The organism is Xanthobacter autotrophicus ATCC 700552, from assembly GCF_043194565.1.
GTDB lineage: Bacteria > Pseudomonadota > Alphaproteobacteria > Rhizobiales > Xanthobacteraceae > Xanthobacter > Xanthobacter autotrophicus_F.
Genome location: NZ_JBAFVS010000027.1, coordinates 1 through 54,026, shown reverse-complemented (window position 1 = coordinate 54,026; position 54,026 = coordinate 1). Strand labels below are relative to the sequence as shown.

The 54,026-nt window shown below is 64.4% G+C and carries 65 protein-coding genes (1 of these 65 running past the window's edge); 39 read left to right on the top strand and 26 right to left on the bottom strand.

Going from position 1 to position 54,026, the window contains the following annotated elements; genetic code table 11:
* A protein-coding gene (locus tag V5F48_RS21200) for a response regulator transcription factor (protein WP_394260234.1) crosses the window boundary here: on the bottom strand, positions 1-415 show its 5' portion. The gene continues 242 nt to the left of window position 1, outside the view; the window shows 415 of its 657 coding nt (coding positions 1-415); it begins with the start codon at positions 413-415; its stop codon lies off the left edge, out of view.
* Between the two features lie 429 nt (positions 416-844).
* Between V5F48_RS21200 and V5F48_RS21195 the strand changes: the two genes are divergently transcribed.
* The 3 genes from V5F48_RS21195 to V5F48_RS21185 are packed head-to-tail and all read left to right on the top strand — an operon-like array spanning position 845 to position 2,777.
* A complete protein-coding gene (locus V5F48_RS21195) occupies positions 845-1,447 on the top strand; it encodes a LemA family protein (protein WP_394015601.1) in 603 nt (200 codons plus the stop codon).
* A gap of 11 nt (positions 1,448-1,458) precedes the next feature.
* Positions 1,459-2,193 carry a TPM domain-containing protein gene (locus tag V5F48_RS21190; protein WP_394015602.1) on the top strand — a complete coding sequence of 245 codons (735 nt, stop codon included), beginning with the start codon at positions 1,459-1,461 and terminating at the stop codon, positions 2,191-2,193.
* A gap of 14 nt (positions 2,194-2,207) precedes the next feature.
* Positions 2,208-2,777, top strand: coding sequence for a hypothetical protein (locus tag V5F48_RS21185; RefSeq protein WP_394015603.1), 570 nt, complete (start codon positions 2,208-2,210; stop codon positions 2,775-2,777).
* Between the two features lie 160 nt (positions 2,778-2,937).
* Here V5F48_RS21185 and V5F48_RS21180 read toward each other — a convergent pair whose 3' ends face one another.
* The 3 genes from V5F48_RS21180 to V5F48_RS21170 form a co-directional block, all read right to left on the bottom strand.
* Complete coding sequence (locus tag V5F48_RS21180; RefSeq protein WP_394015604.1) at positions 2,938-4,341, bottom strand: bifunctional enoyl-CoA hydratase/phosphate acetyltransferase; 1,404 nt, start codon at positions 4,339-4,341, stop codon at positions 2,938-2,940.
* A gap of 63 nt (positions 4,342-4,404) precedes the next feature.
* Positions 4,405-4,779 carry a hypothetical protein gene (locus V5F48_RS21175; RefSeq protein WP_394040780.1) on the bottom strand — a complete coding sequence of 125 codons (375 nt, stop codon included), beginning with the start codon at positions 4,777-4,779 and terminating at the stop codon, positions 4,405-4,407.
* A 425-nt stretch (positions 4,780-5,204) separates the two neighbouring features.
* Positions 5,205-5,675: a hypothetical protein gene (locus tag V5F48_RS21170; RefSeq protein ID WP_394040778.1), complete on the bottom strand. Its 471-nt coding sequence runs from the start codon at positions 5,673-5,675 to the stop codon at positions 5,205-5,207.
* A 263-nt stretch (positions 5,676-5,938) separates the two neighbouring features.
* On the opposite strand from V5F48_RS21170, the gene V5F48_RS21165 reads away from it, so the two are divergent.
* The 5 genes from V5F48_RS21165 (at position 5,939) to V5F48_RS21145 (ending at position 11,055) form a co-directional block, all read left to right on the top strand.
* Positions 5,939-6,619: an RNA polymerase sigma factor gene (locus tag V5F48_RS21165; RefSeq protein WP_394015607.1), complete on the top strand. Its 681-nt coding sequence runs from the start codon at positions 5,939-5,941 to the stop codon at positions 6,617-6,619.
* Positions 6,620-6,623: 4 nt separating this feature from the next.
* Positions 6,624-7,367, top strand: a complete 744-nt coding sequence (gene phbB / locus V5F48_RS21160; protein WP_394260233.1) for an acetoacetyl-CoA reductase — start codon at positions 6,624-6,626, stop codon at positions 7,365-7,367.
* 30 nt (positions 7,368-7,397) lie between these two features.
* Complete coding sequence (locus V5F48_RS21155) at positions 7,398-8,585, top strand: thiolase family protein (RefSeq protein ID WP_394015609.1); 1,188 nt, start codon at positions 7,398-7,400, stop codon at positions 8,583-8,585.
* An 84-nt stretch (positions 8,586-8,669) separates the two neighbouring features.
* On the top strand, positions 8,670-9,107 hold the full coding sequence (locus V5F48_RS21150) for a hypothetical protein (RefSeq protein ID WP_394015610.1): 438 nt from the start codon (positions 8,670-8,672) through the stop codon (positions 9,105-9,107).
* Positions 9,108-9,219: 112 nt separating this feature from the next.
* A complete protein-coding gene (locus V5F48_RS21145; RefSeq protein WP_394260232.1) occupies positions 9,220-11,055 on the top strand; it encodes a DUF3141 domain-containing protein in 1,836 nt (611 codons plus the stop codon).
* A gap of 407 nt (positions 11,056-11,462) precedes the next feature.
* Here V5F48_RS21145 and V5F48_RS21140 read toward each other — a convergent pair whose 3' ends face one another.
* Positions 11,463-12,116: a Crp/Fnr family transcriptional regulator gene (locus tag V5F48_RS21140; RefSeq protein ID WP_271188570.1), complete on the bottom strand. Its 654-nt coding sequence runs from the start codon at positions 12,114-12,116 to the stop codon at positions 11,463-11,465.
* 1,172 nt (positions 12,117-13,288) lie between these two features.
* Between V5F48_RS21140 and V5F48_RS21135 the strand changes: the two genes are divergently transcribed.
* From V5F48_RS21135 to V5F48_RS21120, 4 genes are all read left to right on the top strand, one after another.
* Positions 13,289-13,579, top strand: a complete 291-nt coding sequence (locus tag V5F48_RS21135; RefSeq protein ID WP_394085351.1) for a NifB/NifX family molybdenum-iron cluster-binding protein — start codon at positions 13,289-13,291, stop codon at positions 13,577-13,579.
* A 239-nt stretch (positions 13,580-13,818) separates the two neighbouring features.
* Positions 13,819-14,091: a DUF2933 domain-containing protein gene (locus tag V5F48_RS21130; RefSeq protein WP_394015612.1), complete on the top strand. Its 273-nt coding sequence runs from the start codon at positions 13,819-13,821 to the stop codon at positions 14,089-14,091.
* A gap of 28 nt (positions 14,092-14,119) precedes the next feature.
* Positions 14,120-14,782 carry a methyltransferase family protein gene (locus V5F48_RS21125; protein WP_394085354.1) on the top strand — a complete coding sequence of 221 codons (663 nt, stop codon included), beginning with the start codon at positions 14,120-14,122 and terminating at the stop codon, positions 14,780-14,782.
* A gap of 75 nt (positions 14,783-14,857) precedes the next feature.
* Positions 14,858-15,379 (top strand): Spy/CpxP family protein refolding chaperone, encoded by a 522-nt coding sequence (locus tag V5F48_RS21120; RefSeq protein ID WP_394085355.1) that lies wholly within the window; start codon positions 14,858-14,860, stop codon positions 15,377-15,379.
* Positions 15,380-15,471: 92 nt separating this feature from the next.
* Here V5F48_RS21120 and V5F48_RS21115 read toward each other — a convergent pair whose 3' ends face one another.
* The 14 genes from V5F48_RS21115 to V5F48_RS21050 are packed head-to-tail and all read right to left on the bottom strand — an operon-like array spanning position 15,472 to position 28,450.
* Positions 15,472-17,622, bottom strand: a complete 2,151-nt coding sequence (locus V5F48_RS21115; protein ID WP_213375274.1) for a type IV secretory system conjugative DNA transfer family protein — start codon at positions 17,620-17,622, stop codon at positions 15,472-15,474.
* Positions 17,600-18,667 carry a P-type DNA transfer ATPase VirB11 gene (gene virB11, locus V5F48_RS21110; RefSeq protein ID WP_394039622.1) on the bottom strand — a complete coding sequence of 356 codons (1,068 nt, stop codon included), beginning with the start codon at positions 18,665-18,667 and terminating at the stop codon, positions 17,600-17,602. Before virB11 ends, V5F48_RS21115 begins: the two co-directional genes overlap by 23 nt.
* On the bottom strand, positions 18,627-19,985 hold the full coding sequence (gene virB10 / locus V5F48_RS21105; protein WP_394015616.1) for a type IV secretion system protein VirB10: 1,359 nt from the start codon (positions 19,983-19,985) through the stop codon (positions 18,627-18,629). The genes virB11 and virB10 overlap by 41 nt, the downstream gene beginning before the upstream one ends.
* Before the next feature lie 6 nt (positions 19,986-19,991).
* A complete protein-coding gene (virB9, locus tag V5F48_RS21100) occupies positions 19,992-20,795 on the bottom strand; it encodes a P-type conjugative transfer protein VirB9 (RefSeq protein WP_394015617.1) in 804 nt (267 codons plus the stop codon).
* Positions 20,792-21,529 carry a VirB8 family type IV secretion system protein gene (locus V5F48_RS21095; RefSeq protein WP_394085357.1) on the bottom strand — a complete coding sequence of 246 codons (738 nt, stop codon included), beginning with the start codon at positions 21,527-21,529 and terminating at the stop codon, positions 20,792-20,794. Before V5F48_RS21095 ends, virB9 begins: the two co-directional genes overlap by 4 nt.
* The gene (locus tag V5F48_RS21090; RefSeq protein WP_394039615.1) at positions 21,526-22,656 is read right to left on the bottom strand and encodes a TrbL/VirB6 family protein; all 1,131 of its coding nucleotides are present in this window, start codon (positions 22,654-22,656) and stop codon (positions 21,526-21,528) included. Before V5F48_RS21090 ends, V5F48_RS21095 begins: the two co-directional genes overlap by 4 nt.
* A 7-nt stretch (positions 22,657-22,663) precedes the next feature.
* Positions 22,664-22,861, bottom strand: coding sequence for a hypothetical protein (locus V5F48_RS21085; protein WP_394015620.1), 198 nt, complete (start codon positions 22,859-22,861; stop codon positions 22,664-22,666).
* A complete protein-coding gene (locus V5F48_RS21080) occupies positions 22,858-23,034 on the bottom strand; it encodes a hypothetical protein (RefSeq protein ID WP_394015621.1) in 177 nt (58 codons plus the stop codon). The genes V5F48_RS21085 and V5F48_RS21080 overlap by 4 nt, the downstream gene beginning before the upstream one ends.
* Positions 23,035-23,047: 13 nt before the next feature.
* Positions 23,048-23,770: a type IV secretion system protein gene (locus V5F48_RS21075; RefSeq protein ID WP_394015622.1), complete on the bottom strand. Its 723-nt coding sequence runs from the start codon at positions 23,768-23,770 to the stop codon at positions 23,048-23,050.
* Positions 23,771-23,779: 9 nt separating this feature from the next.
* Complete coding sequence (locus tag V5F48_RS21070) at positions 23,780-24,694, bottom strand: hypothetical protein (protein ID WP_394085358.1); 915 nt, start codon at positions 24,692-24,694, stop codon at positions 23,780-23,782.
* Entirely contained in the window at positions 24,691-27,102 is a 2,412-nt protein-coding gene (locus V5F48_RS21065; protein WP_394015624.1) for a VirB4 family type IV secretion/conjugal transfer ATPase, read from the bottom strand. The genes V5F48_RS21070 and V5F48_RS21065 overlap by 4 nt, the downstream gene beginning before the upstream one ends.
* Positions 27,103-27,111: 9 nt before the next feature.
* Positions 27,112-27,408 (bottom strand): VirB3 family type IV secretion system protein, encoded by a 297-nt coding sequence (locus V5F48_RS21060; protein WP_213375252.1) that lies wholly within the window; start codon positions 27,406-27,408, stop codon positions 27,112-27,114.
* Complete coding sequence (locus tag V5F48_RS21055; protein ID WP_213375250.1) at positions 27,405-27,710, bottom strand: TrbC/VirB2 family type IV secretion system protein; 306 nt, start codon at positions 27,708-27,710, stop codon at positions 27,405-27,407. Before V5F48_RS21055 ends, V5F48_RS21060 begins: the two co-directional genes overlap by 4 nt.
* A gap of 11 nt (positions 27,711-27,721) precedes the next feature.
* Complete coding sequence (locus V5F48_RS21050) at positions 27,722-28,450, bottom strand: lytic transglycosylase domain-containing protein (RefSeq protein WP_394015625.1); 729 nt, start codon at positions 28,448-28,450, stop codon at positions 27,722-27,724.
* 118 nt (positions 28,451-28,568) lie between these two features.
* Here V5F48_RS21050 and V5F48_RS21045 point away from each other — a divergent pair, with 118 nt between their 5' ends.
* The 8 genes from V5F48_RS21045 (at position 28,569) to V5F48_RS21010 (ending at position 33,324) form a co-directional block, all read left to right on the top strand.
* Positions 28,569-29,072, top strand: a complete 504-nt coding sequence (locus V5F48_RS21045) for a hypothetical protein (RefSeq protein ID WP_394015626.1) — start codon at positions 28,569-28,571, stop codon at positions 29,070-29,072.
* Between the two features lies 1 nt (position 29,073).
* Entirely contained in the window at positions 29,074-29,694 is a 621-nt protein-coding gene (locus tag V5F48_RS21040) for a thermonuclease family protein (protein ID WP_246544815.1), read from the top strand.
* A 33-nt stretch (positions 29,695-29,727) separates the two neighbouring features.
* Positions 29,728-30,069: a single-stranded DNA-binding protein gene (locus V5F48_RS21035; RefSeq protein WP_213375244.1), complete on the top strand. Its 342-nt coding sequence runs from the start codon at positions 29,728-29,730 to the stop codon at positions 30,067-30,069.
* A gap of 28 nt (positions 30,070-30,097) precedes the next feature.
* The gene (locus V5F48_RS21030) at positions 30,098-30,652 is read left to right on the top strand and encodes a thermonuclease family protein (protein ID WP_394085360.1); all 555 of its coding nucleotides are present in this window, start codon (positions 30,098-30,100) and stop codon (positions 30,650-30,652) included.
* Positions 30,649-31,200, top strand: a complete 552-nt coding sequence (locus V5F48_RS21025) for a hypothetical protein (RefSeq protein ID WP_394085361.1) — start codon at positions 30,649-30,651, stop codon at positions 31,198-31,200. Before V5F48_RS21030 ends, V5F48_RS21025 begins: the two co-directional genes overlap by 4 nt.
* Positions 31,201-31,296: 96 nt before the next feature.
* The gene (locus tag V5F48_RS21020) at positions 31,297-31,878 is read left to right on the top strand and encodes a hypothetical protein (protein WP_394085362.1); all 582 of its coding nucleotides are present in this window, start codon (positions 31,297-31,299) and stop codon (positions 31,876-31,878) included.
* A gap of 146 nt (positions 31,879-32,024) precedes the next feature.
* Entirely contained in the window at positions 32,025-32,591 is a 567-nt protein-coding gene (locus V5F48_RS21015; RefSeq protein WP_213375367.1) for a hypothetical protein, read from the top strand.
* A 22-nt stretch (positions 32,592-32,613) separates the two neighbouring features.
* A complete protein-coding gene (locus V5F48_RS21010; RefSeq protein ID WP_394085363.1) occupies positions 32,614-33,324 on the top strand; it encodes a hypothetical protein in 711 nt (236 codons plus the stop codon).
* A 13-nt stretch (positions 33,325-33,337) separates the two neighbouring features.
* Here the strand turns inward: V5F48_RS21010 and V5F48_RS21005 are convergent, their stop codons facing one another.
* The 3 genes from V5F48_RS21005 to V5F48_RS20995 form a co-directional block, all read right to left on the bottom strand.
* Complete coding sequence (locus V5F48_RS21005; RefSeq protein ID WP_394015632.1) at positions 33,338-33,583, bottom strand: hypothetical protein; 246 nt, start codon at positions 33,581-33,583, stop codon at positions 33,338-33,340.
* 29 nt (positions 33,584-33,612) lie between these two features.
* Positions 33,613-34,239: an acyl-homoserine-lactone synthase gene (locus tag V5F48_RS21000; protein WP_394260231.1), complete on the bottom strand. Its 627-nt coding sequence runs from the start codon at positions 34,237-34,239 to the stop codon at positions 33,613-33,615.
* A 97-nt stretch (positions 34,240-34,336) separates the two neighbouring features.
* Positions 34,337-34,660, bottom strand: a complete 324-nt coding sequence (locus V5F48_RS20995; RefSeq protein ID WP_246544811.1) for a WGR domain-containing protein — start codon at positions 34,658-34,660, stop codon at positions 34,337-34,339.
* A 381-nt stretch (positions 34,661-35,041) separates the two neighbouring features.
* Here V5F48_RS20995 and V5F48_RS20990 point away from each other — a divergent pair, with 381 nt between their 5' ends.
* The gene (locus V5F48_RS20990; protein WP_213375234.1) at positions 35,042-35,212 is read left to right on the top strand and encodes a hypothetical protein; all 171 of its coding nucleotides are present in this window, start codon (positions 35,042-35,044) and stop codon (positions 35,210-35,212) included.
* Positions 35,213-35,250: 38 nt separating this feature from the next.
* Here the strand turns inward: V5F48_RS20990 and V5F48_RS20985 are convergent, their stop codons facing one another.
* The 3 genes from V5F48_RS20985 to V5F48_RS20975 are packed head-to-tail and all read right to left on the bottom strand — an operon-like array spanning position 35,251 to position 36,259.
* Complete coding sequence (locus tag V5F48_RS20985) at positions 35,251-35,505, bottom strand: hypothetical protein (RefSeq protein ID WP_213375232.1); 255 nt, start codon at positions 35,503-35,505, stop codon at positions 35,251-35,253.
* Between the two features lie 26 nt (positions 35,506-35,531).
* A complete protein-coding gene (locus V5F48_RS20980) occupies positions 35,532-35,951 on the bottom strand; it encodes a type II toxin-antitoxin system MqsA family antitoxin (RefSeq protein WP_213375230.1) in 420 nt (139 codons plus the stop codon).
* Positions 35,952-35,953: 2 nt separating this feature from the next.
* On the bottom strand, positions 35,954-36,259 hold the full coding sequence (locus tag V5F48_RS20975; protein ID WP_213375363.1) for a type II toxin-antitoxin system MqsR family toxin: 306 nt from the start codon (positions 36,257-36,259) through the stop codon (positions 35,954-35,956).
* Positions 36,260-36,541: 282 nt separating this feature from the next.
* Here V5F48_RS20975 and V5F48_RS20970 point away from each other — a divergent pair, with 282 nt between their 5' ends.
* Positions 36,542-37,498 (top strand): ArdC family protein, encoded by a 957-nt coding sequence (locus V5F48_RS20970; RefSeq protein ID WP_394085368.1) that lies wholly within the window; start codon positions 36,542-36,544, stop codon positions 37,496-37,498.
* Positions 37,498-38,424: a hypothetical protein gene (locus V5F48_RS20965; protein ID WP_394260237.1), complete on the top strand. Its 927-nt coding sequence runs from the start codon at positions 37,498-37,500 to the stop codon at positions 38,422-38,424. The genes V5F48_RS20970 and V5F48_RS20965 overlap by 1 nt, the downstream gene beginning before the upstream one ends.
* Positions 38,425-38,445: 21 nt before the next feature.
* Here V5F48_RS20965 and V5F48_RS20960 read toward each other — a convergent pair whose 3' ends face one another.
* Entirely contained in the window at positions 38,446-38,757 is a 312-nt protein-coding gene (locus tag V5F48_RS20960; protein WP_394085369.1) for a hypothetical protein, read from the bottom strand.
* 436 nt (positions 38,758-39,193) lie between these two features.
* Between V5F48_RS20960 and V5F48_RS20955 the strand changes: the two genes are divergently transcribed.
* The 16 genes from V5F48_RS20955 to V5F48_RS20880 all read left to right on the top strand — a co-directional run bounded on the left by V5F48_RS20955 (position 39,194) and on the right by V5F48_RS20880 (position 53,844).
* Complete coding sequence (locus V5F48_RS20955) at positions 39,194-41,317, top strand: ParB/RepB/Spo0J family partition protein (RefSeq protein ID WP_394260230.1); 2,124 nt, start codon at positions 39,194-39,196, stop codon at positions 41,315-41,317.
* Positions 41,318-41,638: 321 nt separating this feature from the next.
* Complete coding sequence (locus V5F48_RS20950) at positions 41,639-41,905, top strand: hypothetical protein (protein ID WP_394260229.1); 267 nt, start codon at positions 41,639-41,641, stop codon at positions 41,903-41,905.
* Positions 41,905-42,279: a hypothetical protein gene (locus V5F48_RS20945; RefSeq protein ID WP_394260228.1), complete on the top strand. Its 375-nt coding sequence runs from the start codon at positions 41,905-41,907 to the stop codon at positions 42,277-42,279. The genes V5F48_RS20950 and V5F48_RS20945 overlap by 1 nt, the downstream gene beginning before the upstream one ends.
* Positions 42,280-42,347: 68 nt before the next feature.
* Positions 42,348-42,986 (top strand): hypothetical protein, encoded by a 639-nt coding sequence (locus V5F48_RS20940; protein ID WP_394260227.1) that lies wholly within the window; start codon positions 42,348-42,350, stop codon positions 42,984-42,986.
* 90 nt (positions 42,987-43,076) lie between these two features.
* Entirely contained in the window at positions 43,077-43,553 is a 477-nt protein-coding gene (locus tag V5F48_RS20935) for a DUF6878 family protein (RefSeq protein WP_394260226.1), read from the top strand.
* A gap of 10 nt (positions 43,554-43,563) precedes the next feature.
* Positions 43,564-43,941, top strand: coding sequence for a DUF6915 family protein (locus V5F48_RS20930; RefSeq protein WP_213375361.1), 378 nt, complete (start codon positions 43,564-43,566; stop codon positions 43,939-43,941).
* Positions 43,942-43,943: 2 nt separating this feature from the next.
* Positions 43,944-44,138, top strand: a complete 195-nt coding sequence (locus V5F48_RS20925; RefSeq protein ID WP_213375218.1) for a hypothetical protein — start codon at positions 43,944-43,946, stop codon at positions 44,136-44,138.
* A 112-nt stretch (positions 44,139-44,250) separates the two neighbouring features.
* Positions 44,251-44,997 (top strand): hypothetical protein, encoded by a 747-nt coding sequence (locus V5F48_RS20920; RefSeq protein ID WP_394085375.1) that lies wholly within the window; start codon positions 44,251-44,253, stop codon positions 44,995-44,997.
* Positions 44,998-45,069: 72 nt separating this feature from the next.
* Entirely contained in the window at positions 45,070-45,312 is a 243-nt protein-coding gene (locus V5F48_RS20915; protein WP_394015641.1) for a DUF6117 family protein, read from the top strand.
* 150 nt (positions 45,313-45,462) lie between these two features.
* Complete coding sequence (locus tag V5F48_RS20910; protein WP_394015642.1) at positions 45,463-45,762, top strand: DUF4326 domain-containing protein; 300 nt, start codon at positions 45,463-45,465, stop codon at positions 45,760-45,762.
* Between the two features lie 280 nt (positions 45,763-46,042).
* Positions 46,043-46,240 (top strand): hypothetical protein, encoded by a 198-nt coding sequence (locus V5F48_RS20905; RefSeq protein WP_394085376.1) that lies wholly within the window; start codon positions 46,043-46,045, stop codon positions 46,238-46,240.
* Positions 46,241-46,385: 145 nt separating this feature from the next.
* Entirely contained in the window at positions 46,386-50,756 is a 4,371-nt protein-coding gene (locus V5F48_RS20900) for a strawberry notch-like NTP hydrolase domain-containing protein (RefSeq protein WP_394085377.1), read from the top strand.
* Positions 50,757-50,771: 15 nt separating this feature from the next.
* A complete protein-coding gene (locus V5F48_RS20895; RefSeq protein WP_394015645.1) occupies positions 50,772-51,833 on the top strand; it encodes a DUF7146 domain-containing protein in 1,062 nt (353 codons plus the stop codon).
* Between the two features lie 336 nt (positions 51,834-52,169).
* Positions 52,170-53,102 carry a DUF2493 domain-containing protein gene (locus V5F48_RS20890; protein WP_394015646.1) on the top strand — a complete coding sequence of 311 codons (933 nt, stop codon included), beginning with the start codon at positions 52,170-52,172 and terminating at the stop codon, positions 53,100-53,102.
* Between the two features lie 72 nt (positions 53,103-53,174).
* Positions 53,175-53,435, top strand: coding sequence for a type II toxin-antitoxin system Phd/YefM family antitoxin (locus V5F48_RS20885; RefSeq protein WP_213375205.1), 261 nt, complete (start codon positions 53,175-53,177; stop codon positions 53,433-53,435).
* The gene (locus V5F48_RS20880) at positions 53,425-53,844 is read left to right on the top strand and encodes a hypothetical protein (protein ID WP_394015648.1); all 420 of its coding nucleotides are present in this window, start codon (positions 53,425-53,427) and stop codon (positions 53,842-53,844) included. The genes V5F48_RS20885 and V5F48_RS20880 overlap by 11 nt, the downstream gene beginning before the upstream one ends.
* Positions 53,845-54,026: the final 182 nt, after the last annotated feature.

Sequence of the window (54,026 nt, the reverse complement as noted above, 5' to 3'; positions counted from 1 at the left end):
TCAGGGCCAGGTCGATCGAGACAGGGCCGATGTCGATGGCGGGGTTCGGATCGCCGGTGTAGCGGCGCGTCACGGCGGAAATCCGCGCGATCATTTCGCTGAGGTCGAACGGCTTGACCAGATAGTCGTCCGCCCCCGCGTTCAGCCCCTCGATACGGACGGCGATCTGGTCCTGTGCCGTTGCGATGATGACGGGCACCGGGTTTCGCGCGGCGCGCAATTCGCGCAACAAGGCCAGACCGTCACCGTCGGTCAGCCCGAGGTCGAGGAGGATCAGCTCATACCCGACAGTGGCCAGGGCCAATCGCGCGTCGTCGATCCGCTGCACCCAGTCGACGCCGTGGCCGTTTGACGCGATGTGATCGCGGATGGCCGTGCCCAGCACCTGGTCGTCTTCGATCAGTAATATGCGCAAGGTCTCTCCCAAGAAATTGCCTTGAGCAAATACCATCCTATGCTGACGTGAAGCTGAAGGACTATATCAGCTCTCTCCAAAATGATGTGGGTTTAGCAACGTCTATTGGCGCCGCAACAATAGCTCGAATCTTGCCATGGACGTCGAAGCGATAGCGCAATTCTTCGGGACGGCGAGCATCTGTGCGATTGGCAGTCGATGTGTACGTGTCACAAGACACATCGGATGCTGAGGTTCATCGCGGATGAACACTGTGCGCGGCCAAAGCGCGGTTCCTTAATCAGGATCAAAGATTCCCAACAAGCGTACCACCTAAGGTCAAAAACTCGAAGTCTGAGCGCTCCCGGGAGCCAAGGCTGCATCAGACGAAAAATGCCTGGCAATTCCGCCATCCCTGGATCGCCCTGTCGTCCGGGAGGAGACAATAGAATGAGCCATCCGATTGCACGCTTGGCCGCTCGCGTCGGCGCGGTCCTCCTTCTTGCGATCGGCCTCGCCGGCTGCGGTATCAACGCTGTGCCAACCCAGGATGAGCAGGTGAAAGCTGCTTGGAGCGAGGTGCTGAACCAGTATCAACGACGCGCCGATCTCGTTCCCAACCTGGTAGAAACGGTGAGGGGCTATGCTAAACAGGAGCAGACGGTGTTGACGCAGGTCACCGAGGCTCGTGCGCGCGCCACCCAAGTGACCTTGCCGGCGGACATCCTCACCAACCCGGACGCCTTCCGTCAGTTCGAACAAAACCAAGCATCTCTTGGCGGGGCCTTGGGACGCCTTTTGGCTATCAGCGAGCAATACCCCGATCTCAAGTCGAACCAAAATTTCCTAGCGCTTCAATCGCAGCTCGAGGGCACGGAGAACCGCATCGCCGTCGCGCGGCGCGACTATATCGGCACGGTGCAAACCTACAACACGACCTTGCGCACCATTCCCAGCCGATGGATCGCAGCTATCCTTTATCCGAACGCCAAGGTGAGAGAAACCTTTACGATCGATGAAAAGGCGCAAGAAGTGCCGCAAGTCAAACTATGATCCACCCCCGCATGCATCCGCAGGTCGCATGGCAAGCACTTCTCGCAGGGCTGGTCTATGTATTGCTTGCCACCGCGCTCTACGCAGCGCCGGTTTTTCCACCCCTCACCGGTCGCGTCGTGGATGACGCAGGTATCCTTTCAGCTGAAACGCAGCAAAAGCTGACACAAATGCTGGCTCAGCATGAGGCGCAGACCGGGAACCAGATTGTCATTGCAACGATCAAATCACTTCAAGGCTATTCCATCGACGACTTTGGCTATCAGTTGGGCCGCGCCTGGGGGATCGGACAAAAGGGTCAGAACAACGGTGCATTGCTGTTGGTAGCGCCGAACGAACGCAATGTGCGGGTTGAAGTCGGCTACGGCCTGGAGGGTCGGCTCACCGATGCACAGAGCAGGCTGATCATCGAGAATCTCATCCTGCCCGAATTTCGGAAGGGCGATTTCAACACCGGCGTTCTTGTCGGGGCAACGACGCTTCTGCGTGTTCTGGGCGGCGATGCGTCTGCCCTGCCCCAGCAAACCGAGCAACGAAAGAGCCAAGACGAAGACGGTAGTGGAGGCGGAAGCGTCATCGCCATTATCGTCATCATGTTCATCTTCGGCCGTTTCTTCTGGCCTCTGCTGTTCCTTGGCGGATTCCGCGGACGGCACGGGGGGCCCGGGCGTGGCGGCTTCTCGCGCGGCGGGTTTTCCGGCGGCGGAGGCTCGTTTGGTGGCGGGGGAGCATCAGGACGCTGGTGATGAAGATGAAATGCATGTCCGACGACGACAGCCGACGCCTACACGAGCTTATGACGACCGTTGAACGGCGCACTGGCGCACACTTCGCGTTGGTGGTCACTCCGCTCAGCGATCGGTATTTGCTTTTTCCGCTGATATGGGCGGCTGCAGCCGCCCTTGCAGTCGGAGGCCTATTGGCGATCTTCTGGCCGCTATTGCCACTCCCCATCGGCTTTCTGATCCAGGCGGGGACGTTCGCGAGCTCGGCTCTGATCTTTGATTGGTTGCCTCTACGTTTGTTGCTCGTGCCTGGCCGGATCAAGCGCGAGCACTGTGTCGGCTTGGCCCGTCGTGAGTTTGCGGCACGGATCCTGGCCGACCACGAACATCGTCCCGGCATGCTGCTCTTCGTGTCCTTGGGCGAACGCCATGTTGAGATTTTGGCCGACAACGCCCTCCACACATGCGTCGGCGAAGCCGCCTGGAACAGGGCCATTGCCACCTTCATGACAGCGCCGAAGCCCGGCAATTCGATTGCGGATGGCCTCATCGGCAGTATAGAAGCCTGCGCCGCCACACTGGAAATGCACTATCCACGGGCGTAGATGGCGAGCCGCGAATGTTGAGTGAAATGCATGATCAAGCTCTGGAAGCACGCACGAACAGACATTGCTCGTAGCTTCATGTCGAGGCCCGCCGGTTTGAATGAGACCGACTTGGATCGCTAGATCAGAGATCCGACATCTTGGACCATGATTGCGCCTGTCACGGCCGGATACCGGCCCTATAGCGGGCGAGCAGAAGCGCGATGGCACAGGAGGCCAACCGCGCGGCCGTCGTGCCTGCACGGCTGGTCAGGATGATCGGGACACGCGCGCCCAGCACGATGCCGGCGACTTCGGCCTCGGCAAGATATTCAAGCTGCTTCGCCAGCATGTTTCCGGCCTCGAGGTCAGGCACAAGGAGGATGTCTGCTTGGCCCGCGACGGGAGTGATGATGCCCTTCGTCGTTGCCGCATCGATGGAAACGGCATTGTCGAACGCGAGCGGGCCGTCGAGGAGCGCGCCGGTGATCTGGCCGCGGTCCGCCATCTTGCAGAGAGCTGCGGCGTCGAGTGTCGATGGAATCTTCGACGACACCGTCTCGACGGCCGACAGGACGGCTACCTTCGGCGTCGCGAGTCCCAGGGCATGAGCCAAGTCGATCGCGTTCTGCACGATGTCGCGCTTGTCGTCGAGATTGGGATTGATATTGATCGCCGCGTCGGTGATGAAGAGCGGGCGTGGATAGCGTGGCGCGTCGATCGCGAACACATGGCTGACCCGCCGCGCGGTCCGCAGTCCATGATCGCGATCCACTACGGCGCCCATGAGTTCATCGGTGTGCAGCGCCCCCTTCATCAAGGCCCCGACCTTGCCGGCACGCGCCATCGCGACCGCCTGTGCCGCCGCAGCATCGCTGTGCTCCGTTGGGACGATTTCAAAGGGGGACAGATCGAGCGCAGCTTGCTGAGCAGCGGCCCGAATCTTTGCCTCAGGTCCGACCAGGATGGGGACGATCAGCTTCTGTTGAGCAGCCTCGATCGCGCCGAGTAGTGATGTCGTATCGACGGGATGCACCACAGCCGTGCGAATTGGCTCAAGACCTTGGACCAATTTCATGAGATGGCGATGCCAACGCCCTTTCTCGACGAACTCTACCTCTGGCAGAATCGTGCGCTGGCGAGAGATTTTCTCCGTTGGCGCGATCACATCTGCAATTCCACTGATGACGATCTCACCGAGCTGATTGACCGCCTTGCAGTCGAGAAGGACGCGATGCCCGTCTTCAATCTTTTCGGCGACCCGCACGGTCACCGTGATGGTGTCGCCGAGACCAACTGGGCGATGGAAACGAAGAGTCTGGCCAAAATAGACGGTGCCTGGGCCTGGCAGCTCGGTGCCGAGAATGGTCGAGATAAGGGCACCGCCCCACATGCCGTGTGCTACGATCTTGTGAAACAGATCGCTCTTGGCGAACGCTTCATCGACATGAGTGGGATTGACGTCCCCCGACATGACGGCAAAGAGCTCGACGTCCTTTCGGACGAGCGTATGGACGATGCTGGCGGTGTCACCGATCCGAATCTCGTCGAACGTCCGGTTTTCGATCGTGCCCGTTTGGTTCATTCCGGCCTCTGAGGTTCTCTACCCGTATTGGAACCAAGCCGAACGGTCCGGGACCTCTGCGCCCTAGCAGCCATGTCGGTGGTGCTGGGGATGGTTGTCGTCGCGCTGGTTATCGATCGCTTGGCCCGAAGCAGCCATCCCGGTCAGATACTTTTCGGGATCGGCCTCGAACGCCTCACGGTTTTCGCGGGACTCGAAATAGTAGGCGCGCTCCCGATAGACCGAAGATATCGACGAACTGCCGCTGACAGACTGCCGGCTTACGGGATCAAGAACCGACCGCGGACCGGCTCCAGCGTCGGATGGTGGGCCGTCTTGCCCGCTTCCGTGGCTGTGGCGTGCCGATCGGCCCATTCCGCGGCCGCCCATGCGGGTCATGAAGAAGAATGCGCCAATTGCAAGTGCGATCCAGATCCAGTTCTGGGAGATCCAATCCATGTCTGCCTCCTGTCGACTGAGGCACTGAGGAAAGCTGAAATCGCAGTGAGAGCTTTGCCGCAGGTTAAAGATCGCCACTTGCGCCGTGCGAAGCGCCGAAGGAAATCGCAGCGCGCGCCGTGAGGGATTGCAAGCCCGCGGTCTTGCGTTTGTCTTGGCGCTCCCGATCAGTGATGTAGTCTTGCATCATAGTGAGCCTGTTCGTATGGCCGGCGTCGACCCGTCCAGCGCCATCGGGCCCCGCAATCGGCCATATGCGCTGGCCCTGTACTATTGTGGAGTTGATATTCTTCCGAGTGGAAATGCATCCGTTCCATTTGAACGACTCGCTGCGGTTTCACCTCTCTGACCGGCGTAGTCACAAATGGCAGCGCCTCGTTCATCGACATGACCGACGCGCTCGATCGATCACTTCACAGTCGCTATTACTGATGCCGTTCTTCGAATTCCACCTTGATGTCCTGCGCCCGGTCCCGCAGGCGAATTGTCAGGCTGATCCGAAACGGTCCATTGCCCTGCATTTCAAAGTAGTTGCCGTAGCTTTCGGTGCCCGCGATCTCCATCGGATTGAGGTTCTTCTGGCTCCCAGCAAGTCCGATTTCGGAGACGCGGGCCGAGACGTCGGCGCCGGTGAGACGGCGTCCACTCCTGACGTCGAAGAGTGCAACAACGATATGGAATTGCCCGCGGGCCATCGGCTGCCCGCCATGCATGGAATTCTCCGTGTGGCCTTGCGGATGACCGCGGACTAATTCCGCCGGCAGGATTCCCATATAGATCTGGACCTCGCCGACGACTCTGCTGTCGCCGCTAGGGGCCGCCATTGCTGTGTGGACCAATCCGGAAAGCAGGATCAGACCCAGCGCCACCCCGACTCTCATTGCTCGCATGGTCATTTGCTCTCCCACCGCTGGCCAACGACCTAAGATGGTGCACGACGTGCCGGCGAGAGTTCGGTCCGTTCCGATCCCGCCAGGACATCAGCCCATCGCGGCGAAAAGGCTGATATCCGAGACGGATTCGTAGCGACGACCGGCAACAGAAAGCTTGATCTGCGTTAAAGAACGTGGGCGGTCGCGGCCGTAACGTTAAATCCTGTCTGGTTTTGGCAGAGACGTCTCAAGAGGACGTTTCAACCATTGAAAGATCTGGCTGGACGATGACCAACAGGCGTGAGACGAATGCTCAGCATTCGGGCAGTGATCCGGAAGGAGAGGACGCCGCAAAACCAGCGGACGCGGCTGTACGACGAGCGCTTGTCGAGGCACGCGAGGAGTTTCTGGTCTTTTTGCATCATCGGGTGGGCAGCCGGGACGAGGCTGAAGAGTTGTTGCAGCAGTTCTCGCTCCGGGCGATCGAGCGCGCCTGGCAATTGCGGGACGTCCGCACGGTCCGCGGTTGGCTCGGGCGCATACTGGCGACGACACTCGTCGATCACCAGCGACGCGCCATCAGGCGGCGTCGCCGGGAGGTCGACATGGAGCAGTCGGACGTCGAGAACCTGGCGATCGAGCCGGATCGAGAAACCGATGAGGCCGTCTGCAGCTGCCTCCATAAATTGCTGCCGACGCTCAAGCCCGAATATGCCGATGTCGTCTGGCGCTCCGACATTCTTGGCGAGCCGCGGGATCGGATCGCCGCGAGCCTCGGCACCACGCTCAACAACATCGCGGTCCGGCTTCACCGCGGGCGCCAGGCGCTCCGCAAGAGGCTCGAGGAAATGTGCCTGACATGTCCGGTCCACGGCTTCCTCGATTGCCGGTGCGATGAGGCCGAGCGCATTCGCCGGCGAGCTCGGGGCCTCGCTGACGAGACCGAGACGCCGCCTGAGAACGGATAACACAATGAATGCAGATGACCTCACCAAGCGCGTGGCGATCATCACCGGCGGAACGCGAGGGATCGGCGCCGCGATTGCGCGTCGCTTCAAGAATGCGGGATACGCGGTTGCGGCCGTCTACCACGGAAACGCGACAGCGGCCGACGCGTTCTCGGGCGATACCGGTATCCCAGTCTACAAATGGGATGTTGCCGATTTTGACGCCTGCCAGGATGGCGTGGCCAGCGTGGCGAACGACCTCGGCGGACCGGTTGAGATCCTCGTCAACAATGCGGGCATCACCCGCGATGCCATGCTGCACAAGATGACATCTGCCCAGTGGGGCGAGGTCATCGCGACCGACCTCACCTCCTGCTTCAACATGTGCCGAGCAGTCATCGGCGCCATGCGTGATCACGGCTTCGGCCGGATCGTCAATATTTCCTCGATCAACGGTCAGAAGGGGCAGCTTGGTCAGACCAACTATGCAGCCGCGAAGGCTGGCATCCTTGGTTTCACCAAAGCGCTCGCGCTCGAGACGGCGTCGAGGGGCATCACCGTGAACGCGGTCGCGCCCGGCTACATCGCGACGGACATGGTCGGTGCCATGTCTGAAGATGTTCTCGCAAGGATCGAGGGGCAAATCCCTGTCGGGCGGCTGGGCAATGCCGACGAGGTCGCACGCATCGTCCAGTTCCTGGTGAGCGAGGAGGCGACGTTCATCACCGGCTCAACGGTCACCGCCAATGGCGGCCAGTACATGGCATAGGCACCCCCGGGAAATCGAAAGGACATCCACATGGCACAGTCGAACGTCGTGCTCTGCACCCCGGTGCGGACAGCCATCGGCACGTATGGCGGAACGCTGAAAGACATAGGCGCCCCCGAGCTCGGGGCCGCCGTGATCAAGGAAATATTGATCCGCGCGAAGATCGCAGACGGTGCGATCGGCGCCGTGGTGATGGGGCAGGTCGTCCAGGCCGGCGCCAAGATGAACCCGGCGCGGCAGGCGGCGATCAAGGCCGGCGTTCCGGCCGGCGTTCCGGCGATGACCATCAACCGGGTGTGTGGTTCGGGTGCGCAGGCGATCGCGACCGCCGCGCAGGAGATCATGCTCGGCCTCGCCGAGAGCGCCATCGCCGGCGGCATGGAGAACATGGACCAATCGCCCTACCTGATGTCGGGCGGACGGTGGGGCTACCGCATGGGCGATGCCCAGATCTACGACAGCATGCTGCGCGATGGCCTCAACGATGCCTTTTCCGATCACCACTCGGGCTTGGTGACCGAGGACCTCGTCAGCAAGTTTCAGGTGACGCGCGAGGCGCAGGACCGCTGGGCGGAGCGGACGCAGCGGCGCTTTGGCGCGGCGCAGGCGGCCGGCAAGTTCAATGCCGAGATCGCGCCGATCGAAATCCCCGGTCGCAAGGGGCCGACGATCTTCGACAAGGATGAGCACAACCGCCCGGACGCAACGCTGGAGTCGCTGGCCAAGCTGAAGCCGGCTTTCCGCAAGGATGGAACCATTACCGCCGGCAATGCACCGGGCCTCAACAGCGGCGCCGCGGGCATGATCGTTGCGGATGCCCGCTGGGCCGAGAAGCACGGCCTGACGCCGATGGCTCGTCTTGTGGCCTTCGGGGTCGGCGCGGTCGAACCCGGCCTGTTCGGTCTCGGGCCGGTTCCCGCGGTTCGGCAGGCCTTGGATCGCGCTGGCTGGACGCTCGGCGACGTCGAGCGCGTGGAAATCAACGAGGCCTTCGCGGCGATCGTCTTGGCGCTCATCGGAGAGCTCGGGCTCCCGGAGGACATCGTCAATGTCGAGGGCGGCGCCATCGCACATGGCCATCCGATCGGTGCGACAGGAGCCGTGCTGACGACCCGCCTCCTTCACGCGATGCACCGGGACGGTCTCCGCCGCGGATTGGTGACACTGTGCATCGGCGGCGGTCAGGGGGTCGCTTTGGCGCTTGAGGCTCTCCACTGACCGCGAGAGCGTAAAAAGCGACCCATCGCAGCAAATCGAATGTCGCGTTCCTGAAACTGCAACCAAACAATCAAGGAGAGAACAATGGCCACGAAGAATGAGGCGCCAGTTGGTTTCGATCGCATGAACGCTGTATTCGCATGGTGGGGACTGTCGGGCGCCGACAGTACCGACAAGCTCGACGGCCAGTTCAAGCGGTTCCAGGCCTTCACGTCCGATCTGCAGAAGGCCTATGGCGAGACATACAGCGCTCAGATGAGCACTCTCCTTGGCGCCAATGAGCGGATCGGACGCTCGCTTCTGGAATTCGTGCAGTGCCGGCGACCGCAGGATGTGATCGCGGCAGAATCGAGCGTCATGGCGGCCATCCTGGAAGAGACGTCGTTGCAGACGAAGACTTGGCTCGATCTCTCGCAGAAGGTCCAAGACTACTGTGCGACCATGGCACGGGAGACCGCAGGCGAAATCCGTCAGCAGGCAAATGGAACCCCTGACACCGGAAGCAGCGTCAAGGCATCGTAGCCGCATATAGTGTTGACGAGCGTCCCGCGGGGTCTTGCCGAGACCGTGGCGTGCGGCTGGCACGGCAGCCGGATTTCTGGCCGCTGTTCAACTTCCTCGCCCTTAAGATCAGATGATGGAGATGGTGATGCCCGAAGCAAGATCGGATTCCGCGCTGGTTGACCAGCCGAAGGCGTCGCCGGGTCGGCAATTGGCTGTTCGGCGGGATATCGTAGCGGCGGCTACGGTGAAAAGCCTGGAACCGGCCGTCGCGGCGAATCCAGTCGGACTGCCGATCAACATCGGTGATCCCTTGGCCTATCAGAGGGATGTCTTCGAACGGTCGATTCTGTTTTGGGACACGCTGCGCCAGCGTGCCAACAACATGATCGCCCATGAGCGCGCCGGCAAGCCGCCGCTTCTCGACTTCGACTATGAGACGCTGGTCGATGCCCGCCGTTTCGAACGACCTGTCAACTACGCCCTCCTGCGGATCACCCGGATCGGGGACGATTGCATCGAGGATTGTATCGATCCGGCGAAGCCACCCGTCGTCATCCTCGACCCTCGAGCCGGCCATGGGCCCGGCATCGGCGGCTTCAAGCGCGACTCCGAGGTTGGGATCGCCATGCACGAGGGCTATCCGGTCTATTTCGTTTCCTTCTTTCCGGAACCCTGCGTGGGCCAGACCCTGGCGGATGTGCTGCATGCGCTCGGACGCTTCGTCGAGGACGTGGTCAAACGTCACCCCGGCAAGCCTCCGGTGCTCTATGGCAACTGTCAGGCCGGCTGGGCGATCACCCTGCTCTCGGCGGATTGCGAAGGCTTGGTCGGCCCCGCCGTGCTCAACGGCTCTCCGCTCTCCTATTGGGCGGGAGAATCGGGCGTCAATCCGATGCGGATCGCGGGCGGGCTGCTCGGCGGCGTCTGGGCCACCCACCTTCTCGCCGATCTCAACGACGGCCGCCTGGACGGTGCGTGGCTCGCCTTCAATTTCGAAAACCTTCAGCCCGAAGCCGTCTGGGAGAAATATGCCAACCTGTTCACGCATGTCGACACGGAACGGGAGCGCTTCCTCGAGTTCGAGCGGTGGTGGAATGGCTTCTATTTCCTCAGCCGGGAAGAGATCGTCGCCATCGTCGAGAACCTCTTCATCGGCAATCGCCTCGAGGAGGGCAAGATGCGGATCTGCGAGGGTTGCGTCGCCGACCTTCGGCGTATTCGCAATCCGCTGGTGATCTTCGCGTCCTACGGCGACAACATCACCCCGCCGCACCAGGCGCTCGGCTGGATCCCGGTGGTGTACAAGGATACGAGCGATCTCAAGGCCGCCGGTCAGCGCATTGTCTACCTGACGAACCCCCATGCGGGCCATCTCGGCATTTTCGTGTCAGCCAAGGTGGCGCGGTTCGAACATCGCGCGATCCTCGAAAGCCTCGGCGAAATCGAGACCCTCGCCCCCGGCCTCTACGAGATGAAGATCGACAATCCGACCGGCAATCCCGACTGCGATAAGCCGGAATACTCGGTCCGGTTCGAAGAGCGGCGTGTCGAGGATCTTCGGTTCGCGACGCCGCGCGCGGAGTTCGAGCAGGTTCGCCATCTTTCAGAGGTGAACGAGCAATTCTACAAGGCCATGGTCAGCCCCTTCGTTCGCGCGCTCTCCAATCCCTGGACTGCGGCGACGCTCGAATGGCTCCATCCGATGCGCACGAGCCGCTACCTGCTGTCGGAATCCTTCAGTCCGTGGATGCGTGGCGTCGCTGCGCTCGCGCGTCTGATCGAGCAGCGCCGCCAGCCGCTGCCGGAGGACGATGCCAATCTCCGTCGTGAGCGGGAGGCGATTGACCGTGTCTCCGAGGTGATCGAAAACGGCCGCAGGCAGCGCGACGCGACGGAGGAACGGGTCTTCCAGGCGCTTTACGATGTTCCCGCCTCGGCTCGGCCAGCAGCGCCACCGGCCGTATAGGCTTGACACCGTCGTCGTTCGCCATGGCAAGCCGGTGCAATTGAACGTTTCCGCGGGAGGAGACGGCGCTCTGTTCCGAGAAGGTCGCTTTCGCTGACTCAATAAGCGCGCGGACCTGTCGGCCGGACAGACGGTTCGGGTGGAGACCATGCCAGACAAGCCCGGCAAATTCGGCTTCGGCTGCCAGATGGGGATATTCACGGACAGGCTTGTCGTGGAGTGAGATCGCATCTTTGGGCGCAGACGCGACCCGTGACGCCGCAACGCAAAGGGGCCGCTGGTGACGGAAGATCAGCGGTTGTCTTTGCGCAACAATGGAGCCGAAGGAGCATGACGCGGCAGCTCGCAACAAGGCTGGATCGGACATTCCGCCCGCTCCATCCCATATTGTCCCGGTCGATCGTCCATCAGCGGATCCAGGACATCACGAGCTGAGGGTCAAGACCTGCGACGTCGACGAGTTTGTCCGGATCGAGGATCCGGAGCCGTCGATAATGGAATTCCAGGATCCTATCCTTTCGCAGATCCCTTAGCACCCGGTTGACATGAACGAAGGTCAGACCCGTCGCATCTCCGATATCTTCTTGGGTCAGCGGAAGATGCATCTCCTCGATATGACTGCCCGGCCATTGCGCGCGGTAGCGGACGAACAGCTTGAGCAGCAGGTGGGCAACGCGCTCACGGGCTGAATGCCGCCCAATGCTGGTAAGACGGTCATAAGCCAGGGTGCAATCGCGCGCGATCAGCCAGGCAAGCCGCAGACCGAACTCCGGCTGCTGTTTGACGATCGGTGGAAGCGCCTTGCGCGGAATTGTGCTGACGACGATATCCGTCAAGGCTTGCGCGCCAAATGTCATCATCGCGCCGCCGCCGGGATGGAATCCAAGCACGGCGCCCGGCAATGCGAAGTGCAAAATCTGCCGTCGCCCATCTTCCAATAAATTATAGAGAATGACCCAACCTTCAAGGAGATTGTAGATCGAATCGCACGGCTCACCGAGGCTGAAGAGATCCTGGCCGGCCTTGAATTCCCGATCAGCAGATTTGTAACTCGCGATCACACAGGGCGATCCCGGCTGGCAATCGCCGCACAAACCCCGGTTAGCCCGCGCGAAGCAAGCCTCACAGCCCGGGGGTTGCTTCGTCGTGCCATTCCCAGGCATCGGCATACGGGCGTTCCTTTCCGCATCACTGATCGTGTTTGCGGTTCCCCAAGGAACTGGGGACCGGACCACCCCGGGTTGCAGACCGTCGTATCGGCCATGGGCGTGATCCCGCGACGCTCGGATAGTGCTCTCCAAATAAGACGCTTGGCTCGGAGTCATATTACAGTCCTCGATCTGGTCGGTTTCACCTGGAAGGTTGAATCCATCTGACCAGGTCGCCCGGCTCGGCCGGCCGCTTTGGCGGCGCGACGCCAGCGGGAATGGAACAATCAAGCCACGCTCCCGATCCGCGCAGGGCGTGGACCGTTGGCAGCTAGATCGCGCTCCGCTGGGCCGATCGACCCGCTAGGTCGAGCGCCGAGGAACTGGGGGGTCGAGTCCGGGGATGACCGAGCCTGGGTCGGCTTCTTCGGACCCCATCCCTACTGAAGAGCGCTCGAAGGCATGGGCCGCGAGGCTGCTAGGGAGGGGCGCCAAGCTCGTTGAGCAGGTGGCCGGGCAGGAGCAGGTACTCATCGGACAGCAGGGCTTGTCCGAATTTGGACACTCCGGGCAGTCGTCGCATTCGTCACTGTGGGGCCCAAGGCCAGAAGCGCTCACAACCACCATGGTCGCATCAGCAGTGATCGCTACTGTCCCGGCCATACTCCGCCCGCTCAGCGTCATGATGATCGCTGTGGCGAAGATCAGTATGGCGAGGAACCGCAGCATCCGCCTCTTTCCAAGAAGGCCAGAACCGGAGGCTATCACACCGCCCCGCAGCTATCAATTTGCCCGGCGGAAACCTATACGGGGAAAGGCCCGGCGAGATTGATTGAAATCAAATGCCGGGCGGGGCGCATCAACCGCCCGGAAACCTGCGCGCGGGGCAACTCTGCGGCCGCCCGTCGGATGCTCGGCAGATGATGTCATGCCGCGCTGCCCGCGCGAATGTTTGATCGAGTTTAAAGTCCGATATGTTAGCCGGTCCCATAATTGCCCGACTCTGCTGGTGTTCAAACGAGGAACCGATGGCTAGGTCCGCCTGCGTACCACCCCCGCCGGCAAATCGCATTGCGATCATCGTGATGAAATCCGACGCGGGCCCAGCACTCTGCCCCTTCTTCGGCAAGTGCGATGGAATATGGATCGTCGATACCGCCACGGGCGCGACAGAATTCCGCGCCAACCCGCAGCGCACGTCCGCAGCGGTATGCGATCTCATTGTCGCAGCCAGACCAGGTCGCTTGATCTGCGGCTTTATCGGCGAGCCAGAGAAACTGAGACTTTGTGCTGCTGGGATCGACGTGAGGCTCGGCTCGTGCGTGAGGACGATCCAGGAACTCGTGGCCTGCTTTTCCGCTCTCGTTGCAGCATGACGCCGGCTGCCACGGGCCGGGGCAGGCGAGGCATCTGATCGGTCCTGCTGCATCGATCCACACCCGGCGGATGTTTAACCGGGATCAAAGATTCAGAACAGATGGCCGGCCATGGTTCGAGCGCTGTCGTGTCGCTCGGAGGATGGCGTCTGGCCGATGCAAGCCTGCATCGTCTAGCGACCTCTGGACGGTTGCAGGGCGTGCCGGTGCGTCCTGGTCTGACGTGGGTGGAGTTTCCAATGGAACACGGCGGTCATGGTGGTGAGGGTGGCTTCTTTCGCTCCCGCGCAAATTGGGTCCTGATCGGTTTTCTCGCGATCGGCGGCTTCTATCTTCTGACCGAGCATCGCGCGCATCTCATCCCGTATTTGGGGTATTGGCCGTTCCTGCTGATCCTCGCCTGCCCGTTGATGCATGTTTTCATGCATGGCGGCCACGGCGGACGGGGAGGAAGCAACGACAGCGGCAGCGGATCGGCGGATGCCGGCCAGAACCAGCCTCACAAACATTGAGCCGCGATCAACGGTCCGGAGGTCGACCATGCACGACGATGTTCCTGCCTATGGCCTCTGGTCACTGGTGATTATCAATTCGGCGATCTTCATCTTCTTCGCCTTCAGTTTTTTCAAGCCGCAGACAAAGCGCGACTGGCGGTCCTTCGGCGCCTTCAGCGCCTTTCTGGTCGCGCTGTTCACCGAGATGTATGGGTTCCCGCTGACGATCTATCTGCTCTCCGGCTGGCTACAGAGCCGCTTTCCAGGCGTCGATTGGTTCTCCCATGACGCCGGGCATCTTCTCGAGGAGATGTTCGGCTGGAGAGCCAATCCGCATTTCGGGCCATTTCACCTCCTGAGCTTCGTTTTCATCGGTGGCGGCTTTATCCTGATCTCGGCCGGCTGGAAGGTGCTCTACGAAGCACAGCGTCATAGAACGCTCGCCACCACCGGCGTCTACGCTTATGTGCGGCATCCGCAATATGTCGGCTTCGTGCTGGTGATGTTCGGCTTCCTGCTGCAATGGCCGACCTTGCTGACCCTCGCGATGTTCCCGGTGCTGGTGTTCATGTACGTGCGTCTTGCCCGCGCCGAAGAACGCGAGTCTTTGGCGGAATTTGGCTCTGACTATGAACGCTATATGCGAGACGTGCCGGGCTTCATTCCACGGCTCGGCGGCCCGAAAAGTAGCCACGCCGGCCAAGGTTGAACAGCGAGTTTCGGGCCTCGCCGTAGCAGGCTCCGCCCTGTCATGACAACTCACAACGCGAAGGAATCGGCTCCGATGATCAAGATGCCCTCGATCTCCATCCTGCTTTTCAGCGCCATGCTCCTCGCAGGGTCACCCGCCTCGGCTAATGATGAGCACCATCCGGCCGGGGGCGCTGAAGCGCCCGCCACGCCTTTGAACGCGCCCGGATCACAAATTCCCATGGGTGGGATGATGTCGATGATGGGTACTGGCGGCATGCCCATGATGGGCATGATGACCGGGCACATTGAAGGCCGGCTGGCATTCTTGAAAACCGAAATCAAGATCACCGACGTTCAGGAATCCAAATGGAGCGTGTTCGCAGACGCCGTGCGAGCCAACGCGAAGGCGATGATGGGCATGCGTGAGGGCATGATGCAGGCACGTGACGGCGCTCTTCCAGTGCGTCTTGAGCGGATCGAGAAGGCCATGGCTCTGTGCCAGGAAGCGCTCCAAAAGATCAAAGTAGCGGTGGAGCCGCTCTACGCAAGCTTCAGCGAGGAGCAGAAGCGCACCGCCGATCAGTTGATGGTGAGCCCGATGGGCCTATTCTGAACGGACGGCGTCTGCTGAGAAGCAGAGCCATCGCGTCGCTTCAAGCTCGTCTCGGTGAGCGACGCGGGCCGCGCGGACCACGGCTACATATTTCATGGCGCGTCGTCGCCGAACCCGTCCTGCAGCCCGGTAAGGGTTGTCAGCGCTTGCCTGACCCGCTCTTCCTGACCAACTGCCGCGGTGCTGGCAGCCATCGCTTCGAAGTCGCGACGCTGAGCGCTTTCCGACGCGGCCAGTAGATCACTGATGTTGCAGTTCTCCCCAGGCGGAACCAATGGCTGGTCACCAAGCGAGAGCTGCTTGCGGGCCAGTCGTTCGACTGGCTTCACCCTCGTGATCACCAGCGGCGCCGGAAAGAAAGCGGGTTCCGCCGCGGCTTGCCGCTTGGCTGGGGCCTTCTTTCCTGGGGGTTGAGGATTTCGCCTTGGCGCCCGTTGCGCGGCGGCTTGGAGCGGTGGCCGGGCGACCGTGTCGTCTTCGGTGCTCTCGGCGGCCGGCGCCGGATTGATCGCGCCGCCCAATGCCTCATCCTTCCATTCGCGCAGGCTCGGCAACGCCGGCGGATTTCCCTTCGCCGCCTCGTAGGGCCGTCGATAGGGCTTGTCGAGATAGTGGCGGATCTTGGTAAGCTCGAACGAGCGCGAGTTCTTCACCATCAGGATCGACACGCGGTCGGACATCTCGCGCAATTCGAGCGGGCTGCGTAGCGGGCGCGGCGTGTAGTGCGGCGCCCAGGCGCGCGGCGCGAAGATCCCCTGCCCTGGCCGCATCACCGGCGTTTTGTAGACCTGCGTCGTCTCGCCGAGCATCTCGGACACGAAATCCGACGTCTCCAGATCGTTGATCTGGATGAACAGCTTGATCTGCGAACCGGACACGGTGGTGATGCGCGTGTTGCGGCCATAGAGCTCATCGAGCTGGGAGATGTCCTGCATCACGATCGCCATGCGGAAGCCATAGCCGGCGCTGATGGTAATCTTGGAAATCAGCGAGTCCATGCGCCCGACATGGTAGAATTCATCGAGCATGAGCAGCACCTGGTGCGGCTCATCCTCGCCCGGGATCCTCACCATCATCAGATCATGGATCTGCTGGAACAGGATGCGGATCAGCGGACGGAAGATGGCGAGCTCGGCGATGGTGCAGCCGATGAAGATGGTCATCGGCTGGCGGCGCAGCTCGCGAATGTCGAAGTCGGACGTCTCGGTCGCCGCCGAGATCAAGCCGTTGTTCCAGAGCGACATGGCCATGTTGACGTTGAACACGGCGCTGTTGCGGGTCTCCGGCTCGAGCGCGATGTACTGGTTGAAATTATCGATCACCCAGGTCGGCAGATGCTGCCGCTCGGTCTTCACGATCGCCCGCAGCACCGACGAGATGTCCCGTCCCGTGGTCGTCATCCGGGCGACCGTGCGCATGTGCTGCGCCCCGGTGATCAGCGGCGACGAGAGCACATAGCCGATCAGGGCGGATAGCAGCAGTCGCCCCGCCCCGGCCCAGGTGTCATCCGCTTTCTCGGGGATCACGAAGGAAGCGACGACCAAGCAGTCCGTCGCCATGCGCTCGTCGCGGCGCACGAAGTCGAGCGGGTTGTAGCGGTGCGTGTCATTGGAGCCCGGCGAGAACATGAAGACCTTGTTGCCCATGGCCTTGCGGTGGTTCGCCAGCGCGTCGAAATTCTCCCGCTTCGGATCGAAGAACACCGCCGAACCTTGCCAGAGATAGCCGTTCGGCAGCACGAACCCGGTCCCCTTGCCCGATCGCGAGGGCCCGACCACGAGGATGTGGGCTGGCTCATCCGAACGCACCGTGACACCACCGATCGTCCCCAGCACGATGCCCTGCTTGCCGGTCAGGCCCTGCTTCGCCGCCTCCATCAACGTACCGAAGCGCGCCGCCCCAAAGGGCATCTGGCGGCGATTGATGAAGGCGAACAGCCATCCTGCCAGACCAAGGGCAATGACCACCCCCGCCGCAATGCCGGCGCGGATCAGCGCCTCGATCTGTGTCGCCGGGTAAAGAAGACGGGCATGGAAATGCTGCCAGGCGACCAGGAAGAAGCCGGCCGAGCGGTCGGCATTCTGCAGCCGCAGCAATCCCCAGCGGCTGGCGCCCTCGCCCGGAAAGCGCGCCGGGGCCCAGCGCAGCCCGACGACGATCTCATAGGCCATGCTCCAGAGCAGCCAGAAGGCAATGGCGAGCAGGATCGCAATGCCGATCCTATAAACGACGACGCGGGCCATGGCCGGCCTTCCTTCCTGTCCCCCCTGCCCTCTCCGCCCGCCACTCCGCCATCCGCGAAAAATACACGGCCGAGGTGCCGCGCCAGCCGCCGACCTTGGTCTGCTGGATGACGATCGGCAGGACGGATTTGATGTAGCCAACGATCTCGTCCCGCCGCAGACCGAGCCCGGCCTGCATCACCATCAGCGCGAGCTGCTCGAACGCGCCGGCCGGACTATCGGCATGGACCGTGGTGATGCTGCCGGGATGGCCGGTGTTGATGGCCCGCAGAAACGAATAGGCCTCCGCACCGCGAATCTCGCCGAGGAAGATACGGTCCGGACGCAGGCGCATCGAAGCCTGCAGCAGCGTCTCGACGGTGACGCGGGCTTCACCCTGATCGCCCTTCGAGGCGACCAGCGGCAGATAGTTCCTCTGGATCGGGTTCACCTCGCGGGTGTCCTCGATGGTGATGATGCGTTCCTCGACTGGGACCTCCTTCAAAATCGCGTTGAGGAATGTCGTCTTGCCGGAGGAGGTGCCACCCGAGAGCAGGATCGAATAGCGGTTCACGACGGCGAGGCGGATGAAGTTCTCGATGCGGCCGGCGTCGAGATGCGCGCAGAGCTGCCGGTCGACATCCGACAATTCGCCCTCAGTGACGGTCGCGACTTTCTCGAACGAGCCGAGCCGGCGATAATCATCGAGCCGCATCTCCTTGATGACCTGCTTGCGGATCGCGAAAGCCCCGCCCGCTGTCGTCGCCGGCGGCATCACGCCTTGAAAGCGTTCGCCCGTCGGCAGCGCCGCCGACAGCAGCGGATGCTCTTCGTTGACGCTCTGGCCGGAATGACCGGCAATGCGTTCGGCGAGGTGTCGGATTGCGAGCTCGGTGAGCTCAGGAACCGGATGACACTCCATCGCGGCCTGACCGAAGCGCTCGACCCAGACCTCACCGGGGCCATTGGCGCAGATCTCGACGACCTGGTCGTCGTCGAGCCAAGGCCGAATGGGCCCGAGCGCCCTATCGAGGAAGACTGTCAGGTTTCGCGCCGGCGCGTTCACGCTTGAGCTCCCTGAGCGCCTCCTTCACCGGATCGGGGTAAAGGGAGGAGAAATCCAGGTCCCGGCGCACGAAGACGATGATCCGCGTGCCCTGGTCGAGATAGATCGTCGGCGGGATGTTGATCGAGTTCTTCAGCGCCTCCTGGGCGATATTGGTTAGCGTCTGCGAGACATTCTGCGCGGCGATCTGGCGGGCCTGGAGCGACTGGCTGTTCTGGTTGGTGCCCGTTTGGGTCGTGGTGACGAGGCCCGTGACCGGATCCGTCGTCGTGATCGTGGTGCCATTATTATTGTTGTCGTACTGGCCATAGCCGCTCAGGAATTGCGAGACGCCGCCGACGACCGACAGCATGATCGCGGAGCCGAAGCGCTCGAGGTAGTGATTGTCGACGAAGCCGGCATTGCCGGCGCGGCCGAGATCGTCGGTGCCGTTCGAGCCGAGCTGGACCGACACCCCATCCGAGCGCAGCAGCCGCGTCCACACCACGAAGACGCGGGTCTGCCCCTGCGAGATTCCGGACTTGTATTCGCCAACGAGCCGGCTTCCTGCCGGGATGAGAATGCGGCGGCCGTCGAATGACCAGACATTCTCAGCCGTGACGGCGCGCACCATGCCCGGCAGGTCGCTCTGAACGGCGGTCTCAAGAATCCCGCGGATCATCGTGCCCTGTGCGACAAGCGCATCGATCCGATCGTTCTTCACCGCCTTCGCGATCTCGACGCCGGCGCTCGTGACCGACGCCAGGAAGCGGCGGTTGGGGTCCTCGTCCTGCCCGGCAGCCGCGCGCGCCGGATCGGCGGGACTGCCAGCTGCATCGCTCGGACTGGCGTTGTCGGCAATCACCTGCGGCGCGCGGAACCGTTCCCACTTCCGCCGCTCCTCTTCCTGGCGCAGCCGCTCGAGTTCGGCCAGCCGGCGCGCTTCATCATCGTTCGGTGCCGACAGGGCGAGCGGTGGCTCGGGTGGCGGCGGCGCCGGCAGTGCCAGGGGCGGCGCGATGGGCGGTGGTGGCAAGACCGGCTCGGGCGGCACAGGCGGCGCTTGCGGGATGAGAATAGTGCCCTGGTCGGTCTGGGTCCGTGGGGTTTGCAGCGATGGCGCCGGAAACTGCGTCGTCGTGAACTCTTCCTTGTCCGGCGCGGTCATGTTCCGTGGACCGCTGCCGAGCGAGGCGTAGATCATCCATCCCGCGATCAAGACGGCGCCGAGCGGCACGCCGAATTTCACCAAATTGCCGAGGGCAGTCGAACCCCGCGCTACCGCCGTCGCAGCGGAGGCTTCCAGTTCGAGCGAGCGATAATCCTGTGGCGAGGGCATGGCGCGTCAGCCTCCTGCGCTGGCTGACGGAAAACCTACGCGCTGCGGCGCATAGGGCTCGAGCCCATTCGGCTCGTGCACATTGGTCGCACGCCGATTGAAGATGCAGGTCGATTCCGTGCCATTGCGCAGCGTCCATTGCGGGCTGACCTTGTCGACGACGACGAACGGTCCCTCGGTCCGGAAATTGACCAGGCTCTCATTGCGCTCGGCATCGACGATGTAGATCGCCGGCGTTTCACCCTCGAAGCGGAACCAGGTCTTCACGCCGTCGTCGAACACGGCGACCGGCTTGTTGGTCGACGAGCCCTTGTAGCCATAGTCGCTGTTGGCGTTGGCGATGTTGAGATCGCGCAGGTTCGGATTGGCGGCGCGCTCCTTGGCGGCCGCGAGCAGCTTCGCGCTCGCCTCGTCGTCGGGAAACCGGAACCGAACCGCGTAGATCTGGTCATTCGGCGCGCGCGTGTTCGACCGCAGCAGGAAGCTGTAGATGCGCTTGTCGGTGACGACGTTGAGGTTCGACTGCGCATTCTTGTCGATCGGCTTGACGAAGATGATGTCGCCCTTGCGATTGGGCTCGACCTTCCAGGCAAGGGAATCGCCGAGCGCCAGCGTCTCGATCTTCTCGTCCGGCTGCAGCTGGATCATCGTCGACGTGCCGTAGGTGGCGTCGATCGCCGTGACGTTGTCGCGGTTATAGACGACGTCGCGGACGCGAGCATCGACCCGTCCCGCGCGCGGGATCGCTTCCGCGAACGCATGGCCGGACGCAAGCAAGACGCAGCCTGCAAGGATCAGGCGCCGCCTCATGATCTTTGCGCTCCGGCCGTGCCGGGAGAGGGAGCCGTCTCCTGGTCGCGTCGATATTCGAGCACCTGGAAGCCGAGCGGATTGTCGAAGCGATACTCGTTGCGCATCGGTGCGGAGGTGTAGCGGAAGCGCACGAGCGAGACCCAGTTGCGCGTCGTAATGCTGGTCGCCGTTTTCTCATCGGTGGAGAACCGCACCAGCGCGGTGCGGTTGTTCGGGAACGTCACCGACTTGACCGAGACCGAGACCTCGGTGTTGGAGCTGTAGATCTTGACGGGATTTTGCGGATTGGCCGGCGAATAGATCTCCGTGAGCTCACGCGCCGCGTCGCCGGTGGCGAGCAACTGTGCCAGGTCGAAATTGTCCTTCAGCGCCCTCGGATCGTAGGTCTCGCGCGCCTTGATGTAGCGAACCACATTGAAGGTGGTGACGGCCTCGTCCTGCGTCAGCGGCCCCTCGGCCATCGGGCGTTTGACCTCGACGAAGCCCGTCGTCCTGTCGACGACCACCATATAGGGCTCGTAGGTTTTCAGCGGCACCAGCAGCGCCAATGTACCGAGTGAGGCGACGGCAACGATGGTCATGACGCCGGCGACGATCCAGGCCAGCGCTCGCGAGTTCCGGTTACGCCGTGCGACGTCATATTCCCAGGTTGCGCCCTCAGCGTAATAGCGGGGGTCGATCTTAGCCGAGACATCGACCGCTCCAGCCTCTGTCACTGGGGTATCGCTCAAGGCCGGTTCCCTCCCCCACCTTGCGCCGGCGGCGAGCCGGGATGCTTGATCTGTTCAGCGAGCCTGCGGAACTCAGGCGATTGCGCCCACGACGCCGCGCGCAGCCCGACACGCGCACGCTGGCGCGCCGCCAGCTCCTCGCGCCGCGACGTTGAGCCCGGGTTCAACGGGTTGCGAAAGGCAAGACGGGCCCTGTTTGCCGCCATGCCGAGCCGATAGCCGCTGACCGTGGCGAGCACCGCACCGATCCGCGAACTCGAGATCGGCACGCCGCCGGCAATGGCCGCGGCCACGTTGTTGATCTGGGCCAGCAGCAGCACGCCGATGATGGCCAGCAGCACGACGGGGCCAATCGTCGCCCAGCTCGCGCTCTTGGTATTTGCGACGCCGTTCAGCGTGTCGATGGTCTGCTGGATCAGCGAGACGTAGAAGGCGAGGAATGCGTAGACGAGCACCTGCACCAGAAAATACTGGATGAGCGTACCGAGCCAGCCGCTGAAGAAGCGCGAGGTGACGCCAAACAGCAGCAGGATGATGAATACCGGCGCCAATGCCAGCAGCAGCCACATGAAGAGCTTCGACAGCACGATCAGGAAGATCGCGAAGCCGATCAGCAGCGCCATCACCACATAGAAGACGGCGGCGAAGATGTAGGGCCCCCAATTGGTGAGGCCCGCATTCTGCAGGAACGCTTCGGTGGCGCTGTTGGTGGTGTCCCACATGTTCTGCAGGGCCGACTGCACGCCGTTGACCGAGGTCAGGTTCTGCGCCGTGCCGGTGTTGTTGGCGGTGGTCACGGCGCTGAGCAGCGCGTTGCCGATCGCCGACGGCCCGTCATTCATGAACCGGTACGCCAGCGTCTGAAAATCGTTCCAACTGGTTGCGAGGGCATAGATCAGGAAGGCGCGAAGCAGCCTGAAGGCGTGGTCGGCCGGGCCGCCGGTTGCCGTGCCCTGCCAGATGCCGACGCCCCAGAAGATCACATAAAGCGTCAGGAGCAGCCCGGCGACGCTCGTCGCTCCGCCCGATGTCAGCGCGTTCGACAGCGCCTGGTAGGCGGTCGAGACGTAGTTCTGGCCGATCTGGTCGACCGATTGCAGCAGCGAGGTGATGCTGAACGTCGCCATCGCGCCCTCAGATCGGTTTCATCGGGCCGCAGGCGTCAAGCGACTCGAACGGCTGAGGTGATGGCGTCGGCGTAGACGCCGCGTAGCCGAGCGGCGCGCCGCCTTCGTCCGGCGAACACGGCGCCTTGAGTGGCTTGTAGGCACAGCCCGCGAGGGCAAGCGCGAGACCGCAAAGGGCGGCGAGTGCTGCCGAGGTGCGGATCATTTCTTCGGCTCGGCGGGCGAGGTGAAGGTCATGGCGCGCGCCAGGCCTTCGGTATCCGGCTTGCTCTCCGTCTGCGCAGCGGGTGCCGGTGGCGCGGGCATGCGGATGATGATCACGCTGGCGGCGACGATGAGGATGATCGCAGCGGCGACGGCGATGGTGATCTTGTTCAAGCGTCCTCCAAAGTCACTGCTGGGTGAATTTCATGGCGCGCGCGACGGCGGACTCCGCCGCGATGCGATCGAGATTCGCCTGGTTGGCAGCCGCCGCCGCATTGTTCACGACGCCGTTGAGCTCATTGATGGTCTGTCCGGTCTGGATCTGCACCTGCGTGTTCTGGTCGACGCTGCCCTTCAGGTCCTGGGCCTGGCCGATCTGCTGGCCGCCCTGGGTAAATGCGGAGGAGCGCTGCTGGACGGCTCCCTGCGTCGAGTCGATCAGGCCGGACAGGGTCGCCGCGACATTGACGGAGTTCTTGTAGGCGGTGTCGACCGGGTGCGTCTGGCCGCCGGTCATCCCGGTGATGGTCTGGACGAGCTGCAGGCCGTTGATCAGCGTCGAGACGATGTTCTGCGATCCCGAGCCCAAGCCTGCGAAGGACAACGAGCCGCCCGAAATCACCGAGCCCAGTGACGGGGCCTGCGCCATGGAGAAACCACCACCCAGGGCCATCTGCGCCAGGCTGCCCTGCGCCTGTGAGGTGCGATCCCCGGTCACCGCGGCAAGCGTCTTCTGCGTGAATTGCAGGATCTGCTGGTCGGCGTCGAGGATCTGCCGGGTGCTGGTCGCGATCTCCTGTGCTTTCGTTAGATTCGCATTGTCGATCACCGGCACCTGCGCGCGCGCTGCGGACGTGGCAATGACCAGGCCCACGGCGAGACCGAGCGCCAGTTTCAGAACAGATCGCATGGCAGCCTCCTATTGGCCGTTGGCTTGAATGCTCTCGATCGCGGCGGCGACGTCAGCGCCGGACAAGGGCGGCTGGGCGGAGGGCGCGGTCGCGGCAGTCCGCGCCTCGTCCTGAGCCGCCGAGAGGTAGAACAGGACGTTGCCGTCGCTATCCATGTGGCGGGCCGCGACGCATCCTGGGTCCACGGGCGATCCCGGCGGCGTGGTCGAGCATGACCCCGCCGTGCGGCAGGGATCGGCCACGGTCCCCGATCCGACCATGCCGACCATGCCGACCGTGCAGGCCGGCATGGTCGGGGTGCCGGACGACGACGTTGTCGCCGAGCGCATCCCAATGGTGGCGCGGCTGATGTCGCTGTTCTGCGCCAGATTGAGCGCGTTCAGGGCCGTCACCCAGATATTCGCCGAGCCCATCACGCCGTTCCAGGCGAGGTTGTTCTGCAGACGCGCGGCACTGTTCATATCGATGGCCGCCATCACCGTCGTCGCGGTGCCAACCTGCGAACCGGCGTTGCGAAACGCAGATTGTGCGGCGCCGAGTGTCGATCGGCTGGCATCGAGGCCGGCGACGACGTCGCCCGTCGACTTGAACAAGGTCTGGCTGTTGAGCGCGGCGCCGTGGGCCTCCGCTGTCGGGACCGCCGGCATTTCCGGTGCATAGACCTGGATGGTGCGGCTGCCGGCGCCCGATTGCGGCTGCACCGTCGGATCGGTGACGCTGGCCTTCTTGCCCGTCGTGACGGCGCATTTCACGCCCTGATTGGCGTTCTGCCGTTGCGTGGAGATCGGTACCAGTTTGATGGTCGCGCCTGCGGTCTCCGAATGCTGCGTTAGCTGCGCGGCGTCGGTGGTCGGGATGGCGGCAAAGGCCGCGCCTGCGCCGATCCACGACCAGGCAATCACCGTCAGCGCGAGCCGCTTCATGCCTCAGCCCTTCCCATGAATATCGGCAGCCAGACGGCTGGATCGTCACCGACGCGGGCCCGCAGCGCGTCGAGCTCGGCCACGGTCTCGGTGCGGCCCGACAGCACCTTGATGATGTCCGGCATGCCGGCGAGATTGAGTTTGGCGATGACGCTGTCGCGGCCGTGCTTGATCAGGAAGGAACGGCTCTCCGGCACCGTGCTGCGGATCCAGGTCACTTCGCGCTCCGAGAGCCGGAAGGCGCGGGTGTAGCTTTCGTCATCCGCCTTCGGATTCGGGAAGAAGACATTGGTCGCGGTCTGCTCGATCAGCGTGCTCGCCGAGTTGGAGCGCACGATGTCGGCGGCCGATTGCGTCCCGAAGCCGATGATGCCGTTCTGCTTGCGGATTGTCTTCAGCTTGTCCTTGATGAAGAAGGCGAAGACCGGGTCGTCGAGCAGCCGCCAGCCCTCGTCGAGGAAGATCATCACCGGATCGCCCGTCAACAGCTCCTCGGTGCGGTGGAAGATGTACATCAGCGCCGCGGTGCGGATGACGGGATCGTCCAGCACCCGTGTCATGTCGAACCCGAAGATGCTCGAGACCGAGAACTGATCGGCCTCATTATTGAACAGCCAACCGCGCTGGTCCGGCCGCATCCAGCTCTCCAACCGAGCGAGGAGATCGCCCTCGCCGGCCCGGATGCGCCCGCGCAACAGCGTCGAGAAGGCCTTTAGCGTCCGCCCGTCCGGCCCGGCGCTCAGCGCTGAAGCGATGGCGTTGCGGATGACCTGCTCCTCGGAGGCGCTGAGCTCGCCGCCATGGCCTGGCCGCAACATGAAGCCGAGGAGCTGGAACAGGAATTCGCGGTTCGGCGCTGTGTCGGGCAGGGACAGCGGATTGAACCCCGTCGGCTCGCCTGGGACCAGAACCTCATATTGGCCACCCATGGCGCGGATGAAGATCTCGGCGCCGCGATCCTTGTCGACGAACAGCAGCTTCGGTCGCGGCGTGACGCGCTGCGACTGCGCCGAGATGAAGGACAGGAAGACCGTCTTGCCGCTGCCCGAGGGCCCGACGACGGTGAAGTTGCCGAGGTCGCGAACATGGTGATTGTAGTAATAGGCAGTCTGCGAAGTGGTTTCGAACACCGAGATCGCCGGACCCCAATGGTTCCCGTCCAACCGCCCACTCGGGTAATTATGCAATGACGTGAAGCCGGCGAAGTTCTTTGAGGAGATCACCGACTTGCGCGCGATGTAGGGGAAATTCCCAGGCAGCTGGGCCCAGAAGGCCGGCTCGCAATTGAGATCCTCGCGCGTCCAGATCACCGAGCGATCGGTCAGCGCCGCGCCGACCGCGGTCACGGTGGCGGCAACCTCGGCAACCGTGCGACCGAGGCACATCACCGACATGTGGTGCTCACCGTAGATCGCCTCGGACGCCAGGAGTTCGTCACGCGCTTCGTCAAGATGCTCGGCGATGATGGAGCCGGCCTCGTCCGACATGTCGACCTGCCGGGCGACGCGGTCGATCTGCTTGGCCGCCTCGGGGCGGTCGACGATGGCGAAACTCTGCGTCGCGATGAACTCGTGCGGGACACGCAACAGATTGTCGAAGGAGCCCGGTCCGGTCTGCGCCGGATACTCGCGGATCGACACCATGGCGCCGAAGCGGGTGTCCTCGGGCCCGGCGCCACGGATTTCGATGGCGTTCTTGCCGAAGAAGATCCGCTTCATCGACAGCGCATCGGCGAGCGCCATGCGTGGCAAATGCATTGGGCGGGGGATGCCACCATTGACGAGCTGAACGAGGAATTCCAGCGGTTCCGAGTGCCAGACCCCATCCCGGCGTACGACGCCGAGCTGGCGCGCTCCATAGGCGGCGAGATTCTCGCGCACTGCGGTCGAGGCGTCGTGCAACTCGCTCAAGGCCGTCTGCGACGCCACGGATTCGCCGGCGGCGTCCTTGCGTCCAAGCAGCTTCGTCAGCATCGCGTCGAACGTGCCGGCCTGGCCCTGCAGCGGCCGACGCACGATGGTCAGATAGAGATCATTGACGAACATCCGCCGCTGCGACAGCGCCGCGTCATAGCGCTCGTCGATCTCGCGGCACAGCGCATTGTCGAAGCTCGACGCGATCCGCGGCTGCACCTCGCGGCGGATGATATGGCTGACGAGCGCGAAGCGGGAATTGGCCAGCGTGCGGACGAGGTCGTTGCGCGCCAACAGGCGGGAGTTGATCTCGCTAATGTCGGCGGTCTCGAAGGAATAGCCCTCGCATTTCAGGATCGTCATCACCAGACCGTCGCGGGTCTTGATGACGTGATCGTCGACATGGCGGGTATAGGGGATGTGGCTGGCCACCGGACGCTCGCGGCGCGACACCGCACCGTAGGTCAGTTCATCGAGGAGTGCCTTTGCCACCATCTCCTCGCCTCACGCGCGATAGCTGTCGGCGGCCCAGAAGGCGCGCGAGCGGGGTGGGCATCTTGTCGATTTGACGAACAGGATTTCGAAGATGCGATCATCGCGCAGCGTCAATATGTAGCCGAACAGATGCAGCGGGATTGCGACCAGCAGCAGGAACAAATTGTGGGAGATCAGAAAGCAGACCGACGAGACCACGCCGTTGAACATGAAATACATGTACGGCACGCCCATCAGCGTCGGCGCGCGTGTGAGTGCTTTGACCAGCGGGCTGATATGCGGCTCTTCGAGGTGCTGGCTGTTCATTGACCGACCGCCGACTGGAAGAATTGAACGATCTGCGCCGAACCGAACACCAGCACGATGCCGAAGATCACACTGCCGGCGATGCCCCAGGTCAGCCGGCCCGACCAAGCGAAGAAGCCGCAGGCGATGACGGCAAGCGTCGCCAGCGCGGTGGCGATCGGGCCGGTCAGCGCCTGCACGAGGGTGGTCAGCGTCGACTGCACCGGCTGCAGTGTGCCGCCCGACTGTGCGGCGGCGCCGGCGGTCATCAGAAGCAACATGGCTCCGGTGAGGTAAGGAACGCGTCTCGACGGCTGCTTCATCTACGGTCTCCTCAGTCGACATGCATCACGAAGCCGTCGCTCCATTGTGTCTTGGCGCGTGGCTTCGCAGGCTCCGAGGCTGCCGCTGGTGAAGCGCCGCCGGAGAGAGGTTGGATGATGTCGGCAGCGGCCGACGCGACCCGCGCGGCGCCGACTGTCGCGGCCGCGGCGGGGTCTGGCCATGTATAGAAGTCGTTCATGACGTCGGCGACGAAACGCACGGTCTCGGGATAAGGCGGAACACCGCGGCTTTTTTGCACGGCGGCCTCACCGGCGTTGTAGGCGGCGAGAATGAAGAACGGATTCCGGTAGCGCTCGTGCAGCGCGCGCAGAAAGCGGACGCCGCCGCGTACATTGCCTACCGGGTCGCACAGATCGACATCGAAACGCTGCGCCGTCTCGGGCATCAACTGCATCAGGCCATACGCGCCCTTTTCCGATAGCGCCGTCGACAGATAGCGGCTCTCGATCTTGGCGACCGACAAGACGAAGTCCGGATAGAACTTCTCCTCTGTGGCGATCCTCACGATCAGCGCCCTCGCGGCATCGGATGCGAGGTCCGTGGCAGGCGCACAGGGAGATGCCGCGCCCTTCTGACCCTGGAGTATCTCGACCGGTTGCGCCGGCGCTTCGATCGGGACGACGCGGCCGGAACTGTCGACGGTGGCGAGCGTCGTAGGCGCTCCGCTCTGCGCGCTGGCCCCTGCCATCCCGGTCGTCAGGAGCGTTCCGATCGTCAAGCCGCGAATCCACATGCCCTGCCCTCAAATCAATTCGCCATGGACAATATATTGAATGTTGATACGATGGCAACACGACTGGCGACGGGTTTTCCTAGAGGACCGAAAAGGAGGGCGGATGAAGCGGCCTCAGTGGTTGGCGATGGCGATAATCGTCACCGGCGGCGCGCTTGGGCCCGGCGGAGCCGGGGCGCAGGATGCCTCATTTGGCTGCAAGGTACTCCTTTGCGCCGCTGCCACGGCGCCCAGCTGGTCGGGCATCCCCTATTGCGTGCCGGTCATGCAGCAGCTCTTCCGGTCGCTCGCGCGCGGCGGGTCCTGGCCGACCTGCCCGGAAGGCAATGCCGGGCGCCTTGGCTTTGAGCCCTATTTCGCCTGCCCGACCGGCACGACGCCCATGCAACGAACCGGCGGCGATACCGACGCGCTCGTGCCGGCGCCGAACGGTGATCTTTGCGCCGACACCTCCAAACCGCGGCGCGATTGCCATAGTGGTGACGATGGGTCGTGTGAGACCACCTATCCCACGACACCACGGCAGGCTCGCACCGAGCCCAATTATGTCGACATCTCCACGGCGAACGGCGCGCAGCGCTTTTATTTCTCGCTGAGGGGATACTGAGATGCGCCGCGTCCGCGTCGCGCTCCTCGTGCTGGCGGCCGCGGTATCGCCCGTGGCGGCGCAGTCCGCCGCGCCGGGCTGGTTTGCCGTCCCAGGCAACGCTGTCTACCAGACCGGCGACAGCTGGACGGACGGCGGCGTGATCTATCGCCTTTATGGGGTTCAGTCCTGCCTGCGCGGCACCATCGTCACCAATGCGCATGGCGTGAAGCGTGACTGCGGCGAGGCCTCGCTCGCGATGCTGATCGCGCTGACGCGGGACCTGAAGCCACAATGCTACCAGGCGGCTGCCCTGCCGGAGGCGCGCACGGTCTTCGTGTTCTGCATCGCGCAACCATTGAGCGGAGCAGGCGCCGGCTCACGGATCGATCTCGGCACCGCGCTGATTTCGACCGGCTACGGCTTCGCGGCGCTGACACCCGACGGCAAGCCGGTCCACCCGCCCTACTTCGTCGCGCAGCTCGTGGCGCAACGCGGACACGCCGGGCTGTGGGCCTTCGCCGACCTGCCCGAACCGAACGCCATCATCCTGCGCGCGCTCCGGGCGGATCGATCGGCTACGACGCCGTCGCAGCCAACAGCCTCGAGCGCCCCGGACACGCCAGGGATCGCGCCGCCATGACCAACGCCACCACCAGCCGAGGGAGCCTTGCCCATGAGAACCACCAACCTGTTCATCCTTCGCGGCCATGTCGGACAGGCACCGAAGGCCTTTGGCAAGACCGCCAAGGTCAATGTCGCGACCGATCGCGTCTGGACCGACAGCAAGGGCGAGCGAAAGGAAGAGACCGACTGGGTGACGATCAGCCTGCTGAACGAAAAGGTCGCCCAATGGGCGCTGACCCATGTCGTCAAAGGCGACGCCGTCTACGCGGAGTGCCGCATCGCCGACGGCTCATATAAGGATAAGGCCGGTGAGACAGTCTACACCACCGACGTCATCGCCAATGCCTTCCACAAGCTCGACCTGGGCAACCGTGATGACGCGGGGGCGTAACCGCGGCGCCAGAACGGGGACCATCGTCATGGTCGCCACGCTTGCCGCGACCACATTGGCCGGCGCGCAATCGCCGGAAAGATCCGGCCTTTACTCGCCAGGTAGCGCGCTGCAATCGCCACCGCTGCGCGTCGAGGTTCTCGACGGGACGCGCTTTCGCGATATCGAGACGCAGGCTGTCTATCGGCTCTACGGCATCGACACCTGTGCGCCAGGGCAAGCCGCTCATCTCGGCCGTCAGCCCTGGCCGTGCGGCACCGTGGCGGCGGCTTGGCTGGTCTCGGCAACGCTCAACAAATGGGTTGCCTGCAACATTCTTCGCGATGAGCAGGGCGAGCACCTCGCGCGCTGCGCCTCGGCGGATCACGCCGATATCGGCGCCGACATGATCCGCGACGGCATTGCGATGACCCTGCCGCCAAGCGAGCAGGATCCCGCGATCCGCGCCTATGTGTCGGCCGAGAGGGACGCGCGCAAAGCCTATCGGGGCATCTGGGCCAGCACGTTCCAGATGCCCTGGGAGTACCGGACCAGCGATCGGCGGCGTGCCATCGCGAAGAAAGGCGCCGAGGCCGCGCCATGAACGTCGCGGCCTATCTCGCGCCCGGGCTTCTGGCGCTCGCCCTGGCGGCTTGCGCCGCCCCGACGTCGCCGGTTGTCGAGGCGTTGCCTCTGCCATCGCGCGACACGCTCTACGAGCCAGACCGCGTTCAGCCCGGGCGCCTCGAATACGCTCCCGATCGGACGACGTTCGCCCCGATCCTGACCGAACGCTTCTCCTATCCGACGCAGGCCCAGGCCAACGACGCCTATCGCCGGCTGCTTGGCGACGACCCGATCCCGCCGTCGCGCGCGACCTCTGTCTGGCTCTTCGGCTGCAAGCCCGGAGCGCTCGATGCCCAGACCGCGCGCGTCAGCCGCTACCGGGGACCCGTCGTGCATTGCGCCACAGATTTTCTCGATGCCGGGGGCAGACGTCTCAGGCGCGAGACCGCGAACTTCTATCATTACCGCTCTGTCTGGAACATGCAGCCGGTCGATCCGCCGCGAACCCTTGTCCCCTGGCGCGGCGGTGAGCGCTCGCCGAAAGACGCGTGGCGCTGGGTCCCGGGCCGCGATCGATACGAATAGCGCGGCGGGGGCTTTCCACGGGTGCGACATTGGTTCATTATACTAGATGTTGTTGAAGGAATGCGCACCTGCTTTCCACGGCATATCGCGCGACGAATGCCAGCGATCGCCGCTGCATGGATGTCTCTTGTGATCCCGGCACTCGTTCATGCCCAGGCGCTCACCGCAGATCCAGGAGCGTGGCGTCCGATGTCCTATGCCGATCTCCAGCACGCGACGGCGGACACCGCCACCTATGCCGACATCTGGAAGGACGCCATCGAGGACAACAACCGCGCCTATCTCGCGCGCGGCGACACGCGCTACGCAAGCGCCAACGCCCCGGCGACCGAGGCGCATTTCGTCATTTGGAGCGCCAGGAAGGCGGTCGTGCTCAGCATCCTGAACACGGCGACGGGCTGCACGCTGAAAGAGGTCCAGGCGTCGGCGCGCGCCACGATAAAACTCTGTCCCCTGCGGATCGCCATCTATGAAGGCATTCAGGTTCGCACCCTCGACGGGGGGAGCGCCTGCTTCCTCGAACTCGCGCCGGCCGCGGCGGGCGCACCCGTGGACCTCGCCCGAACCGTCGCCTATGCTGCCTATGATGTCGCGACGAAGACGGTGAAGACCGGCCTCGTCATCGACCATCAGGCCGTCGACGGCTGCTCGAACAACATCCCGCTGGGCGCGCCATGATCAAACGGCTGCGCGCCCGCCATCATCCAATGTCCGCTGACGGCGCGGTCAAGGCGACCCCTTGCGGGGCGCGGCTTGCGCCGCGGCCCGGACCGCCCCTGCGGCCATGCCATGCTGGCCGGCCATCTCAGCATCAGGAGGCTTCGATGCGTTCCTTTCTCGTCATCGCACTTGTCGGGCTTACCACCCTCTCAACGGCCGCCGTTGCGCAGGACCAGGGCTCCGGGGCCTGGCAGCCGATGACGTTCCACAATTTCCAGACGCCATCGAAAACCGACACCCTGCAGACGCTCGTCTGGCCGGACGTGATCCGCGAAGCGAATGCCTACGTCACCACCGAGCTCAAGCGACCGCTCAATGGCAAGAATGCCCTGGTGACGGCCCTGTCCTCGACCTATCGCGACGGGTCCCGCACGATCATTGTCAGCACCGCGCTCTCGCGCGATTGCGACAGCGGCGCGAACGACGCCGGCGCCGAGATCGAGCCATCGACCTGTCCGCTGCGCATCGTCACCATCGAGAACGGCAAGGTTCTCGCCATCAAGACGGCAACGGGCTGCTACGCGGATCACGCCGATCCGGACATCCCGGCGAAGAACCGCAATGACAATTCCTACACGCGCTTCGATCCGGCAGCCGGCACCATCGCCTTCCGGACCAATGTCGGCGGTCGCGACGTGCCCGGCTGCGCGCGGACCTATTCGATCAGGTGATTCCCTGCACCAGGAGGCGACCATGGGTAGACAGCTTGCCAGATTGATCACGACGCTCGCATTCGTTCCGATGTTGCTCGCGGCGGTGACAGGCCATGCGCTGGCGCAGAAAGGCCAATATTGCGAGCGCACCAATTATTCAGCCCAGGAGATCACCGACGCGGTGAGAAACTCCTCCCTGCGCGACGATCTCAAGGGGACGTCATGCTCGCTGGGTGGTCTCGGGCGTTTCGAATCCGGCGGCAACAAGGGCGTCTACAATGGCAGTTGCTGCACCGGAATCTTCCAGCTCAACAACGCCAATGTCCAGAAATATGCCGGCACGGATCGCGCCGGATACGGGTGCATGTCGCTGCAGGATCAGGTCGATGCCTGGGCCAGGCTGACGAATGCGGGCTACAACGCGCCGGCCGTGAAACAGCTGGCCTCGATGTCGACCTTCGACGGCCAGAAGGTGGACGCCAGTTTCATCGCGGCGTGTATCCAGCTTGGCACCGGCAACTGCCAGAAGATGGTAAATTCCGGGTCATGCTCAGGCTTCTCCGACATCAACGGGACGACGATCTGCGGTATGGCAAGCAACGCCCGCGCCATGGCTGATCCCAACTGCAAGGATGGACAGGCTGTCTGCGGACCGTCGGGACCTGGAGACTTCCCGACGTCGACGGGCTTCGCCGCCAACCCACCGACGGCAACCACCGCATCGATCGTCGTCGCGCCGACCGACGTTTGATCGTCCGACTGGCTCAGTTCAGGTCGGGCGGATCCGGCAGAATATTTTTCCGGAATGCCGCGAGCTGCTCTTCAGTCGCGTCACACAGATCACCGCCACGATAGTGTGCGTAAACCAATGCCCAAAACACCACCTCGTCCGCCCTGCCGGCAAAGAGGGCCTTCTGCAACGTCCGTCCGATCAGCGCGACGGCGCGGGGCGGCTCGTAGCGAGAATGCAGTTCACTCGCGATGAGCTTCGTATCGGCGGTTCGGATCACGGCGCACCTCCTGATCTAAGAGAGTTGGGTTATGCCGCCGAAGGCAGTGATCCGGGGTCAGGGAGAACCGAGCCTTCGCAATGCCGCGCCTGCTGGATCGTCGTGAGGGTTTCCCGGTTGAATGACATGCGCAGCGCCACGACCTCGTCGCGGCCGATGCGCTTGGGAAAGCCGAGAGGGCGCACGAAGAACCGCAGCTGCATCGCGATCACCATCAGCCGCCAATCGATTGCCACGGTGACGGTATCCACGCGATGCGCCATGCCCCATTCGACCACGCCTTGCGCCAGCTCGAGGAATGGTCCGTTTGCGCTGGGGCGGAGCTCGCGATGACGGGGTGCCACGCAAAAGCGTGTCCATTCGAAGACGCGTGGCCCCCGCGGCGGCTTGCTCCGGCAAAGATCGGTCAGGACGTCGCTCAGCAAATGCGGGCGTGTCGTCGGAAGCAGTCTTTGGTAACCGACGATCTCATCGTCACGCAGGCAGACCTGATGAATCGCATGCGCGTTGTCGAAGCGGTCCCGTTCGAGCCCGTCCGGTTGGCGCAGGTCGCTCCAGCCTTTCTCTTCGACGAAGATGGCATGCCGGAAGCGGAAGACGCGCTCCATCAGATCGCCATGCTGCGCGATCTCGGAGCCAGGGATGAGCAAAAGCATGAGAAATTCCTCGGCTTGTTGGGTAACGAGCCGAGGAGTTCATGAATCAAGCGCGGCGGGTATGGTTAGAAATCACCATTGCGCACTGGCGCCGCGATCATTCGTGACGGCTATCGGGCAATCGAGTCGTGCCGTTCCCACCGTGGAGTGCGGGCGCGATCCGAAGCTGATAGCCGCGCCGAAGCTTGCGATCCAGCCACGTTCCAAGCGCCATGCGCGCATCTTCGCGCTGCGCGTAGAGTTCAGTGCGGCGTTGCCCAAAGCTCCCGATCCGCCCCCATTCGCGCACCATCGCCGTCTCCCCGAATAACGTCGGCTCGATCGACAGCACATAGTAACGCGCCATGTTCTGCGACGCGTCGATACGGTCGAGCACGAGAACCTGAAGCATTGATGGCGAGGGCCGATGATCGTCTAGCATGATGCACAGTCCCACGCGCGTGCGCGCATGGTCCAACGCAATGATTGAATCAGTTGCCCGTGATCGATTCGTTTTGGTGATGACGGTCGGCTCGGATCAGCCGACGTGACGGCCAGCAGGCTGCGGAGGCAGGGTACGGCCCGCTTCTGACAGAGTTCTGCGACCCCGGCACCCGGGGCTTCCACGGTGAGCCACCCCGCTCTCAATCAGCGCAATTCCTTGGTCTCGGCCATGGCCTTCTGCGATCAACCCGCCAGGGGTCCGCTATGCGCGCATGCGGCCTCTGCGGCTTCGCCTGCGAGGTGATCGCGGCCGTAATCCGGACGCTTCGGGCGCCTGTCGAGCGGGGATGGTCCCCGCCGCAAGACGGGAGCTGATACGATGTCGCAGAACCTCACCCTTGCTCAAGACCACGCCTGGAACCTCGCCAAGACCCTGATGGTCTGCATCACGCTCTTCGAGTCCGACGGCGGCTATGGCGTTCTCCCCTCGGACGAATTCGACGGCGACCCTGCCTCGGTCATTCACGAATATGATCCCTATGCGCGATGAGGCGCTCTCGACGCGGGGCCCCGGCGGGGTCCCCGCGGTCAGGGAATCTCGCTATCCGGTGGCAGCTCCGCCAATCCCTTGATCGCCTCTTTCAGGCGATGGCTACGATACGCGCTGTCGGCAAACCAGAGCTCGATCTCGGCAGGGTCGAGCGTATCGGCATAAGCCGATGTCGGCACTGGACATCCGGACTCCCGGATGGCGCGTATGTTGTGCTGGTAGCGCCGGATCCGCTCCTCCATCGGCAGCTCGGGTCCATGCTTCAGCAATTTGTCCTTCGGCCAGGTCGGCATGGCAGAGCTCCAAACATCCACTCCAGTCAGCGCAACTCGTCGGCCATCTCCGGATGGCGATCGAGCAGCTTGATCAGCTGGCTGGTCGGGCCGCTCGGCTCGACCAGCCCGCGCTCGTATTTGTCGAAGGCGTTCTCGCCGACCTTGAGCAACGCGCCAGCGTCACGCTGGGAGAGGTTCAGCTTGGTGCGCACACGCCGGATCGTCGCCGGCGACGGCGTGCCGTCAACCTGTTCCTTCAGCGTCCGCAGCGCCACGTCAACCACCGCCATGTCCTTGCCGACATGGATGCCGTCGCCCTCGCCGGCCGGATAATAGCCGGGCAGCTCGACCATGAGGCTCACGCCCTTATAGGCCACCACGAACGGCCGCACGCTGCGCGTCAGGATCTCGCCAGTTTCCGGCGCCGTCATGGTGTCGGGAAGCACCGTCTCTTTCATCGCCATGGTCATTTCTCCTTGAACGACATGACCGTGAACTCGGTGATGACGTCCGCCTGGAACTTCACATAGAGCGTCAATCCCCGCGCCGGCACATGATAGACGTCCTGCCAGACGCGATGATCGGCGAACGTTGTCATCGACTTGAAGAACATGCGCCGCTCGATGCCGATAATCGTCTCGACGATGCCACCACGATCGAATCCGAGCGCCGTCGCATCCCGCAGCGCCGATGTCGTCATCGCCAAGCGGTCGACCGACCCCAGTGCCAGTTTGATGGCCTCGAGATCATAGGTCGGCCGCCGCTTCTCCATGGTCGAAATATGCCACCATAAAGGTGGCAGTTCAAGGGCGCGTCCGATGGGGGTCGGACCCCGCTCTATGCCGCCGGCTGCACCGTCTCCACGCAGCCCCGTCCCGGGTCTGCGCCTGCGGTAACGATCGGTCGCGCGGCAGAGGCCAAGCCGCGGATCGCCGGGAAAGGATGGGCGCGGGAGGCAGGCCCTCCAGGAGAGCGAGAGGGTGGCCGGTCCGGCCGTGACGGGTCGAGGGACCAGCGAGAGTGGCTCGCGGCCGGCCCGTCGCGGAGACCCGCCATGGACCATGCAGCCACCCGCCGGCGCCCTGCCCCGAACCGGGCGTCACTCTACCAGGACATCACCGACCGCATCATCGCCGAATTGGAGGCCGGCCGCGTCCCCTGGGTCCAGCCCTGGTCCGCCGCCGCCGCCCCGCTGGCCATGCCGCGAAACGCCACGACGGGGCGAAAATACTCCGGTATCAACATCCTCATTCTCTGGCACACCGTCATCGAGCACGGCTTCAGCACCCAGCACTGGCTCACCTTCCGCCAGGCGCTCGGGCTCGGCGGCAGCGTGCGCAAGGGCGAGCATGGCACCACCGTCGTCTATGCCAGCCGCTTCACGCCGGGCGAGGACAATGCGCGCGGCAGCCGGGACCGTGACGGGCGCGGCGGCATCCCCTTCCTGAAGCGCTTCACCGTCTTCAACGCCGACCAGTGCGACGGTCTCCCCGACACGCTGACGGCGCCGGTGCCCGCTGTTCCCGACGCCGTCGTGCCGCCGGCGATCGACGCCCTCATCAAGGCCAGCGGCGCCGATTTTCGTCTCGGCGGCGACCAGGCCTTTTACGACACCCGGCACGACTACGTCCAAGTGCCACGTCCTGGCGCCTTCCACGTCCCGATCAATTTCGCCCGCACCGCCGCCCATGAGCTGTCGCATTGGACGGGAGCCAGGAAACGTCTCGGGCGCGACCAGAGCGGAGCGTTCGGCTCCAAGCCCTACTTCATCGAGGAATGCGTGGCCGAGCTCTCGGCCGCCTTCGTCTGCGCGTCGCTCGGCATCGTCCCGACCGTTCGGCATGCAGATTATCTCGGCGCGTGGCTGGACATCGTTCGCGAGGACAACCGCGCCATCGTCCGTGCCGCCAGCGCCGCCTCGAAAGCGGCCGACTATCTGCTGGCCTTCCTTCCCGAAGCCGCCAGCCTCGCCGACCAGGACATGGACGGCGCCGAGCAGGAGGCGGCGTGATGCACGGCCTCCCTGTCAAGAACGACCCGGCGGAGCCGCTTCGTATCCTCAGCCTCGGCGCCGGCGTCCAGTCGACCACTCTCGCCCTGATGGCGGCGCATGGCGAAATAGGCCCCCTCCCCCACTGCGCGATCTTTGCCGACACCGGCTGGGAACCACGCGCGGTCTATGATCATCTTGCCTGGCTCCGTTCGGAGGCGGTCCTGCCATTTCCGGTGCATGTTGTCGCGGCCGGCAATCTCCGCGAGGATCTCCTGGACGGCGCCCGCGGCCTGCGATGGGCTTCGATTCCCGCTTTCACCCGCACCGTGACGCCCGCTGGCGCCCCGATCGCCGTCTATGGCGAAGATGAGGATGGCGAAGACGTCCAGATCGGCGAGCGGGTCCTCGCGACCGATCTCGTCGACGTCGGCATGATCCGCCGCCAATGCACGTCAGAGTACAAGATCGTGCCCATCCGCAGGAAGGTCCGGGAGCTCGCAGGTCTCACCGGCCGACACTCGCCGAACCACGCTGTCGTCGAACAGTGGATCGGCATCTCGCTAGACGAAGTGGTCCGGATGAAGCCGAGCCGGGAAGCCTGGCAGGTCAATCGCTGGCCCCTGATCGAGCGGCGGATGACTCGCTGGGATTGCCTGCGCTGGCTCGATCGGCACGGATATCCTCGACCGCCGAAGAGCAGCTGCATCGGGTGTCCGTTCCACAGCGACGCCATGTGGCGCGCTCTTCGCGACCACGACGCGGAAGGGTGGCGTGACGCGGTCACCGTCGACCGCGCGATTCGAACAGGCATGCGGGGCATGCGCGCCGAGCTCTACCTCCATCGTTCGGCCGTTCCGCTGGAGCAGGCGGATCTGTCGACCGCCGCCGACCGCGGTCAGCAGGATCTCTTCGCGAACGAATGCGAAGGCCTGTGCGGCGTCTGAGCCGATGATCTCAACTCCGCTTCAATGCGACGAAGCTAAATCACAGCAGGCCGATAATTCTTCTGCCGGCAACGCAATAACATGGCCGGCGGGAACAAATCCAAGTTCGTCACAGAGATCACGGAACGCGATCCGACGTGATTCTTTCTCGGCTTCGGCAGCGACACAGACTTGCACACGCTCGTTCTCGCACAGATCTGAAGGGCTGCAGATTGCGCAGTTCATCCGGTGCAGCGTGCGCTCCCACGCGACCAGCGCCATCAGATAGGCGCGGTGCGCGGCGACGGCGCGCTCCTCCAGGGAACCCGGCTCGGGTGCGACGGCTTTTGCCACGCCTCGGTCTCCCACTCCCAGGGCATGTGTCTGCGGTCCGCCCCCGCAAACATGCCCTCGACCACCCATGATCGGGGAGTTGGAAAACCGAGAGTACCCGGTCCCTACGACCTTTAGCACCCGGGGGCGCCTGGACATACGTCGCAGGCTCCCCGACCGCATGGTCAAGGAATCCGGCGCCGTAACGGCCGGCGCCAAACCGGTACTCTTGGGGTTTCCACGCCCCAGGGCGGCGCGTACCGCCCCGCAGCTTTCATACCGAGTCGGGGCGCTCGGTTCCAGATCGTTGTTCGGCCGTCAACATTTCCGTCGCGGGCGCCGGCCGGGCTGCGGCCGTTCGTGCCCGAGCCGAGAGCGAGAGAGGGGCCGGGTCACTTCGTGACGGATCAGGAGGCGGGGAGAGAGGCTCCCGGCCGGTCCGCCACGGAGAACGAACATGGCACCTGCCATCCAGAAGATCGTCCTGAACGGCGCCCGGGACATCGCCTTCAACAAGCTGATCCTGTCCCAGGCGAATGTTCGCCGGATCAAGGCCGGCGTGAGCGTCGAGGAACTGGCGGAGGATATCGCCCGCCGCAAGCTGTTGCAGAGCCTGAATGTCCGCCCCGTGCTCGACGAGGAGGGAACCGAGACCGGCATGTACGAGGTTCCCGCCGGCGGCCGCCGCTATCGTGCCCTCGAACTCCTCGTGAAGCAGAAGCGCCTCGCCAAGACTGCGTTGGTGCCCTGCGTCGTCGGGGACGCCTCGTCCGGCACCTCGGCGGAGGAGGATTCGCTTGCCGAGAACGTCCAGCGCCAGGCGCTCCACCCGCTCGACCAGTTCCGCAGCTTCAAGGCCCTGATCGACAAGGGCCTTAGCGAGGAGGAGATCGCCGCACGCTTCTTCGTGCCGGTCAATGTCGTCAAGCAGCGGCTGCGGCTCACGACCATCTCGGAAAAGCTGCTCGAGGTCTATGCGGCCGAGGATATGACGCTGGAGCAGCTCACCGCGTTCAGCGTCTCCTCGGACCATGCCCGCCAGGAGCAGGTCTGGGACAGCCTGTCCCGTTCCTACAACAAGGAGGCCTATTACATCCGCAGGCTTCTCACCGAGAGCGCGGTGCGCGTCAGCGACCGTCGCGCTCAGTTCGTCGGAATCGAGGCTTACGAGGCCGCCGGCGGCGTGGTGATGCGTGATCTCTTCACCGACGATCATGGCGGCTGGCTGCAGGATCCGGCGCTTCTCGACCGGCTGGTCGACGACAAGCTCAAGGTGGAGGCGCAGGCCATCGCGAGCGAGGGCTGGAAATGGGTCTCGGCGGCACTCGACTTCAAGTACGGCTACGCAAACGGCCTGCGCCGTCTGGTTGGTGAACCGATCGACATGTCGGCGGATGAGCTTGCGGGCTACGAGGCGCTCAAGGCCGAGTTCGATGCGCTGAACGAGCAGTATGACGGCGCCGACGAGCTTCCCGACGAGGTCGACGAGCGCTTCGGCGAGTTGGAGACGGCGATCGCCGCCTTTGAGGATCGCCCGCTTCGCTACGATACGGCCGAGATCGCGCGCGCCGGCGTGTTCGTCAGTATCGATGAGGATGGTGCGCTCGAGATCGAGCGTGGCTTCGTCAGGCCGGACGACGAGGTAGCCCCTGACGCCGATGCCGGCTCGGAGATCGGGGGCGACAACCCCGGTGCGGGCGTTCGTGCATCTACCTCGCAGGCGGCGATCACCGTCGGCGGCGAGCCCGCAGGCGAGAGCGGCGGCGCGGAGTCGGAACCGGAGGAGGACGCCCTCCGTCCGCTTTCCGAGCGTCTGATCATCGAGCTGACGGCGCATCGCACGCTGGCCCTGCGCGAGGCGGTCGGGGCGAATTTCGACACGGCCTTCCTCGCGGTGCTGCACGTGCTCGTGCTGAACGCCTTCTACCGCTATGCGTCGGACACCTGCGTCGAGATCACCGCCAAGAGCACCGGCTTCACGGCTCAGGCACCGGGCCTGAAGGACACGCCGTCCGCCAAGGCGATCGGCGAGCGGCACGAAGAATGGCAGAAGCACCTGCCGGAGAAGTCGGCAGACCTGTGGAATGCCCTGGTCGCTTTCGACGGCGACAGCCGCCAGGCGCTCTTCGCGTACTGCGCGTCGCTCTCGGTGAACGCCGTGCATGAGCCCTGGAACCGCAACAAGGACCGGCAGGCTCACGCCGATCATCTGGCGCGCGCCGTGACGCTGGACATGGCGGCGGTCGGCTGGGTTCCCACCGTCGAGAACTATCTCGGCCGCGTGCCCAAGGTCCGGATCCTCGAGGCGGTTCGCGAGGCGAAGGGCGAGCAGTCCGCCCAGCTCATCGACCACCTGAAGAAGGCCGACATGGCGGCGGAAGCCCAGCGCCTGCTCGCCGATTCCAGCTGGCTTCCCGAGCCGCTGCGCACGCGCGAGATGTCCGACGAGGAACTCGACGCATCGGCCGGCGACGCGGGCGACGAGGACCTGCCTGAATTCCTCGCCGGCGACATCGATGCCGACGAAGGCGCGGATGGCGATCCCGACGGCGAGCTCGAACACCTCGACGCGGCCGAGTGATCCGCTGACACGCCGGGGCGGCATCGGTCGCCCCGGCACTTTCTCACCCATCATCCCGCAGACGAGCCCGGCCCCGCGCCGGGCTTCGTCGTTTCTGGAGCTCATCATGTCCGCGAAAGCGATCTACGACAACGCGCCGCTCGGCGCCCTCATCCGGTTCTCCGACGGCCGCCCGCACGTTTCACCAGGAAGCTCGCAGCGTGGGAGCGGTCAAACGGCGTCGGCCGGCTCATCCGCAAGTCCCCGCCCTTCGGAACCGGCCGGTTCGCCTGGCCCGCTACCATCACCTTGCATGAGGGCGACATCGGCGGTGCCAGCGTCATGCTCGTCATCGTCCACCGCACCCATGGCATCGACAGCGCCTTGCAGTTCAAGGTGATCGACGTTCCGAAGCCGGATAGCTGGCGCATCGTGCGGCCCTATGGCGAAGCCGTCGAGCTTCTCCATCTCGCCGATGACCGCGCCGCGGCCGATGCCTGGCTCAGGCAGAACCGACACCCCGGGGCCCGCATCGAGCTGGTCGACGACCTCGGCGATGCATCCGCCGACGCCGACGCATCGGGGTCTCCGGCGCAGGAGGCCGTGTGATGGACTGGTACGCCGACTGCTCCTATCACGCTGAACGTAAGCGCCGGTTCCACGCGACGGCCCGAGCGCGCCTGCGCCAGCTCGTCGCTGAATTGCGCCTTCCTGCCGGCCGCTTCGATCTACGCTCGAACCAGGGCGGCATCGCCGTCTCGGGCGAAATCACTCTCCATGGCGAGCAGATCTATGTGCAGGTCTGCCAGCCGGTGACCCGCGCCGACACCGGCATTCTCATTCGCACCTGTCGCGATCGCCGCGACTATACCGGCGGTGCCAATCACTTCGCGCCGCTGTCCCTGCTCGACGACATACCCGCCCTCGCCGCGCAGGTTCGCGCCGTGATGGCCACCGGACCGGGCGCATCGCGCGCCGCCTGATGTCCCATCCCCATCAACCTGGCAGCCCGGCAGCGATGCCGGGCTGCTTTCGTTTCAGGAGCACGACGATGCCCGCCTTCACCATCGAGACCACCTACCACCTGCCGGTTTTCCGGCATCAGACTTACGAGGCCGAGACGCTCGCACAGGCGTGCCGTCTGGCCATCGAGGACGACGACTGGTCGCGCGAGCAGCGCGACTATGAGAGCGCCGGAGAGACCTATGTGTCCGGCATCTGGCCCGGCGTCGACGCCGCCTATTATGGCGTCGCGTTGCCGGTGCCGAGCCACTTCGGCGAGGGCGTCACTCGCAAGGCCGATCATTTCGAGATCCTGCTCGGGCTGCTGAAACTGCTCGCCCAGGACCGCGATCTCGATGGGCAGGAAAGATCCTACTGGATTCCGCGCGCCCATGCGGCGATCGCCAAGGGCGAAGCGATCCTTGCCGGCGCCCGCGACCCCGATATCGGCGACATCCCGCCGACCGGTTTCGTCGTCGCCCGCGTGATCAACAGCTTCGGCGAACAGGACTACCTGTGCGGCTGGGACCCCGAATGGGGAACACGCGCTTCCCTGTCGATTGCACGGGCGTTTCGCTTTCTCGAGCGCAGGGACGCCGACGCCGCTTGCGAACGTGCTCGCCTGCTGGTGCCGACCTTCGTCGACGGACGACCCGTCGAATACCAGGTGATCCCGGCGCCGCCGTGATCGACCGCGGTTTGTCCTGTGCACACTTCTCCTCAAGCGTCCCCAACCCGCCCGGCTTCGAGCCGGGCTTTTCATTTTCAGGAGCCCATCATGACCAAGGACAACCCTACGCCGATCACGCCGGCCGGCCTCGACGACTGGTCGAGCAAACTCGACGAAAGCCATCGGCAGGCCGTTGATCGTCTCACATCGAACAAGGAGACGCTGTTCGACGCGCTCGCGGCCGCCGGCATCACCAGTGTCGCCGTCAATTTCGACGGCTATGGCGATAGTGGGCAGATCGAGAGCATCGACGCCCTCGCGGGAGCCGAGGCCGTCTCGCTTCCGGACACCCTGGTCGAAATAGCCGGGCTTGCGTGGGGTGAGCCGGAAGCCAGGACGCAGTTGCTGTCGCTGCGGGCCGCCATCGAGGAACTCGCCTACGACTTCCTCGGCCAGACCCATGGCGGATGGCCGGACGGCGACGGCGCCTATGGCGATTTCACATTCGACGTCGAACAGCGGTCGATCAGCCTCGACTACAACGAGCGCTACAGCGCCACCGAAAACTACGTCCACGAGTTCTGAGGAGGCGACGATGGCACATCCCTATCACCACGCCCTGTCCTCGGTGAAGAAATGGGGCGGAACGGTCGAGGACTATCTCGCAATTCATAGCTGGTTCGATGCATCGAAGCAGATCACCGCGGACTTTCGCCACCGCGCCTTGCGGCACCACGCCGAGGGCATCTTCATGGCGGAGACCATTTTCGGCACCACGATCACGCTCTCGACCGGCCGTGTGATCCCGACCCGCTGGGTCGGCGAACAGCACGTTCAGGAGGATCTCGGCTTCATCCCGTCCTTCGCCGATTGGGTTCGGACCATCCGCCCGGAGCCCTGGATGGGGCGCGCGCAGCGCCTTGAACTCCAGGTCGATCCCGCCCTGGCGGCAGCGAGCACGGAGGCGGCCTGATCATGTACGGCACTTATCTTCGGCTCGACATCACCGTTCATGCGAGCTGGCAAGCCGTCGTCCGCGCCGCGTCTCGCAAGCTCGCGCGACAAGCCCGGCACGATCCCGCCAAGCGTGCCCAGCGCAAGCAGTTCTATCGCGTGATGCTCGAACATCACCGCAACGCTCAGGAGCTCGTCCGCACATTCCGCCTGTGACGCGCTCGTCGTCCACCATCGCGATCCGTCGCATCCGCCGATGCGAACACGTCGTCCGTCCTTTCCGCTTCCCGGCCCTCACGCCAGGCTTTTCATTTCAGGAGCAGACCTAATGGCTGACTATCACTCTCCCACGGTGATCCAACCGACCATCCCCAGTGCCGACATGACGGCGCTCGAGCGCTTGATCCTCGGCCACATCTTCGACACCGAGGCGGACGGAGACGGTCTGTACCTCTTCGCCGAGATCGGTCCGAGCGACAGCTTCGAGCTCCCGGTTCCAGACCTTCGGCGTGCGATCGCCGCCTCGGCCGACACCGAGAGTACCGTGAACGCCTATATCTCTGAAAGGATCGCGGCGCTCACCGATGACGACACCCATGTCGAGATCGACCTCAGCGGGATGTCGTGGGAATTCATCCTGCAGGACATCGTCCGGCGCTCGCCGACCCTCGACCATGTCACCGCCATCTCCGCCTTCACCTGCACCCGGATGCGTCCGGACGGTTTCGGTGGCATGGCCGTCGTCATCACGGCTGACGCCATCCGTGGCAAATCCACCAACGACATCGTCGAGGACTTCCTTGGAGACGATGCGCATGATGCCCTCTATGCCGGCACGCATGTTCTTCTTCGTGTCCGCGAGCACGCGGTCAAGGAGCAGATTGCCGAGGCGATCGGGGCCGACCCCGATCTCACCTCGATCAACCCGGACGCGGTGACCGAGAGCGACATTCGCTCCGCCTGTCTCGATGTCGTCGCTTGCAGCGATCTGTCGGAAGAACAAGGCGCCGCCGAGTTTCGCGCGGCGGTCGCGGCCATTCGTGCCGCCGAGAGGCGCGATCAGGCGCCCGGCTGACCTCCCCTTCCCTGCTCACGCCTCCGTTTGCGCCCGGCCACTGTGCCGGGCTTTTGATTCAGGAGACCTGCCATGGCTATACCCGACCATGCACGCGCGAACTTCCAGACGCTCCTGCGGGCCGCCCGCGACGGAAACCTCGCTTTGCTGGAATGTGCTGACGCGGTGACCGGTGCGCCGCGATACGTGATCTGTGCCGTCGGTCGCGACGGCGCCGACTTCACGATGACCCCCTTTGGTCGTCTCGCCGATGCGGACCCCTACGACGCCTATCTGCCGCCTCTCGAACCGCCGGCGACGTCGCCGTCGACCTGACGCGCCCGCAACAGGTCCTGTCTGGACGCCGCACTTTGCGGGTCAACGGACACGCCGTTTCCGCCCCGACCATGAGGTCGAGCGTGACCTGCAAAGCCTGGCTGCGTCCCGCCGACATGCCGTTGCAGCGCGGATCAGGAGGTGACGGCGATGTGCAAGGTTCTCAACAAGCACAAGGTCGGCGTCCCGCACGGCGCCATCTATATCGGCCGCGGGACAAAGTGGGGCAATCCATTCAGGATTGGCCCCGATGGCGATCGTGCGACCGTCATCGCGAAACATGAGCGCTGGCTGCATGACCAGCATCATCTTCTTCGAGCTCTCGACGAGCTTCGCGGTCACGATCTCGTCTGCTTCTGCGCGCCGGCAGCGTGCCATGGCGACCTCCTGCTGCGGCTCGCCAGCGCGACGCGCGAGGAGCGCATCGCCTGGTGGCGCCAGGCGGCCTAACGCCGCCGATTCATCACGTACCCATGGAGGCGTCCCCGCTGTTCCGGCGCGATCCGGCATAGTTCCGGTTCCGGCATACCGTCTGTCCTGGCGGTCATCTTGCCCATGCCCCGTGTATGAGCCGTGGCCATCCCTTCCATTGCCACCTTGGTAGCGGTCTCGCCGGCTGTGTCGGTCAACCCGCGAGGGGTTCCCCTCGTCTACTCGGTGACCGCGCCGTCCAGCCCTCTCCTATGGCGTCATCGGGAATGACCCCGACCAATTTCAGAAAGACTGGATCATGAGCAGGACGACCATGCAGACGCCGCCGTACCATCCCGACGATATCGCAGTGTGGCCGGATGGGGCGTGGGCGACGCTCGGAGAGGTGTGGCGCGGCGAGTTCAGCCACCGATCCGACGACTTCGAAATTGTCCGTCTCGAAGATGTCGCGAGGCTGAAAGAGCTTGGCCTGGCTGATGACTTCGATGTTTCCTGACCCGCCGCGCGCTGGCCGCCGCCAAGTGCCGCGGCCAGGCGTGCCGACCCGAGAGTGAGAGAAAGGCCGGAACGGGGGGATCCGGCCGGGACTGAGAGAGAGCGACCGGCGGATTGCCCGTCCCAGCTCTCCCGGATCGTCCCACATGAACGGCCTTTCCCCCTCGTCTGCAGCGGGTGCCGCTGTATCTCCGGCTCCCGCCTCGTCCGCCCCATTGACTGCAGCCCAAATTCTTGCGGCCGCCGAGTTCCTTCTGCCAGAGCTCGCACGCGGGCGCCGCATCACCACCCCCATTCTCCGCAGTGCGATGGAGGCGGCCACCGGCGGCTCGGATTCGGATGGCAGGTGGCTCTGGCGCGACGCCTATGAGGCCTGCGAGGCCGCGCAGGTCCTGTTCCTGCGCAAGTATGGCCCGGCCATGCGCCGGCAGGCGGCAAAGCCCGCGGCGCTTCTCGCGATGCTCTCGCGCGTCGCGGCGCTGCTGCCGACCCAGACCCGTCGCTCCGAGGAAAGCCAGAGCTTTCAGCAGTTCTCGACGCCGATCGACCTCGGCTTCGTCGCGGCTGTTGCCGCTGGCGTCACGGACGGGGACGTCGTGCTCGAACCCTCGGCCGGCACCGGGCTCCTCGCCATTCTTGCGGAGCAGCCTGGCGTGAGCATGATGCTCAACGAGCTTGCCGCGACGCGCGCGGATCTGCTCGGGATGCTGTTTCCTTCGGTCACGGTCACGCACCACGATGCGGCCCAGATCGATGATCGGCTCGACGAGGGCAGTGGCCCCACCGTCGTCCTGATGAACCCGCCATTCTCCGTTGCCGCTCATGTCGATGGGACAGTGCGGGACGCCGCGTTCCAGCATCTCGTGTCTGCCTTCGCGAGGTTGAGGGACGGCGGCCGACTGGTCGCGATCACCGGAGCGAGCATGGCGCCGGATGCGCCACGGTGGCGCGACGGCTTCATCCGCCTCCAGGAACGTGGGCGCGTCGTGTTCTCCGCAGCCATTGACGGCCGCGTCTACGCGCCTCACGGCACGACGATCGAGACGAGGCTGACGGTCATCGACAAGGTGCCAGCCGAGGATGCGAGCGCGTTTCCGGTCTCGCCCGGTGCCGCGTCCGACGTCGGCATGCTGCTGGACTGGATCGCCGAGCGGCTGCCGAAGCGCGCGCCCATTGGGATGGCGGCGGCTCGCTCGTCCTCCCCGTCGATCGTCAGGCAGCCGCGCCAGATCCCATCGACCGCGTCGCGTCCACTTCGTTCGACCATGCTGCCGGCGCCTGACGAGCCGGTTGTCGAGCTCGCATACGAGACCGTGGATTGGGCGCCGACCGAGCGCGGCAGCCTCTCGGACGCGATCTATGAGGGCTACGCGCTGCAATCGATCCGGATTCCGGACGCGATGCCGCATCCGACCCTTCTGGTGCAATCGGCGGCAATGGCCTCGGTCGCGCCGCCCAAGCCGGCCTGTCGCCCGCGGCTCCCCGCGAAAGTGATCACCGAGGGCCTGCTCTCCGACGCGCAGCTGGAGAGCGTGATCTATGCCGGCGAGGCCCATGCGGGTCATCTCGCGGGGTCCTGGACGGTCGATGCGACCTATGACGTGGTCGCCGCGGCGCCAGACGATGCCGAGAACGCGGTTCGTTTCAGGCGCGGCTGGTTCCTCGGCGACGGGACGGGGGCCGGTAAGGGCCGCCAGGTCGCCGGCGTCCTGCTCGACAATTGGCTGCACGGCCGTCGGCGCGCCGTCTGGGTCTCGAAGTCGGACAAGCTGCTGGAAGATGCGCAGCGCGACTGGTCGGCCCTCGGCCAGGAACGTCTCCTGGTCACGCCACTGTCGCGGTTTCGCCAGGGCTCGGCGATCCGCCTCGACGAAGGCATCCTGTTCACCACCTACGCCACGATCCGCTCGCAGGAGCGCGAGGGTAAGGTCAGCCGCGTCCAGCAGATCGTCGACTGGCTCGGCAAGGACTTCGATGGCGTGATCGTGTTCGACGAGGCCCACGCCATGGCCAACGCCGCCGGCGGCAAGACCGAGCGCGGCGACCAGGCGGCCTCGCAGCAGGGCAAGGCCGGACTGCGGCTGCAGCACGCGTTGCCGGACGCCCGCATCCTCTACGTCTCGGCGACGGGCGCGACGACCGTCGAGAACCTGGCCTACGCCCAGCGCCTCGGCCTGTGGGGCGGCACCGACTTCCCCTTCGCCAATCGCGCGGAATTCGTCGCCGCCATCGAAGACGGTGGCGTCGCCGCGATGGAGGTGCTGGCGCGCGACCTGAAGGCGCTCGGGCTCTACGCCGCGCGGTCGCTCTCCTATGAGGGCGTCGAATATGAGCTCGTCGAGCATCAGCTCACCCCCGATCAGATCCGCATCTACGATGCTTATGCCGGCGCCTTCCAGATCATCCACAACAACCTGCGCGCGGCGATGGAAGCCTCGAACATCCGCTCGAGCAAGGGCACGCTCAATGGCCAGGCGATGTCGGCCGCGCTCTCGGCGTTTGAAAGTTCGAAGCAGCGCTTCTTTAGCCACCTCATTACCGCGATGAAAACCCCGAGCCTGATCGCTGCCGTCGATCAGGATCTCGCCGCTGGCCACGCGGCGGTTATTCAGATCGTGTCGACCGGCGAGGCTCTGCTCGAGCGACGGCTCGCCGAGATCCCGACCGAGGACTGGGGCGATATCCAGGTCGACGTGACGCCGAGGGAATACGTGCTGGACTATCTCCAGCATTCCTTTCCGACGCAGCTTTTTCAGCCTTTCACGGACAGCGAGGGCAATCTGTCGTCGCGGCCGGTCTTCGAGGATGGCCATCCGGTGCAATGCCGCGAGGCCGTGGCGCGCCGCGACCGGATGATCGAGCATCTCGCGGGGCTCGATCCCGTCCAGAGCGCACTCGATCAGATCATCCAGCGCTTCGGGACGGATATTGTCGCAGAGGTCACCGGCCGGTCCCGCCGTATCGTGCGCAAGGCCGGCAAGGACGGCCTCGATCGCCTTGCCGTCGAAAATCGCCCGGGCTCCGCAAACCTCGCCGAGACGCAGGCGTTCATGGACGACGACAAGCGCATCCTCGTCTTCTCCGATGCGGGCGGCACCGGCCGCAGCTACCACGCCGAACTCTCGGCGCGGAACCGGCGCCTGCGCGTCCACTACCTCCTCGAGGCCGGGTGGAAAGCCGACACGGCCATCCAGGGCCTCGGGCGGACGAACCGCACCAATCAGGCGCAGCCGCCTCTCTTCCGTCCGGTTGCGACCAATGTGAAGGCGGAAAAGCGCTTCCTGTCGACGATCGCGCGCCGGCTCGACACGCTCGGCGCCATCACCAAGGGCCAGCGCCAGACCGGCGGCCAGGGCCTGTTCCGCGCCGATGACAATCTCGAATCGGCTTACGCGAAAGCGGCGCTGCGGCAATTCTATCTGCGCCTCCTCACTGGCAAGATCGACGGGTGCTCGCTGCAGCAGTTCGAGAGCGCCACGGGCCTTTCGCTGACCGATAGCGACGGATCGATCCGGGAGGAGCTGCCGGCGATCACCACCTTCCTGAACCGTTTGCTCGCTCTGACCATCGGCACGCAAAACCTGCTCTTCGATGTCTTCGAGACCATCCTGGTGGCGAAGATCGAGGGGGCCATTGCCTCGGGTCACTACGACGCCGGCGTCGAGACCGTGCGGGCCGACAGCATGGTCGTCGCCAAGCGCCGCACCGTCTACGTCCATGACGCCTCCGGCGCCGAAACCCGCGTCTTCACGATCGCGCGGAAGGATCGCAACGAGCCGATGTCGCTCGACGAGGCGTTGCAGCGCGTTGCCGAGCGTGATGCCAGGCTGCTGATCAATGCCAAGTCGAACCGCGCCGCCGTCCAGGTTTCCGCTGCGAGCCTGATGCTCGACGACGGCGAGGTGGAGCGCCGCGTCCGCCTGCTGCGGCCGACGGAGCGGCATGCGATCGGCCTCGACGCGCTGTCGCAGACGCATTGGGAGGAAGCGGATCGCGAGAGCTTCGTTGCGGCCTGGTCTGCCGAGATCGCGGACCTGCCGGAGTTCACGACGTCGACGTTTCATGTCGTCACCGGCCTTCTGCTCCCGATCTGGAAGCGAATCCCCGACGAGACCTGCAAGGTCTACCGCCTGCAGACCGATGACGGCGAGCGCGTCATCGGCCGGCTGATTTCGCCGGCGGCACTCTCGACGCTCTATCGCAATCTTGGCCAGGATGGCGCGCCGACGCTCACCACAGGGGAAGCATGGGAGGCGGTCTCGGCCGGCCGCGCCGTCCTGCAACTTGCCGACGGGCTCCAGCTTCGCCGGGTGCGCGTGATGAACGATCATCGCGTCGAGCTCACCGGGTTCACTGAGGGCATGCGGGACCGGCTCCGCGCGATGGGCCTTTTCAGCGAGATCATCGCCTGGAAGCTGCGCTTCTTCGTCCCGGTCGGCGTGTCGGGCTTCGATGTCGTTGGCCGGCTGCTGGATCGCCACCCGCTCACGACGGTCATCGACCGCGCGGCCGCTTGATCGGAGGCCGTCACGATGTCCTCCGCCAACTCGACCTCCGAGCTGGCACGCCGCCTCGCGCATCACGCCGAAGCGGTGTGCCGGCATTATCTCCGTGCCGGTCACAAGGAAGGTCGCTATTGGCTTGTCGGCGACACGCTCGGCACGCCGGGGCGATCCCTCTATGTCAGGCTCAGCGGCCCCGACTACGGCAAGGGTGCTGCCGGCAAGTGGACCGATGGCGCAACCGGTGAGCATGGCGACCTGCTGGATCTGATCGCACTCAACCGTGGCCTCACCGACATCCGCGACGCCAAGGATGAAGCGCGGGCTTTCCTCAGCCTGCCCCTGCCGGAGCCCCCTCCCCTATCTGGATCACGATTTTCGTCGAAGCCGCGCAATACCGCCGAGGCGGCACGGCGTCTGTTCGCCATGGCGCGCCCGATCGCCGACACGTGGGCCGATGGTTACCTGAAGCACCGTAGCATCGCCTCAGCGATCGTCGATGACCGGTTCCTTCGTTTCCATCCGCATTGCTATTATCGCGACCATGATGATGCACCGACACGCACGTTCCCGGCTCTGATCGCAGCCGTCACCGACGATCGCGGACGCATCACCGGCGTGCATCGCACCTGGCTTCATCCCTACGACATTGGCGAGAAAGCGCCGGTCGCGTCGCAGCGGCGGGCGATGGGAGACCTTCTCGGCAACGGCGTTCGCTTCGGCATGCGCTCCGACGAATCCAACCCGGTGATGGCGGCCGGCGAAGGCGTCGAGACCATGATGTCGCTGCGCATGGTCATGCCCAGGATGCCGATGATCGCTGGCCTGTCGGCCAACCACCTTGCCGCGATCCAGCTCCCGCCTTCGCTGGGGCGTCTCTACGTCGCTGTCGATGCTGATCCTGCCGGACGCAGTGGGATGGAACGGTTGAGCCGGCGTGCGCGGCAGCTCGGGATCGAGGTTCTGACGCTGTCGCCGAGGCTGGGCGATTTCAACGAAGACCTTCGACGGCTCGGCAGCCCCAGTCTCACTGAGGATCTGGGGTCTCAACTCGTCCCGCAGGACGGAGCGCGGTTCCTGCTCGCGGCGTGACGGAATGCGCCGGGAGGGGAAGAGGTGCGCGGCATCGGGGAGCCGGTCGTGCTGATCGCAGGAGATTGTCCCTTGGCGAGAGAGGGCCGCATCCATGGCCTTCTAGAGGGCGAGTGGGCGTCAGAGCGGCCGGGCCGGCAAGTGCGGTCGGCAACTGTTTTCCGCCGGCAGGCAAGCCTGCCTTTGCATCGCGAATCAAAACAGCCGCCGCCCTGCCCTCCTCCGCGATGCTCCGGCCGCCGCGCTGCGCTTGGCGGTGCAAGCCCGACCCCTCCGCCGCCTGATCGCCACGAAGGCCGCGATGGGCGCGGCCGCCGCCCCACGGAGGACATCCCCATGGCGATCGACCAGCACCCCGACGACGAGCCGATCCACGCTTCGTCCGCGACATCCCAGGTCATCCACGAACTGCAGCTCTACGGCCACCGTCCGCACCAGGACGAGCCCGATCCGAGACCCCTCCCCGACGAGCCCGTGGTCCGGGGCGCCCTCGCCGACATCTTCGATGCCCTCATCGCGACCCTGGCCGACACCCGGCTCGAGCCCGACCTCGAGGACCTGCTCTGGTCGACCGTCAACCTGTTCCACCGCGCGGCGGGCCGCATCCAGCGCGAGCTCGACCGCAATGAGGACGACCAGCGCAAGAGCCAGCAGGAACAGGACGGCTCGGAGGTGCGCTCCGTCGAACTCGAGCGCCTCATCGCCCAGGGCACGACCATGATCGAGCGCCGCGAGACCATGGAGTTCTTCCGTGAGCACGCGGCCGACCTCTTCGAGGCCCATGTCGGATCGGTGTGGCATCCGCGGACCGGTTCGAAGGTCAACCATCGCAACCTGACCGCCGCAGTCATAGACAGCCGGGACTTCCTCGCCGCCAAGCGCCGGATCGAGATCGAGCCTCTGATGCCGGCCGGCGTGAAGGTCGCCTTCGCCGGCGGCCTCGACTGCAACGACTACCAGGCGATCTGGGACGTGCTCGACAAGGTACATGCCAAACATACCGACTTGGTGCTGCTCCATGGCGGATCGACGAAGGGCGCGGAGTTCATCGCCTCAAGGTGGGCGGATGCGCGCAAGGTACCGCAAGTGTCCTTCAAGCCCGACTGGACGCGGCACGCCAAGGCGGCGCCTTTCAAGCGCAACGACGAATTGCTCAGGGCGCTGCCGATCGGCGTCGTTGTCTTCCCAGGCTCCGGGATCACCGACAACTTGGCCGACAAGGCGAAGGCGATGGGCATCCCGGTCTGGCGGTTCGGGGGCGGCGCGTGAGCGTCGGTTCCCTTGAAATCATGGGAAACATGGATATGATGGAAATCATGGATATTTTCGGGGAGCATTCACATGCGCGCCTTCACCACCAATGACCTCAACAAGCAGGTCGGCGAAGTCACCGATGCGGCGACGAAGTCGCCGATCGTCATCACGCGGCATCGCAAGCCCCGCTTCGTCATGATGAGCTACGAGCACTACCAGAAGATCAGGGGCGAAGGCGACCCCCGCCGCGCATACGCCGCCGGTGAAACGCCGGACGACGTCGCCTCGTTGTTCTCGGCTGAGCTCGACCGTCTGGCGACGGGCGAAGGCTACGACGATGACCGGTGACCTGCGTCCCGGCACGATCGTCCAGTATCCGTACCTCTGGAAGTGGCAGCAGGAACGCGGCGAGACGGAAGGTCGAAAGGATCGACCCGTCTGCGTTATCCTCGCAGTGCGCGGATCTGACGGTCTGACCCATCTTGCGCTCCTGGCGATTTCAAGCCGCCAACCGGGCTCCGAGCAGGTCGCGATCGAGGTTCCCGAAATCGAATGCCGGCGCGGCGGGCTCAGCGATCTCAAGCGGGCCTGGATCAGCGTCAGCGAGTACAATTATGATATCGCCGAGCGGTCCTTCTATCTCGATGCGGGCGAGCCCGCACTCGGACGTTTCAGTCGTTCCTTCATGATGAAACTTGCGAGCGCGGTGTCTCCCCTCTTCCGGGCCGGACAGGTGCGCATAGACCGCATCGACTAGGGGGTGTTACGGACTTGCCGGAAGGCTTCTGTGCCGACCGCGGAGCGCGTCGGCCTCTTCGCTCACGGCGGTTGCTGAGCGCCGGCCCCGCTTGCCGATGGTGCCCGGCAGCGGTTCTGGCGGGCCGATGTTGCCCAAGATGGGAATGACTCGTCGCCTTGCGAGTTGTCGGGGATGCGCCC

Bases quoted from the DNA above. Each gene is read 5' to 3' on its own strand.
- V5F48_RS21130 (WP_394015612.1), top strand. From the start codon at position 13,819: ATGGAACACGGCGGTCATGGTGGTGAGGGTGGCTTCTTTCGCTCCCGC.
- V5F48_RS20990 (WP_213375234.1), top strand. From the start codon at position 35,042: ATGTCGCAGAACCTCACCCTTGCTCAAGACCACGCCTGGAACCTCGCC.
- V5F48_RS21055 (WP_213375250.1), bottom strand. From the start codon at position 27,710: ATGAAGCAGCCGTCGAGACGCGTTCCTTACCTCACCGGAGCCATGTTG.
- V5F48_RS20920 (WP_394085375.1), top strand. From the start codon at position 44,251: ATGGCTGACTATCACTCTCCCACGGTGATCCAACCGACCATCCCCAGT.
- virB10 (WP_394015616.1), bottom strand. From the start codon at position 19,985: ATGCCCTCGCCACAGGATTATCGCTCGCTCGAACTGGAAGCCTCCGCT.
- V5F48_RS20915 (WP_394015641.1), top strand. From the start codon at position 45,070: ATGGCTATACCCGACCATGCACGCGCGAACTTCCAGACGCTCCTGCGG.
- V5F48_RS21180 (WP_394015604.1), bottom strand. From the start codon at position 4,341: ATGAACCAAACGGGCACGATCGAAAACCGGACGTTCGACGAGATTCGG.
- V5F48_RS20995 (WP_246544811.1), bottom strand. From the start codon at position 34,660: ATGCTAGACGATCATCGGCCCTCGCCATCAATGCTTCAGGTTCTCGTG.
- V5F48_RS20880 (WP_394015648.1), top strand. From the start codon at position 53,425: ATGACCGGTGACCTGCGTCCCGGCACGATCGTCCAGTATCCGTACCTC.
- V5F48_RS21065 (WP_394015624.1), bottom strand. From the start codon at position 27,102: ATGGTGGCAAAGGCACTCCTCGATGAACTGACCTACGGTGCGGTGTCG.
- V5F48_RS21185 (WP_394015603.1), top strand. From the start codon at position 2,208: ATGTCCGACGACGACAGCCGACGCCTACACGAGCTTATGACGACCGTT.
- V5F48_RS20955 (WP_394260230.1), top strand. From the start codon at position 39,194: ATGGCACCTGCCATCCAGAAGATCGTCCTGAACGGCGCCCGGGACATC.
- V5F48_RS21165 (WP_394015607.1), top strand. From the start codon at position 5,939: ATGACCAACAGGCGTGAGACGAATGCTCAGCATTCGGGCAGTGATCCG.
- V5F48_RS21015 (WP_213375367.1), top strand. From the start codon at position 32,025: ATGCGTTCCTTTCTCGTCATCGCACTTGTCGGGCTTACCACCCTCTCA.
- V5F48_RS21175 (WP_394040780.1), bottom strand. From the start codon at position 4,779: ATGGATTGGATCTCCCAGAACTGGATCTGGATCGCACTTGCAATTGGC.
- V5F48_RS21000 (WP_394260231.1), bottom strand. From the start codon at position 34,239: ATGCTTTTGCTCATCCCTGGCTCCGAGATCGCGCAGCATGGCGATCTG.
- V5F48_RS21145 (WP_394260232.1), top strand. From the start codon at position 9,220: ATGATGGAGATGGTGATGCCCGAAGCAAGATCGGATTCCGCGCTGGTT.
- V5F48_RS21155 (WP_394015609.1), top strand. From the start codon at position 7,398: ATGGCACAGTCGAACGTCGTGCTCTGCACCCCGGTGCGGACAGCCATC.
- V5F48_RS20945 (WP_394260228.1), top strand. From the start codon at position 41,905: ATGGACTGGTACGCCGACTGCTCCTATCACGCTGAACGTAAGCGCCGG.
- V5F48_RS21120 (WP_394085355.1), top strand. From the start codon at position 14,858: ATGATCAAGATGCCCTCGATCTCCATCCTGCTTTTCAGCGCCATGCTC.
- V5F48_RS21020 (WP_394085362.1), top strand. From the start codon at position 31,297: ATGCCAGCGATCGCCGCTGCATGGATGTCTCTTGTGATCCCGGCACTC.
- V5F48_RS21190 (WP_394015602.1), top strand. From the start codon at position 1,459: ATGCATCCGCAGGTCGCATGGCAAGCACTTCTCGCAGGGCTGGTCTAT.
- V5F48_RS20940 (WP_394260227.1), top strand. From the start codon at position 42,348: ATGCCCGCCTTCACCATCGAGACCACCTACCACCTGCCGGTTTTCCGG.
- V5F48_RS20985 (WP_213375232.1), bottom strand. From the start codon at position 35,505: ATGCCGACCTGGCCGAAGGACAAATTGCTGAAGCATGGACCCGAGCTG.
- V5F48_RS20905 (WP_394085376.1), top strand. From the start codon at position 46,043: ATGAGCAGGACGACCATGCAGACGCCGCCGTACCATCCCGACGATATC.
- V5F48_RS20900 (WP_394085377.1), top strand. From the start codon at position 46,386: ATGAACGGCCTTTCCCCCTCGTCTGCAGCGGGTGCCGCTGTATCTCCG.
- V5F48_RS21125 (WP_394085354.1), top strand. From the start codon at position 14,120: ATGCACGACGATGTTCCTGCCTATGGCCTCTGGTCACTGGTGATTATC.
- V5F48_RS21010 (WP_394085363.1), top strand. From the start codon at position 32,614: ATGGGTAGACAGCTTGCCAGATTGATCACGACGCTCGCATTCGTTCCG.
- V5F48_RS20970 (WP_394085368.1), top strand. From the start codon at position 36,542: ATGGACCATGCAGCCACCCGCCGGCGCCCTGCCCCGAACCGGGCGTCA.
- V5F48_RS21170 (WP_394040778.1), bottom strand. From the start codon at position 5,675: ATGACCATGCGAGCAATGAGAGTCGGGGTGGCGCTGGGTCTGATCCTG.
- V5F48_RS21090 (WP_394039615.1), bottom strand. From the start codon at position 22,656: ATGGCGACGTTCAGCATCACCTCGCTGCTGCAATCGGTCGACCAGATC.
- V5F48_RS20950 (WP_394260229.1), top strand. From the start codon at position 41,639: ATGCTCGTCATCGTCCACCGCACCCATGGCATCGACAGCGCCTTGCAG.
- V5F48_RS21035 (WP_213375244.1), top strand. From the start codon at position 29,728: ATGAGAACCACCAACCTGTTCATCCTTCGCGGCCATGTCGGACAGGCA.
- V5F48_RS21060 (WP_213375252.1), bottom strand. From the start codon at position 27,408: ATGAACAGCCAGCACCTCGAAGAGCCGCATATCAGCCCGCTGGTCAAA.
- V5F48_RS21075 (WP_394015622.1), bottom strand. From the start codon at position 23,770: ATGCGATCTGTTCTGAAACTGGCGCTCGGTCTCGCCGTGGGCCTGGTC.
- V5F48_RS20975 (WP_213375363.1), bottom strand. From the start codon at position 36,259: ATGGAGAAGCGGCGGCCGACCTATGATCTCGAGGCCATCAAACTGGCA.
- V5F48_RS20885 (WP_213375205.1), top strand. From the start codon at position 53,175: ATGCGCGCCTTCACCACCAATGACCTCAACAAGCAGGTCGGCGAAGTC.
- V5F48_RS21150 (WP_394015610.1), top strand. From the start codon at position 8,670: ATGGCCACGAAGAATGAGGCGCCAGTTGGTTTCGATCGCATGAACGCT.
- V5F48_RS20930 (WP_213375361.1), top strand. From the start codon at position 43,564: ATGGCACATCCCTATCACCACGCCCTGTCCTCGGTGAAGAAATGGGGC.
- V5F48_RS20895 (WP_394015645.1), top strand. From the start codon at position 50,772: ATGTCCTCCGCCAACTCGACCTCCGAGCTGGCACGCCGCCTCGCGCAT.
- V5F48_RS21115 (WP_213375274.1), bottom strand. From the start codon at position 17,622: ATGGCCCGCGTCGTCGTTTATAGGATCGGCATTGCGATCCTGCTCGCC.
- virB9 (WP_394015617.1), bottom strand. From the start codon at position 20,795: ATGAGGCGGCGCCTGATCCTTGCAGGCTGCGTCTTGCTTGCGTCCGGC.
- V5F48_RS20965 (WP_394260237.1), top strand. From the start codon at position 37,498: ATGCACGGCCTCCCTGTCAAGAACGACCCGGCGGAGCCGCTTCGTATC.
- phbB (WP_394260233.1), top strand. From the start codon at position 6,624: ATGAATGCAGATGACCTCACCAAGCGCGTGGCGATCATCACCGGCGGA.
- V5F48_RS20925 (WP_213375218.1), top strand. From the start codon at position 43,944: ATGTACGGCACTTATCTTCGGCTCGACATCACCGTTCATGCGAGCTGG.
- V5F48_RS21195 (WP_394015601.1), top strand. From the start codon at position 845: ATGAGCCATCCGATTGCACGCTTGGCCGCTCGCGTCGGCGCGGTCCTC.
- V5F48_RS21070 (WP_394085358.1), bottom strand. From the start codon at position 24,694: ATGAAGCGGCTCGCGCTGACGGTGATTGCCTGGTCGTGGATCGGCGCA.
- V5F48_RS21045 (WP_394015626.1), top strand. From the start codon at position 28,569: ATGAAGCGGCCTCAGTGGTTGGCGATGGCGATAATCGTCACCGGCGGC.
- V5F48_RS20980 (WP_213375230.1), bottom strand. From the start codon at position 35,951: ATGGCGATGAAAGAGACGGTGCTTCCCGACACCATGACGGCGCCGGAA.
- V5F48_RS20890 (WP_394015646.1), top strand. From the start codon at position 52,170: ATGGCGATCGACCAGCACCCCGACGACGAGCCGATCCACGCTTCGTCC.
- V5F48_RS21025 (WP_394085361.1), top strand. From the start codon at position 30,649: ATGAACGTCGCGGCCTATCTCGCGCCCGGGCTTCTGGCGCTCGCCCTG.
- V5F48_RS21135 (WP_394085351.1), top strand. From the start codon at position 13,289: ATGAAATCCGACGCGGGCCCAGCACTCTGCCCCTTCTTCGGCAAGTGC.
- V5F48_RS21030 (WP_394085360.1), top strand. From the start codon at position 30,098: ATGGTCGCCACGCTTGCCGCGACCACATTGGCCGGCGCGCAATCGCCG.
- V5F48_RS20935 (WP_394260226.1), top strand. From the start codon at position 43,077: ATGACCAAGGACAACCCTACGCCGATCACGCCGGCCGGCCTCGACGAC.
- V5F48_RS20910 (WP_394015642.1), top strand. From the start codon at position 45,463: ATGTGCAAGGTTCTCAACAAGCACAAGGTCGGCGTCCCGCACGGCGCC.
- V5F48_RS21040 (WP_246544815.1), top strand. From the start codon at position 29,074: ATGCGCCGCGTCCGCGTCGCGCTCCTCGTGCTGGCGGCCGCGGTATCG.
- V5F48_RS21085 (WP_394015620.1), bottom strand. From the start codon at position 22,861: ATGATCCGCACCTCGGCAGCACTCGCCGCCCTTTGCGGTCTCGCGCTT.